General features: G+C 48.8%; 54 protein-coding genes and 1 tRNA gene (1 of these 55 only partly in view). 30 read left to right on the top strand and 25 right to left on the bottom strand.

Features of this window, described 5'->3' with window-relative positions:
• Positions 1-1,188: the 3' portion of an LTA synthase family protein gene (locus KU392_RS08150; protein ID WP_217735057.1), read on the top strand. It extends 750 nt beyond the left edge of the window; the window shows 1,188 of its 1,938 coding nt (coding positions 751-1,938); its start codon lies beyond the left edge, outside the window; it ends in the stop codon at positions 1,186-1,188.
• Positions 1,189-1,249: 61 nt separating this feature from the next.
• Here KU392_RS08150 and KU392_RS08145 read toward each other — a convergent pair whose 3' ends face one another.
• Positions 1,250-2,149: a LysR family transcriptional regulator gene (locus KU392_RS08145; protein WP_169294704.1), complete on the bottom strand. Its 900-nt coding sequence runs from the start codon at positions 2,147-2,149 to the stop codon at positions 1,250-1,252.
• Positions 2,150-2,364: 215 nt separating this feature from the next.
• Here KU392_RS08145 and KU392_RS08140 point away from each other — a divergent pair, with 215 nt between their 5' ends.
• The 3 genes from KU392_RS08140 (at position 2,365) to KU392_RS08130 (ending at position 5,472) form a co-directional block, all read left to right on the top strand.
• Positions 2,365-3,408: a cupin domain-containing protein gene (locus KU392_RS08140; protein ID WP_169294517.1), complete on the top strand. Its 1,044-nt coding sequence runs from the start codon at positions 2,365-2,367 to the stop codon at positions 3,406-3,408.
• A 39-nt stretch (positions 3,409-3,447) separates the two neighbouring features.
• The gene (locus KU392_RS08135) at positions 3,448-4,656 is read left to right on the top strand and encodes a 3-hydroxybenzoate 6-monooxygenase (RefSeq protein ID WP_217735056.1); all 1,209 of its coding nucleotides are present in this window, start codon (positions 3,448-3,450) and stop codon (positions 4,654-4,656) included.
• A gap of 111 nt (positions 4,657-4,767) precedes the next feature.
• The gene (locus tag KU392_RS08130) at positions 4,768-5,472 is read left to right on the top strand and encodes a fumarylacetoacetate hydrolase family protein (protein WP_217735055.1); all 705 of its coding nucleotides are present in this window, start codon (positions 4,768-4,770) and stop codon (positions 5,470-5,472) included.
• 103 nt (positions 5,473-5,575) lie between these two features.
• On the opposite strand, the gene trhP is transcribed toward KU392_RS08130, so the two are convergent.
• On the bottom strand, positions 5,576-6,940 hold the full coding sequence (gene trhP / locus KU392_RS08125; protein ID WP_217735054.1) for a prephenate-dependent tRNA uridine(34) hydroxylase TrhP: 1,365 nt from the start codon (positions 6,938-6,940) through the stop codon (positions 5,576-5,578).
• Between the two features lie 529 nt (positions 6,941-7,469).
• Here trhP and ehuB point away from each other — a divergent pair.
• Genes ehuB through ehuA form a run of 4 tightly spaced genes read left to right on the top strand, consistent with a single transcriptional unit; the run spans position 7,470 to position 10,529 of the window.
• Positions 7,470-8,333 carry an ectoine/hydroxyectoine ABC transporter substrate-binding protein EhuB gene (ehuB, locus tag KU392_RS08120; protein WP_169294521.1) on the top strand — a complete coding sequence of 288 codons (864 nt, stop codon included), beginning with the start codon at positions 7,470-7,472 and terminating at the stop codon, positions 8,331-8,333.
• A gap of 57 nt (positions 8,334-8,390) precedes the next feature.
• Positions 8,391-9,065, top strand: coding sequence for an ectoine/hydroxyectoine ABC transporter permease subunit EhuC (ehuC, locus tag KU392_RS08115; RefSeq protein WP_217735053.1), 675 nt, complete (start codon positions 8,391-8,393; stop codon positions 9,063-9,065).
• Position 9,066: 1 nt separating this feature from the next.
• Entirely contained in the window at positions 9,067-9,759 is a 693-nt protein-coding gene (gene ehuD, locus KU392_RS08110; RefSeq protein WP_169294523.1) for an ectoine/hydroxyectoine ABC transporter permease subunit EhuD, read from the top strand.
• A complete protein-coding gene (gene ehuA, locus KU392_RS08105; RefSeq protein ID WP_211182326.1) occupies positions 9,756-10,529 on the top strand; it encodes an ectoine/hydroxyectoine ABC transporter ATP-binding protein EhuA in 774 nt (257 codons plus the stop codon). Before ehuD ends, ehuA begins: the two co-directional genes overlap by 4 nt.
• Before the next feature lie 73 nt (positions 10,530-10,602).
• Here the strand turns inward: ehuA and KU392_RS08100 are convergent, their stop codons facing one another.
• The gene (locus KU392_RS08100; RefSeq protein ID WP_169294524.1) at positions 10,603-11,514 is read right to left on the bottom strand and encodes a LysR family transcriptional regulator; all 912 of its coding nucleotides are present in this window, start codon (positions 11,512-11,514) and stop codon (positions 10,603-10,605) included.
• 154 nt (positions 11,515-11,668) lie between these two features.
• Here KU392_RS08100 and catA point away from each other — a divergent pair, with 154 nt between their 5' ends.
• The 8 genes from catA (at position 11,669) to KU392_RS08060 (ending at position 19,551) form a co-directional block, all read left to right on the top strand.
• Complete coding sequence (catA, locus tag KU392_RS08095; RefSeq protein WP_169294525.1) at positions 11,669-12,589, top strand: catechol 1,2-dioxygenase; 921 nt, start codon at positions 11,669-11,671, stop codon at positions 12,587-12,589.
• A 98-nt stretch (positions 12,590-12,687) separates the two neighbouring features.
• A complete protein-coding gene (benA, locus tag KU392_RS08090; RefSeq protein ID WP_169294526.1) occupies positions 12,688-14,043 on the top strand; it encodes a benzoate 1,2-dioxygenase large subunit in 1,356 nt (451 codons plus the stop codon).
• Entirely contained in the window at positions 14,043-14,534 is a 492-nt protein-coding gene (gene benB, locus KU392_RS08085; protein ID WP_169294527.1) for a benzoate 1,2-dioxygenase small subunit, read from the top strand. Before benA ends, benB begins: the two co-directional genes overlap by 1 nt.
• A gap of 78 nt (positions 14,535-14,612) precedes the next feature.
• Entirely contained in the window at positions 14,613-15,629 is a 1,017-nt protein-coding gene (benC, locus tag KU392_RS08080; protein WP_217735052.1) for a benzoate 1,2-dioxygenase electron transfer component BenC, read from the top strand.
• 3 nt (positions 15,630-15,632) lie between these two features.
• Positions 15,633-16,424 (top strand): 1,6-dihydroxycyclohexa-2,4-diene-1-carboxylate dehydrogenase, encoded by a 792-nt coding sequence (locus tag KU392_RS08075; protein WP_217735051.1) that lies wholly within the window; start codon positions 15,633-15,635, stop codon positions 16,422-16,424.
• Between the two features lie 6 nt (positions 16,425-16,430).
• The gene (locus KU392_RS08070; protein WP_217735050.1) at positions 16,431-17,666 is read left to right on the top strand and encodes a benzoate/H(+) symporter BenE family transporter; all 1,236 of its coding nucleotides are present in this window, start codon (positions 16,431-16,433) and stop codon (positions 17,664-17,666) included.
• Positions 17,667-17,791: 125 nt separating this feature from the next.
• Positions 17,792-19,117, top strand: coding sequence for an MFS transporter (locus KU392_RS08065; protein WP_217735049.1), 1,326 nt, complete (start codon positions 17,792-17,794; stop codon positions 19,115-19,117).
• Positions 19,118-19,308: 191 nt separating this feature from the next.
• Positions 19,309-19,551 carry a DUF2789 domain-containing protein gene (locus KU392_RS08060; protein ID WP_169294532.1) on the top strand — a complete coding sequence of 81 codons (243 nt, stop codon included), beginning with the start codon at positions 19,309-19,311 and terminating at the stop codon, positions 19,549-19,551.
• Between the two features lie 126 nt (positions 19,552-19,677).
• Here the strand turns inward: KU392_RS08060 and KU392_RS08055 are convergent, their stop codons facing one another.
• Positions 19,678-19,884 (bottom strand): dodecin, encoded by a 207-nt coding sequence (locus KU392_RS08055; RefSeq protein ID WP_169294533.1) that lies wholly within the window; start codon positions 19,882-19,884, stop codon positions 19,678-19,680.
• 248 nt (positions 19,885-20,132) lie between these two features.
• On the opposite strand from KU392_RS08055, the gene KU392_RS08050 reads away from it, so the two are divergent.
• From KU392_RS08050 to KU392_RS08020, 7 genes are all read left to right on the top strand, one after another.
• Complete coding sequence (locus tag KU392_RS08050) at positions 20,133-20,330, top strand: hypothetical protein (RefSeq protein WP_169294534.1); 198 nt, start codon at positions 20,133-20,135, stop codon at positions 20,328-20,330.
• Positions 20,331-20,560: 230 nt separating this feature from the next.
• Positions 20,561-20,645: transfer RNA gene (locus tag KU392_RS08045), tRNA-Leu, on the top strand.
• A 201-nt stretch (positions 20,646-20,846) separates the two neighbouring features.
• Positions 20,847-22,040 carry a succinyldiaminopimelate transaminase gene (gene dapC / locus KU392_RS08040; RefSeq protein WP_217735048.1) on the top strand — a complete coding sequence of 398 codons (1,194 nt, stop codon included), beginning with the start codon at positions 20,847-20,849 and terminating at the stop codon, positions 22,038-22,040.
• 77 nt (positions 22,041-22,117) lie between these two features.
• Positions 22,118-22,939 carry a 2,3,4,5-tetrahydropyridine-2,6-dicarboxylate N-succinyltransferase gene (dapD, locus tag KU392_RS08035; RefSeq protein ID WP_169294536.1) on the top strand — a complete coding sequence of 274 codons (822 nt, stop codon included), beginning with the start codon at positions 22,118-22,120 and terminating at the stop codon, positions 22,937-22,939.
• 5 nt (positions 22,940-22,944) lie between these two features.
• Positions 22,945-24,075, top strand: coding sequence for a succinyl-diaminopimelate desuccinylase (gene dapE / locus KU392_RS08030; protein WP_217735047.1), 1,131 nt, complete (start codon positions 22,945-22,947; stop codon positions 24,073-24,075).
• Positions 24,076-24,103: 28 nt separating this feature from the next.
• The gene (gene prmB, locus KU392_RS08025) at positions 24,104-25,003 is read left to right on the top strand and encodes a 50S ribosomal protein L3 N(5)-glutamine methyltransferase (protein WP_169294538.1); all 900 of its coding nucleotides are present in this window, start codon (positions 24,104-24,106) and stop codon (positions 25,001-25,003) included.
• Between the two features lie 26 nt (positions 25,004-25,029).
• Positions 25,030-26,958, top strand: a complete 1,929-nt coding sequence (locus tag KU392_RS08020) for an ATP-binding cassette domain-containing protein (protein ID WP_217735046.1) — start codon at positions 25,030-25,032, stop codon at positions 26,956-26,958.
• A gap of 147 nt (positions 26,959-27,105) precedes the next feature.
• On the opposite strand, the gene KU392_RS08015 is transcribed toward KU392_RS08020, so the two are convergent.
• The 9 genes from KU392_RS08015 to leuC all read right to left on the bottom strand — a co-directional run bounded on the left by KU392_RS08015 (position 27,106) and on the right by leuC (position 35,863).
• On the bottom strand, positions 27,106-27,747 hold the full coding sequence (locus KU392_RS08015; protein ID WP_169294540.1) for a phosphoribosylanthranilate isomerase: 642 nt from the start codon (positions 27,745-27,747) through the stop codon (positions 27,106-27,108).
• A gap of 123 nt (positions 27,748-27,870) precedes the next feature.
• Entirely contained in the window at positions 27,871-29,562 is a 1,692-nt protein-coding gene (locus KU392_RS08010) for a TRAP transporter large permease (RefSeq protein WP_217735045.1), read from the bottom strand.
• A 2-nt stretch (positions 29,563-29,564) separates the two neighbouring features.
• Complete coding sequence (locus KU392_RS08005; RefSeq protein ID WP_169294542.1) at positions 29,565-30,173, bottom strand: TRAP transporter small permease subunit; 609 nt, start codon at positions 30,171-30,173, stop codon at positions 29,565-29,567.
• Between the two features lie 235 nt (positions 30,174-30,408).
• Positions 30,409-31,239 carry a tRNA pseudouridine(38-40) synthase TruA gene (gene truA / locus KU392_RS08000; protein WP_217735044.1) on the bottom strand — a complete coding sequence of 277 codons (831 nt, stop codon included), beginning with the start codon at positions 31,237-31,239 and terminating at the stop codon, positions 30,409-30,411.
• 8 nt (positions 31,240-31,247) lie between these two features.
• Positions 31,248-31,448: a hypothetical protein gene (locus tag KU392_RS07995; protein WP_169294544.1), complete on the bottom strand. Its 201-nt coding sequence runs from the start codon at positions 31,446-31,448 to the stop codon at positions 31,248-31,250.
• 2 nt (positions 31,449-31,450) lie between these two features.
• Positions 31,451-32,581: an aspartate-semialdehyde dehydrogenase gene (gene asd, locus KU392_RS07990; protein WP_217735043.1), complete on the bottom strand. Its 1,131-nt coding sequence runs from the start codon at positions 32,579-32,581 to the stop codon at positions 31,451-31,453.
• A 127-nt stretch (positions 32,582-32,708) separates the two neighbouring features.
• A complete protein-coding gene (gene leuB, locus KU392_RS07985) occupies positions 32,709-33,785 on the bottom strand; it encodes a 3-isopropylmalate dehydrogenase (RefSeq protein ID WP_217735042.1) in 1,077 nt (358 codons plus the stop codon).
• A 12-nt stretch (positions 33,786-33,797) separates the two neighbouring features.
• A complete protein-coding gene (gene leuD / locus KU392_RS07980) occupies positions 33,798-34,454 on the bottom strand; it encodes a 3-isopropylmalate dehydratase small subunit (protein WP_169294547.1) in 657 nt (218 codons plus the stop codon).
• Between the two features lie 5 nt (positions 34,455-34,459).
• Entirely contained in the window at positions 34,460-35,863 is a 1,404-nt protein-coding gene (leuC, locus tag KU392_RS07975; protein ID WP_169294548.1) for a 3-isopropylmalate dehydratase large subunit, read from the bottom strand.
• A 362-nt stretch (positions 35,864-36,225) separates the two neighbouring features.
• Here leuC and aptA point away from each other — a divergent pair, with 362 nt between their 5' ends.
• The gene (gene aptA, locus KU392_RS07970) at positions 36,226-37,542 is read left to right on the top strand and encodes an omega-aminotransferase AptA (RefSeq protein ID WP_169294549.1); all 1,317 of its coding nucleotides are present in this window, start codon (positions 36,226-36,228) and stop codon (positions 37,540-37,542) included.
• A gap of 251 nt (positions 37,543-37,793) precedes the next feature.
• On the top strand, positions 37,794-39,113 hold the full coding sequence (gene fahA, locus KU392_RS07965) for a fumarylacetoacetase (RefSeq protein ID WP_217735041.1): 1,320 nt from the start codon (positions 37,794-37,796) through the stop codon (positions 39,111-39,113).
• Positions 39,114-39,191: 78 nt separating this feature from the next.
• Here the strand turns inward: fahA and aroC are convergent, their stop codons facing one another.
• From aroC to KU392_RS07950, 3 genes are read right to left on the bottom strand one after another with little or no spacing between them, the layout of a single operon-like run.
• Positions 39,192-40,250 carry a chorismate synthase gene (gene aroC, locus KU392_RS07960; protein ID WP_217735040.1) on the bottom strand — a complete coding sequence of 353 codons (1,059 nt, stop codon included), beginning with the start codon at positions 40,248-40,250 and terminating at the stop codon, positions 39,192-39,194.
• 49 nt (positions 40,251-40,299) lie between these two features.
• Positions 40,300-41,784, bottom strand: a complete 1,485-nt coding sequence (locus KU392_RS07955; protein WP_217735039.1) for a protein adenylyltransferase SelO — start codon at positions 41,782-41,784, stop codon at positions 40,300-40,302.
• Between the two features lie 3 nt (positions 41,785-41,787).
• Positions 41,788-42,168 (bottom strand): DUF2069 domain-containing protein, encoded by a 381-nt coding sequence (locus tag KU392_RS07950; protein ID WP_169294706.1) that lies wholly within the window; start codon positions 42,166-42,168, stop codon positions 41,788-41,790.
• A gap of 180 nt (positions 42,169-42,348) precedes the next feature.
• On the opposite strand from KU392_RS07950, the gene KU392_RS07945 reads away from it, so the two are divergent.
• Together KU392_RS07945 and KU392_RS07940 are read left to right on the top strand one after the other, a co-directional pair.
• Positions 42,349-43,662 (top strand): YihY family inner membrane protein, encoded by a 1,314-nt coding sequence (locus KU392_RS07945; protein WP_217735038.1) that lies wholly within the window; start codon positions 42,349-42,351, stop codon positions 43,660-43,662.
• Between the two features lie 238 nt (positions 43,663-43,900).
• Positions 43,901-44,356, top strand: coding sequence for a CBS domain-containing protein (locus tag KU392_RS07940; RefSeq protein WP_169294554.1), 456 nt, complete (start codon positions 43,901-43,903; stop codon positions 44,354-44,356).
• 151 nt (positions 44,357-44,507) lie between these two features.
• Here KU392_RS07940 and KU392_RS07935 read toward each other — a convergent pair whose 3' ends face one another.
• Positions 44,508-45,578, bottom strand: coding sequence for a DUF6817 domain-containing protein (locus KU392_RS07935; protein WP_217735037.1), 1,071 nt, complete (start codon positions 45,576-45,578; stop codon positions 44,508-44,510).
• A gap of 233 nt (positions 45,579-45,811) precedes the next feature.
• Between KU392_RS07935 and KU392_RS07930 the strand changes: the two genes are divergently transcribed.
• Positions 45,812-46,630 (top strand): MetQ/NlpA family ABC transporter substrate-binding protein, encoded by an 819-nt coding sequence (locus KU392_RS07930; protein ID WP_169294556.1) that lies wholly within the window; start codon positions 45,812-45,814, stop codon positions 46,628-46,630.
• Positions 46,631-46,925: 295 nt separating this feature from the next.
• Complete coding sequence (locus KU392_RS07925) at positions 46,926-47,162, top strand: hypothetical protein (RefSeq protein WP_169294557.1); 237 nt, start codon at positions 46,926-46,928, stop codon at positions 47,160-47,162.
• A 47-nt stretch (positions 47,163-47,209) separates the two neighbouring features.
• Here KU392_RS07925 and exaC read toward each other — a convergent pair whose 3' ends face one another.
• From exaC to KU392_RS07900, 5 genes are all read right to left on the bottom strand, one after another.
• Positions 47,210-48,733: an acetaldehyde dehydrogenase ExaC gene (exaC, locus tag KU392_RS07920; protein WP_169294558.1), complete on the bottom strand. Its 1,524-nt coding sequence runs from the start codon at positions 48,731-48,733 to the stop codon at positions 47,210-47,212.
• A gap of 207 nt (positions 48,734-48,940) precedes the next feature.
• Complete coding sequence (locus KU392_RS07915) at positions 48,941-49,792, bottom strand: fumarylacetoacetate hydrolase family protein (protein WP_217735036.1); 852 nt, start codon at positions 49,790-49,792, stop codon at positions 48,941-48,943.
• A 39-nt stretch (positions 49,793-49,831) separates the two neighbouring features.
• Positions 49,832-50,587 carry an IclR family transcriptional regulator gene (locus tag KU392_RS07910; RefSeq protein ID WP_217735035.1) on the bottom strand — a complete coding sequence of 252 codons (756 nt, stop codon included), beginning with the start codon at positions 50,585-50,587 and terminating at the stop codon, positions 49,832-49,834.
• Positions 50,588-50,597: 10 nt separating this feature from the next.
• Positions 50,598-52,091: a bifunctional 3-(3-hydroxy-phenyl)propionate/3-hydroxycinnamic acid hydroxylase MhpA gene (gene mhpA, locus KU392_RS07905; RefSeq protein WP_169294561.1), complete on the bottom strand. Its 1,494-nt coding sequence runs from the start codon at positions 52,089-52,091 to the stop codon at positions 50,598-50,600.
• A 4-nt stretch (positions 52,092-52,095) separates the two neighbouring features.
• Positions 52,096-52,647 carry a VOC family protein gene (locus KU392_RS07900; protein ID WP_169294562.1) on the bottom strand — a complete coding sequence of 184 codons (552 nt, stop codon included), beginning with the start codon at positions 52,645-52,647 and terminating at the stop codon, positions 52,096-52,098.
• 149 nt (positions 52,648-52,796) lie between these two features.
• Between KU392_RS07900 and KU392_RS07895 the strand changes: the two genes are divergently transcribed.
• Positions 52,797-53,777 (top strand): Bug family tripartite tricarboxylate transporter substrate binding protein, encoded by a 981-nt coding sequence (locus tag KU392_RS07895; RefSeq protein WP_169294563.1) that lies wholly within the window; start codon positions 52,797-52,799, stop codon positions 53,775-53,777.
• 63 nt (positions 53,778-53,840) lie between these two features.
• On the opposite strand, the gene yfaE is transcribed toward KU392_RS07895, so the two are convergent.
• Genes yfaE through nrdA form a run of 3 tightly spaced genes read right to left on the bottom strand, consistent with a single transcriptional unit; the run spans position 53,841 to position 57,605 of the window.
• Complete coding sequence (gene yfaE / locus KU392_RS07890; protein WP_169294564.1) at positions 53,841-54,170, bottom strand: class I ribonucleotide reductase maintenance protein YfaE; 330 nt, start codon at positions 54,168-54,170, stop codon at positions 53,841-53,843.
• Positions 54,167-55,300 (bottom strand): class Ia ribonucleoside-diphosphate reductase subunit beta, encoded by a 1,134-nt coding sequence (gene nrdB / locus KU392_RS07885; protein WP_169294565.1) that lies wholly within the window; start codon positions 55,298-55,300, stop codon positions 54,167-54,169. The genes yfaE and nrdB overlap by 4 nt, the downstream gene beginning before the upstream one ends.
• Positions 55,301-55,328: 28 nt before the next feature.
• Positions 55,329-57,605 carry a class 1a ribonucleoside-diphosphate reductase subunit alpha gene (gene nrdA, locus KU392_RS07880; protein ID WP_169294566.1) on the bottom strand — a complete coding sequence of 759 codons (2,277 nt, stop codon included), beginning with the start codon at positions 57,603-57,605 and terminating at the stop codon, positions 55,329-55,331.
• Between the last annotated feature and the right edge of the window lie 66 nt (positions 57,606-57,671).

Genomic DNA, 57,671 nt, shown 5'->3' with positions numbered 1-57,671 from the left:
TGTCCGGATACCATTGCCACCATGCACAGGCAAGTGTCTGGCAATCACCCTGTTATACCCCGGAATATTGTGATTATCGTTGAAGAAAGCCTGGGCGCCCAGTATGTCAAAACCCTGGGAGGAGAAAACCTGACCCCCAACCTGGACCGACTCTACCAGGAAGGCTGGGGCTTTCTGCGTGCTTACGCAACCGGTACCCGCTCCGTACGTGGACTGGAAGCCCTGTCTGCCGGTTTCCCACCCACAATTACACAATCGGTCTTCAAACTGCCCAACGCTCAAACCGGCTTTTTCACCATCGCCGATGCATTGGGACAGCAATATAATTATCACTCCCGTTTTCTGTATGGCGGAGAGGCTCATTTCGATAATATGAAAGGCTTTTTCCTGGGTAACGGCTTCAAGGAAGTCATTGACGGCCCTTCTTTCAAGAATCCGCAATTCAAGGGAACCTGGGGTTACAGTGATGAAGACATGTTCAACCAGCTTGACAGATTGCTGCAAGAAGATGAAAGCAGAGGCCAACCAGTCATCACCCTGGCCTTCAGCGTATCCAACCATTCTCCCTGGGAATACCCGTCAGGCCGAATTCAGCCCCAGGGTGAGGCGGCCAGTGTTGAAAATACCGTGCGCTATGCCGATCATGCCCTTGGGCAGTTTTTTGAAACTGCCAAAACCCGTGATTACTGGCAGGATACCGTGTTCCTGGTGGTTGCCGACCATGATTCACGCGTATTTGGCGCCGAACTGATCCCCCTGAAACATTTTCATATTCCGGCTCTGATACTGGGCGCAGGCATAACCCCCCGACTTGATGAGCGGATCATCAGCCAGATTGACTTACCGGTTACCCTGCTTTGCCTGGCGGGTGTTTCTTGCGTGCATCCCATGATTGGCCAAGACCTGACAAGCCAAACACCTAACCGGGCCATGATGCAATATGACAATCGCTATGGTTACCTGAAGAACGACCAGTTACTTGTGTTGGATCCACACATGCAACCGCAACAGTTTACCTGTCTGGCCTCTGACAAGTTTCAACCGTCCCGGTTGGATGAAGCGCTGGCAAAAGAAGCCCTGGCACATGCGATTTGGCCCTATAACGTGTACAAGAACAACAGCTACAAAACGCCTGCCGTCCACACTTTTCTCCAGGAAACTGAGGTTTTCTCGCCAATCCATCCGTGATTGTTTGAATAAATCCCGCCGCACTCCCCCACCTGAGCTTTACTGCTTAGGTGGCGGTAATTCATTCCGTATTTTCGGATGTATTGAAAAATTCATAAATGAGTTTTCTCAGCCAGCGGCTGCCTGCATCCTGGTGAAAGCGGGCATGCCAATGCTGTCTGATGGCATATCGGGGGGATTCAAAGGGCAAGGCATACGAACACAAATTGGGATTACGGGCAAACATATTGCTTAGCCGCGTGGGGATGCTCGTGATCAGATCCGATTTTTCTATCAGCAGTCCCAGTCCCAAAAATGATGAAAGCTGTAGATAAACATTACGCTGTATGCCCAAGCGCCGGATTTGCTGCTCCAAAATGGAGTGACCGGTTCCCTGATGATAAAAAACCACATGACCTTCACGCTCAAAGTCTTCCAAACTTAATGTGCCCTGTATACGGGGATGGTGACTGCTGACCAGACACTCATACTGCTGTCGAAACAGTTTTTGCTGATAAAAGCCGGCTTTTAACTGTGGCACAAAACCAATCGCCAAATCTACCGCTCCATTGGACATTTGCACGGGAGTTTCAGGGGTGATGGGTACGATATCCAGCGCAATATTTGGCGCATTCGCATGAAGATAGGCAACCAGCTTAGGCAAGATTTCTATATGGCTGATATCCATCATACTGATCGTAAAGCGTCGGGTTGAGATCGCGGGATCAAACTCCCCGGTAAACTCATCGATGCGTTTCCATTTATCAAGCAGATCCGTGATATACCCATTCAGGGATTCAGCCACTGCCGTTGCCTGCATCGTATTGCCAACCCTGACAAACAGAGGATCATTGAAATGTTTTCTGAGTTTGTTAAGCTCTATGCTGACTCCCGGTTGACCCATACCAAGACTTTCCGCTGCTTTTGAAACACTTTTCTCCCGATAAATCTCATGGAAGATCTGTAACTGACGAATATCCATTTTTCCCGACTCTTTCATATCCTGCCTGCCTTTGACTGGGCTATCCCTGAGTTTCAGGGTTATTCAAATTCATCTCTATTAAATTTTAGAATACAGATTATTTATATTATTGTATAGATCAAATAGCACAGTCTTGTTAAATTAAAAAATAAACGATTTCATTAACAATAATCAAAAAAATCAAAAAATTTATTACTATTTGCAAGGAAATTATCGTGGATCAATTAGCCAAACTTGAAGACCTGCCCCAGGAATACCGGGATAAGCTTGAAAAACTCAATCTGGTGCCATTATGGCCCAGCCTGCGTGATGTACTGCCCCCTGAAATTCCCCAGCCCAAAACCAAACCCGTATTCTGGTCCTATGAGGCCTTGCGCCCTTTATTGCTTCAGGCCGGAGAATTAACCCCGATTGAAAAAGCCGAGCGTCGTGTCCTGGTTCTGGCCAATCCCGGCCATGGTCTGGAAAACATGCGTGCCAGTTCCGTCATGTACCTGGGCATGCAACTTTTGCTGCCTGGTGAATGGGCCCCTTCACACCGCCACACCCCCAATGCCGTACGCATGATTGTGGAAGGCAATGATGCCTATACCACTGTTGATGGCCAGAAATGCCCCATGGAGCGCGGTGACCTGATCCTGACACCTACCGGCATGTGGCACGAACACACCCATGAAGGTACAGAGCCTGTCGTCTGGCTTGACGTGCTTGACCTGCCACTGGTGTATTTCATGGAGGCGTCATACGTCCAACCCGGCGAGCACCAAAATATCCAAGGCAGTTCGGACGACACCGATTACGGTCCCGGTATTGTGCCAAGCCCTGTTTTTGAACGTAAAAACTCACACTACCCCATGTTACGCTACGCATGGAAAGATGCACGCAAAGCGCTGGAAAGCATGGCCAAAAACCAGCCAGAGGCAAAGTCCATCCAGATCACCTATGTGAATCCTGAAAATGGCGACGACTGCCAGAAAATCATTGGTTATTCTGCCTTGATGCTGCGCCCGAATGAAACCCTGACACTGCCTTTACGTTCCAGTGCCATGGTATTCCATGTGATCGAAGGGCAGGCACAAGTGCAAACCACCCACAACAACTTTGACATGAAACAATCGGACACCAGCTGCGTTCCGTGTTTTGCACCCGTCACTTTTGTCAATAAAAATGCCGATCAGCCCACCTTCATTTTTATTGCCGACGAGTCACCGGTCCAGAAAAAACTGGGGCTTTACTCCGAACGTCCAAATAACCAATAATATTCAATACAAGAAATATATTTAAATGAGGAAACAAAAATGGAACAATTACCTATTCTGATCTCTGGCGGTGGTATTGGAGGCTTTGCCGCTGCGCTGGCATTGGTTCGACAGGGATTCAAGGTAAAACTGTTTGAACAGGCACCAGAAATTGGTGAAATCGGAGCGGGCATCCAATTGGGCCCCAACGCCTTTCATGCCTTTGATGCACTGGGCATCGGAGACAAAGCCCGTTCACGTGCCGTCTATACAGACTACATGGTCATGCACGATGCGTTAGACGAGTACGTGATTGGCAAAATCCCCACTGATGAAAACTTCCGCAAGCGTTTTGGCAACCCTTATGCCGTCATCCATCGTGCTGACATCCACGCTTCCCTGGTTGAAGGTGCACAGGAAACCGGTGAGGTTCAAATCCATACCAACACGCGTATCGAAGGCATCGAACAGGACGGTAAAACCGTTACGGTCACCGACACCAATGGCAATACATATACCGGCATTGCCCTTATTGCCGCTGATGGCGGAAAGTCTGTCGTCCGTGAGAAATATGTGGGTGACCCCGCACTCGTTACCGGTCATGTGGTTTATCGTGCCGTTGTTGACAAAGAAGACTTTCCTGAAAACCTGCGCTGGAATGCCGCCAGTTTATGGGCCGCCCCCAAAGGCCACCTGGTTCATTATCCCTTGCGAGGCGGTGAACAATACAACGTTGTGGTAACCTTCCACAGTCGCGAGCAGGAAGTCTGGGGCGTCAAGGATGGCAGCCGTGAAGAAGTCTTAAGCTACTTTACCAATATCTGTCCAAAGGCCAAACAGTTGCTTTCCTTGCCCAAATCATGGAAGCGCTGGTCTACCGCAGATCGCGATCCCATCAGCAACTGGACTCACGGTCGTGCCACGCTGCTTGGCGATGCCGCTCATCCCACCACGCAATACATGGCACAAGGTGCCTGCATGGCCATGGAAGATGCCGTTACCCTGGGTGAGGCACTGCGTACCTGTGACAATGATATTGAAAAGGCCTTCGATTTGTACCAGCGTGCGCGTGTTGCCAGAACCGCACGCATTGTCTTGTCATCCCGTGAAATGGGACGCCTTTATCATGCCGAAGGTGTCCAGCGACTGATTCGCAATGATCTATGGCGTGGCCGTTCTACCGAACGGTTCTACGATGCCATGGAGTGGCTGTATGGCTGGAATGTTTCCAACTGCCTTGATGCAGCGAAAAACTATTCCGCAGACTGAAAACAGGCATTTTCAGTAATGAAAAACAACAGGGTAAGCCTTTGGAGTAAGGCTTACCCTGTAAACTGTATACCCTGAAAAAACCAGACATTAACAAGGAAGGAACTTAACATGTCTTACGTATTTGAACCGATGAAAACTGTCGGTATCCCCGTTACCGATTCTGAAGATCTATTTCCTGTACGCCGTATTTACTGCGTAGGACGCAACTATGCCGCCCATGCCCGTGAAATGGGCTTTGATCCAGATCGTGAACCACCTTTTTTCTTCTGCAAGCCCAATGATGCAGAATCTGTCGTGCCTGTCGCAGATGGTAAAACCGTAGACATTCCTTACCCTGTGCAAACCAGTAATTACCACCATGAAATTGAACTGGTTGTGGCAATTGGCAAAGGCGGCAAAAACATCTCTGTTGAAGATGCCGCCAAACATATTTTTGGCTATGCAGTTGGGCTTGACATGACCCGTCGTGACCTGCAAATGAAAATGCGTGAGGCAGGCCGCCCATGGGAAATTGGCAAGGCTTTTGATTACTCCGCACCTATTGGTGAAATTACGCCGATTGCCAAAACCGGTGATTTGAACAGTGGTGAAATCTACCTGACCGTTAATGGCAAAACCACCCAGAAAAGCAATATCACCCATTTAATCTGGTCGGTTTCTGAAACCATTGCAAATCTGTCCACCCTGTTTGAACTGAAAGAAGGCGACCTGATCATGACAGGTACACCGGAAGGCGTAGGCGCTGTTGTTGCCGGTGACACCATGGTTGCCAGCATTGAAGGCCTGAAATCCATTACCGTTGCTGTCAAGTAATAAGGTTTGACAGCTACAGGCATAACGCGTCGTGTCATACATCGTATTATGCCTGCACACTGAGCCCGGTACGAATCAAGAACCGGGTTCAGTTTAAGTGATTTTATTCACCGGCTGGATTGATGATTCTTGCCAGCAAGGCTTTTTCCTTGCCTAGCATATTGGGTATTTGCACAAAAATGCCATTGCCCGGTGCCACCTCAATGGCCTCACCATTATTTCGCATGGTATCCAGGCGAATCAGCTGGTTGCCATCCGGATGAATAATCTCAAGGGTATCACCCACCGAAAACTTGTTCTTCACATCAATCGTGGCCCAGCCATTTTCATCCACTTCGGTCACCAGACCGGCAAACTGGCTTTGTTTGGAAATGGAGTAACCGTGCAGGTAATTCTGGTAATCCTGGGTTTGATGCAGCTCCAGGAATCCAGGCGTATACCCCCGATTGGCCAGGCCGTCCAGGTCTGCCAGCAATTCGGGGTTGAAAGGACGACCGGCAACCGCATCATCAATCGCCTTGCGATACGTTTGCGCAACACGGGCAACGTAATAAATTGATTTGGTCCGGCCTTCCACTTTCAGGGAGTCCACCCCGATTTTCACCAGTTTTTCGATCTGCTCAAGCGCACGCAAATCCTTGGAGTTCATGATATAGGTACCATGCTCATCCTCCATAATGGGCATTAACTGGCCCGGACGATTGGCTTCTTCAATTAAATATACCTGGTCTGCCAATGGATGCCGTTTCGCCCCGCCACAAGAGGCAAAACTGGCGTCTGCCTCTTCCTTTGACTGCTGGAAATTAAAGCCGCTTAACAGTTGCGCATCGCCGGCATCGCTTTGGGCCGCATTATGGACCTTATAGTCCCAACGGCAGGCATTGGTACAGGTTCCCTGATTGGGGTCACGGTGATTGAAGTAACCAGACAGCAGACACCGGCCCGAGTAGGCAATGCACAAGGCACCATGCACAAACACTTCAAGCTCCATATCCGGGCATTCCTGACGTATTTCGGCAATCTCGTCAAGCGACAGTTCGCGTGACAGAATAATGCGCTCCACCCCTACTTTCTGCCAGAATTGCACACCCCAATAGTTGGTGGTATTGGCCTGGACAGACAAATGAATGACCGCATCGGGCCAGCGTTCCTTTACCTTCATGATAAGGCCGGGGTCAGCCATAATAATGGCATCCGGGTTCATTTCCATAACCGGCACCATATCGTCCAGATAGGTTTTCAGTTTGGAATTGTGCGGCAGGATATTGCTGGCGACATAAAATTTTTTGCCGCGGGCATTCGCCTCATCAATCGCTTCCTGCATTTTGGCGATACGTACAAACTCATTATTGCGCGCCCGCAATGAATAACGGGGTTGACCGGCATAAACGGCATCGGCGCCAAAATCAAAAGCAGCGCGCATGCGCTCAAGACCACCGGCAGGCAGTAATAATTCGGGAGATTTCATGATTCTAGACAAGTGTAGTAGTGTATTTGCCATGTGTGGAAATTAATCCCATGAACACATGTGCCATATATATTATTAGTCGTTTTATGAACACTAATATTCATTAAGGCAAAACAGTTTAATTAATAAAAATAATCAATAAAGATATAGCCGTTATTTTATTTGACCAATCAGAAAAAGCAAATAAATTCAATCAAAATTAAAAATTTATTATATTGTTTTTGATATAAGTGGCAGTAAAGAATAATTAATGTGCATATTACCCAACACTTCGGGTGATTTTTTTGTAAGCACTTAAGTGATTGATTTATATATTTATTTTTTGAAAAAAAGTTGTAACCATTGTTTCTTTTGTAGTTATTTGTTACATATAGTCAGGATACATAACATCCTAAGACGCTCATCAGCCATGCTTTTCTGTTACTCTAAAAAAGAGTTCATTCATATTATTTTTTATTTCAAATATATACTTTCCTGTGGATCGTAATTATTTTAAATAAAAAATATTAAATTTAAAAAACAGGAGACCATGATGAAAACATCCCGTATTTCATTTATATCCACATTATCTTTTACCGCCACCGCTTTATTATTCTCTGCTTCAAGTAATGCAGCAACCCTCAAGGAAATCCAGGATAACGGTTACATCCGCATTGCCGTAGCCAATGAAATTCCTTACGGCTACATGACACCCGACAATGAAGCAAAAGGGGCTGGTCCTGATGTGGCAAAACTGATCATGGAAAAACTGGGCATTAAGGAAATTCGCTGGGTTACCACCAATTTTGGCTCTCTTATTCCTGGCCTGAAAGCAGACCGCTTTGATATGGTGGCCGCGGAAATGGCCATTTTGCCCCAGCGCTGTACCGAAGTGCATTTTTCAGAACCCAACAGTTCGTATGGCGAAGGCCTGCTGGTTGCCAAAGGCAACCCGGAGAATCTTCATAAATATGAGGATTTTACCGACAGCAAGCTCAAAGTGGCCATCATGGCAGGTGCCGACCAGCTTGAAATGATGCAGGCTCTTAAAGTGGATGACAGCAGAATGGTGACCATCGCCAATAATGCTGATGCCATTTCCACCATTGCTACCGGACGTGCTGCCGCTTATGCCGCAACCAGCCTGACCGTTAGTGAACTGGCCTCCAAAAGCGATCGTGTTGAAGCAGCCAGCGGTTTTACAGATCCTGTGGTTAATGGCAATCCGGTCAGAAGCTGGGGCGGTTTCACTTTCTCGCTTGCCTCTGCCGATTTGCGTGATGCCGTCAACAAAGAACTGCTTGAAATCAAGAAAACCGACGAATGGAAAAACATTCTGTCCGGCTACGGTTTCAGCGAAACCGATATTCAGGAATCACCTAAAAAAACAACCGCACAACTATGTGCAAAGTAATCCACACCGCAGTTATGGGTAGCAAGTATTACACAGGAATAAATCAAGGTAAGCAGCATGGATAACCTGTTATCGTATGTAGACCCTTTACTTGATGGTGCATGGGTTACTGTACAGTTAACCTTTTATTCCACCATTTTGGGTGGCGTGGTTGCCTTTATGGCGGGCATTGGCAAACTGTCAATAAATCGCGCCATCCGGTGGTTATCTATTTGCTTTATTGAGTTTTTCCGTGGCACTTCTTTGCTGGTGCAGTTATTCTGGCTTTACTTTGCCTTACCCATCCTGGGACAGGCAATAGGGGTGGATTTACGCATGCCACCCTTACTGGCCGGCACCATCGCCCTGGGGCTTAACATTGGCGCCTACGGTGCCGAGGTAGTACGTGGCGCCATTCAGGCGGTTCCCGAAAATCAATACGAGGCCGCCAAGGCATTGGACTTTACCCCAAAGCAAACCTTGTGGCGTATTGTATTGCCCCAGGCCATTCCTGAAATGATGCCCAGTTTCGGCAATCTTGCCATCCAGAACCTGAAAGACACGGCCCTGGTCTCGCTGATCAGCCTGGGCGACATGACCTTCAGGGCCGAACAGTTGCGCAACTATACCCAGGACAGCACTTCCATTTACACCCTCTTGCTGTTCATGTATTTTGGCATGGCCTTGGTCTTAAGTGCCATGATGAAAATACTTGAACGCTACGCAAGCCGCTGGCGCACAAGGAAAATTTAACATGTTATTTGGCATAGAGTGGGATACCACCAACAATTGGGTTTTTGCCTGGTCTATCCTGCCCATCCTTTTTAAGGGTCTGGTGGTTACCATACAGGCCACACTGGTTGGTTTTTTAGTGGCTTTGATACTGGGCCTGGTACTTGCCGCACTCAAGGGGGCCCGGTTACGCATTATTTCCTGGCCCGCATATTTCATTACCGAATTCATCAGGGACACACCCCTGCTGGTTCAGTTGTTTTTCTTATATTATGTATTACCCGAATACGGCATTATTTTGCCGGCTTTCATGACAGGCGCCCTGGCCCTGGGCCTGCAATACAGCGCCTATACTTCTGAAGTTTACCGGGCCGGCCTGGAATCCATCCCACATGGCCAGACCGAAGCCTCACGGGTGCTGGATTTCACGCCCCTACACACTTTCATGTTTATCATTTTGCCGCAAGCCATCCCCCGCATTATCCCGGCGCTGGGCAATTACCTGGTTTCCATCATGAAAGACGTGCCGGTCCTTTCAGTTATTGCCATTCTGGAAATACTGAATGTGGCCAGGATTATTGGCGACCGTACCTTTAACTATCTCATACCGCTTTCCATGGTTGGCATTATTTACCTGTTGCTAACCCTGCTGGCTTCGGCAGGCATCCGGTATCTGGACAAACGCCTGCCAAAAGAAGGAATTCCATTGAAATGAACGATGCCATCATCAAATTTGAAAATGTGACCAAAAAATTCGGCGATGTCACGATATTGGACAAATTGAATTTTGAAGTCGCCAAAAATGAAAAAGTGACCATCATCGGTCCATCGGGGTCTGGCAAGTCAACCATTTTGCGCATCCTCATGACACTTGAAACCATTGATGATGGTATCATTCACGTTGCCGGCAAACCATTATGGCATGAATACAAAAATGGCCAAACAGTTCCCGCCAGCGAGCATCACCTCAGGCAGATGCGCAAGGAAATGAGCATGGTTTTCCAGCAGTTCAATCTTTTTCCGCATATGACGGTCAGGCGCAACATTACCGAAGCGCCTATCCATGTTCACAAGTTATCCCACAAAGAAGCCAATGAGCTGGCTGATGAATATTTGGACCTGGTTGGCTTAAGCGAACACGCAGACAAGTTCCCCTCCCAGCTTTCCGGTGGACAGCAACAGCGGGTGGCGATTGCGCGGGCGCTGGCCACCCGCCCCAATATCATGCTGTTTGATGAACCCACCTCTGCCCTGGACCCTGAACTGGTTGGTGAAGTACTGGGTGTTATTCAGCGCCTGGCCGAAAAGCATGATTTAACCATGTTACTGGTAACCCATGAAATGCAGTTTGCAAGGCAAATATCCGACCGGATCTGCTTTATTGACAAGGGGAATATTGTGGAAGAAGGCCCCCCGGAAGAGGTTTTCACTTCACCCAAAGAGGAAAGGACGCAGGCTTTTCTCAAGTCTTTCATTCAAGCCTGAAATTTCTCTGGCCTGATTCATACCTAAAAAACATCAACTAACCGGAGCGGGTATGCCAGCAAGGCATACCCGTTTATATTTTGCGACGGATATAAGCGATTTTCTCCTGGTCATAAATATCATAAATAATATTCAGCATATTCCTGATATTGTCAGATTTATCCTTGGTCCGGGTGCTCATCATAATGGGAGAAAACGCATGGTCATCCACAATGGGAATAAATGCGATATCCTGTACATTGACCCTGGCAAGACCTTCAGGGACCAGTGAAACCCCTTCTCCGGCGGCAACCAGGCCCATGGCTATATGCAATTCCCTGGCCTCAAACAGCCTTTCTGGTTGCAAGCCAATGAACTTGAATATTTCCAGTACCTGATCGGCAAAACTGGGCCTTGGCTTTTGGGGATAGATAATGATTTTTTCACTGACAATTTGATCAAGCGTGATTTCTTTCCTGCCAATAAACCGATGATTGAACGGAACGGCCAATACCAACGGCTCCTTTCTTAAAACAATACGCCGAACACTCGGATCCTGCAGGTAAAGACGCCCGAAACCAATATCAATGTCACCTTCTTTCAGGGCATGTATCTGCTCCATGGTGGTCATTTCAAACAGCTCCAGCGCTATATTGCCGTATCGTTGCCGGAAAATATTGATGATTTGCGGCAGTTTGCCATACAGTGTCGAAGCCACATAGGCCACCCTCAGGCTTTCATTGACATTGCCCAACCTTTGGGTCATGAGTTTCAGCTCATTGACCTGCACCAGCAATTGTTTGGCATGCTCATAAAAAAATTCCCCTGCCATGGTTGTTTTCAAGGGCCGGACTCCCCTTTCAAACAGCTTGACGCCCAGCTCTTCTTCCAGCTGCTGGATTTGCCGGCTTAATGGCGGCTGGGCAATAAAAAGTTTTTCAGCTGCGCGAGTGAAATTCTTCTCCTCGGCAACCGCAACAAAATAGCGCAAATGTCTTAATTCCAACTCAATACCTTTAAAGTATGAAAAACATACTGAAACAGTCTTAGACAAGCTAACCGATCAAGATTAACCTTACGTCAAAATAATAAAAACCACCACCAAAATAACAGATATTGATTTAAATTTAAAGTTAACTGGATTTGTCAAAGGAGATAACATGAACCACGCTCAAATAGATCAACTGGTTAAAACCTTCATTCAGGACAAGGCAGAAGGCGATGTCAACCATCGCGTACAAACCGTTGTTGTCCGTTTGCTGGGCGATCTTTTCAAGGCCATTGAAGATCTTGACCTTCAGCCTGCTGAAATCTGGAAAGGCATTGAATACCTGACGGATGCCGGAAAAGCCAATGAGTTGGGCTTGCTGGCCGCAGGCCTGGGCCTGGAGCGCTTTATTGACATTCGGTCTGATGAAGCGGAAGCAAGACTGGGCCTGACTGGCGGAACACCCAGGACTATTGAAGGTCCATTATATGTTGCCGGTGCCCCCGAGAGTATAGGATTTACCCGTATGGATGATGGCACCGAAAGCGACAAGGCTGACCCGTTGATCATCGAAGGTACGGTTTATGATGCAGACGGCAAACCCCTGCAAAATGCCAAAGTTGAAATCTGGCATGCCAATACCAATGGCTGTTATTCCTATTTTGACAAGTCCCAATCCGCTTTCAATTTGCGCCGTACCATCTACACCGACGCCAATGGCCACTACAAGGCACAAAGTATCATGCCCGTCGGCTATGCCTGTCCTCCTGAAGGCACCACCCAGGCGTTACTCGATATGCTTGGCCGTCACGGCAATCGTCCCGCCCATATCCATTATTTCATCTCGGCTCCCGGGCATCGCAAACTGACAACCCAGATCAATATCGATGGTGATGAATATCTGTGGGACGATTTTGCTTTTGCCAGCCGCGAAGGCCTGGTTCCACCTGTTAATGAAATCACCGATCCAGACCTGATTAAACAAAACGGCCTTGAACGTCCCTACAAAAACATCGTCTTTGATATTCATTTGTTGAAAGACATCCAGGAAGCCCCCTCTTCCGTTGTTGAGCGCCGCAGGGCTGCAGCCTGACACCCGGCTTTCCTGCCCACACCCCCCATTCAATTCCAATTGCCTGCCGCCCCTGGCCGCAGGCAAGCCAGATTTTTGCTTAAAAATGGAGAAAGCTGATGACTGCAGCACTGGAAACCCAGATAAATATCGACAATTTACTGATTGAAGACAAGGAAAAAGGCGACTATCGCGTCCACCGAAGCATCTTCACCAATCAGGAGTTGTTTGAACTGGAAATGAAACACATATTCGAAGGTAACTGGATTTACCTCGCCCATGAAAGCCAGATTCCGGAAATCAATGATTATTACACCACTTATATGGGACGCCAGCCCATAATTATTGCCCGCAACCGTCAGGGGGAACTGAACGCCTTCATTAATGCCTGTTCGCACCGGGGTGCGCAATTGTGCCGTTTCAAACGCGGCAACAAGGCAACCTATACCTGCCAGTTTCACGGCTGGACATTCAACAACAGTGGCAAACTGCTGAAAGTAAAGGATCCTGTTGAGGCCGGTTACCCGGAATGCTTCAACAAGGACGGCTCACATGACCTGAAAAAAGTGGCCCGTTTTGAGAACTATCGTGGCTTTCTGTTTGGCAGCCTGAACGAAGACGTCGTGCCCCTTGAAGAATTCCTGGGTGAGGCGGCAAAAATCATTGACATGATTGTAGACCAGTCGCCAGAAGGCCTTGAAGTGCTCAAAGGCTCTTCAACCTATACCTATGAAGGCAACTGGAAACTGACAGCCGAGAATGGCGCCGATGGCTACCATGTAACAGCGGTTCACTGGAATTATGCGGCAACCACCAACCAGCGCAAGGAAAAAGAAGCCCAGGAAGACAAAATCCGGGCCATGAGCGCCGGAAAATGGGGTCAGCAAGGCGGTGGTTTCTACGCTTTTGATTATGGTCATATGCTTTTGTGGACACAGTGGGCCAACCCTGAAGACCGCCCCAATTTCCCCAAAAAAGAAGACTACATCAAGAATTTTGGTGAAGAAAAAGCCAAATGGATGATTGAACGTTCACGCAACCTGTGCCTATACCCCAACGTTTACCTGATGGACCAGTTCGGTTCACAAATCCGGGTATTGCGCCCCCTGTCCGTTGACAAAACCGAAGTCACCATTTACTGCATTGCCCCCAAGGGTGAAAACAAGGAAGCCAGGGCCCGTCGCATCCGCCAATATGAAGACTTTTTCAATGCCAGCGGAATGGCCACCCCCGATGACCTGGAAGAGTTCCGCTCCTGCCAGGCTGGCTATAACGGCATTGCCATGGAGTGGAATGACATGAGCCGCGGTTCCGTACACTGGATCGATGGCCCCGATGAGGCAGCCGAAACCCTGGGACTGAAACCGGTCCTGAGCGGCCTGAAAACCGAAGATGAAGGCCTTTATACCGTTCAGCACAGATATTGGTCAGAAGTCATGAAAAAAGCTCTTGCACAGCAACAGGAGAAAAATTAATGAGCGCTATTCCTTACGAAACCATACAGCAATTCCTGTACAAAGAAGCACGCCTGCTTGATGATGCACAATGGGATGAGTGGTTAAACTGCTATGACCAGGATGCGCAATTCTGGATGCCCGCCTGGGACGATAACGATACCCTGACCACCAATCCCGAGCAGGAAATCTCCCTGATTTACTACCCTGACAGGGGTGGACTGGAAGACCGTGTTTTCAGGATCAAGACAGAGCGTTCCAGCGCCACATTGCCTGATACCCGTACCAGCCACAATATTTCCAACCTGGAAATTGAATCACAGGAAGGCAAGGTGGTGACCGTCCGGTTCAACTGGCATACACTGAGCTTTCGTTACAAAACCTGCTACAGTTATTTTGGCATGTCCCGTTACACGATTGATTTTTCCAATGCCGAACCCCTCATAAAACGCAAATATGTGGTTCTGAAAAACGATTACATCAACCAGCTGATTGATATTTATCACATTTAAATTCGGTGCCTGTCCGGCTAAGGACAGGCTTGCCCGAAAGCATTTTATTCATCTATCCCAAAACCCAGGAGAAATGTTGTGGAGCATACTATTGCACTGCAGTTTGAAGATGGTATAACCCGCTTCATTAGCTGTAAATCAGGCGAAACCGTGGCAGATGCCGCATATCGCCAAAAGCTGAACATTCCATTGGATTGCCGCGACGGCGCTTGTGGCACATGCCGCAGCTTCTGCGAATCAGGCAATTACGACATGCCGGCAGAACTTTATATTGAAGATGCTCTGACTGAAGAAGAAGCGGAGCAAGGGTTTGTCCTGACCTGCCAGATGCGACCTACTTCCGACTGTGTGGTCAAGATTAACGCCTCCTCTGAAGCCTGCAAGACAGGCGTCACCCGTTTTGAAGGCACGCTTTCTTCGCTTGAAAAAGTTTCCGATTCAACGATTGCCTTCAGCATTCATCTTCCCAACCCGGAAAACCTGATTTACTTGCCCGGCCAATATGTCAACGTCCAGATTCCCGGCACGGACCTGACCCGTTCGTATTCATTCAGCTCGGCCCCTATGGACAAGAACAGCAGCTTTGTCGTACGCAATGTACCCCAAGGCAAAATGAGCACGTACCTGACCACCCAGGCCCAGGTTGGCCAGCCCATTTCGTTTACCGGCCCGTATGGCAGTTTTTACCTGCGCCCGGTCGTGCGCCCTGCCCTGTTCCTGGCGGGTGGTACCGGTATTGCCCCTTTCCTGTCCATGCTTGACAGTCTGGAAGTATCCGGTTGCCATTATCCAATCAACCTGGTTTTTGGCGTCACCTATGATGAAGACCTGGTAGAACTTGAAAAACTGGATCGCCTGAGTGAAAAACACGACTGGTTCAACTATACAACCTGTGTCGTGGCTGAAGAAAGCCGGCACCCAAGAAAAGGGTATGTCACACAGCATATCGAAAAAGAATGGCTGAATGAAGGGGATGTTGATATTTACCTGTGCGGCCCGGTACCCATGGTGGAAGCCGTGCGCGGCTGGCTGGAACAGGAAAATCTGACACCCAAAAACTTCCATTATGAAAAATTTTCACCCAGCGAGGCATGATTCATGAACCGGAATGCACGCTTTGAAAACAAGGTTGTCATTGTTACTGGCGCTGCCCAGGGCATTGGTGAAGGCGTGGCCTGCGCCATTGCCGCTGAAGGTGGCAAAGTGATTCTGGCAGACCGCAACCTGCTGGTGCAGGACGTTGCCAAACGCATTAATAACAATAACGGTCATGCGCATGCGGTACTGGCTGACCTGGAAACCTGGGAAGGTGCCCAGGCAGTCGCCCAAAGTGCCCTTGAGATATACGGCAAAATTGATGTCTCGATTCATAACGTAGGAGGCACCATCTGGGCCAAACCCTATCAGGAATATGCGCCCGACGAAATCCTGGCAGAAGTGAACCGTTCTTTGTTTCCCACGCTATGGAGCTGCCGCGCCGTTTTGCCCACCATGATCAGCCAGAAAAGCGGTGTTATTGTGAACATTTCATCCATTGCCACGCGCAGTATCCATCGCATCCCCTACGCGGCAGCCAAAGGCGGTGTCAATGCCATGACCATGAGCCTTGCCATGGAGCATGCTGAAAACAACATTCGCATCAACGCGATTGCCACGGGAGGCACCGAAGCGCCACCGCGTCAAATACCCCGCAACCCAAAACCGTTATCAGAACAGGAGAAAGTCTGGTACCAGGCCATTGTTGACCAGACGGTATCAAGCAGCCTGATGAAGCGCTATGGGACCATACAGGAACAGATTAACGCCATTCTTTTCCTGGCCTCTGATGAAGCCAGCTACATCACCGGCACGGTGTTGCCTGTTGGCGGCGGCGACCTGGGAATGGGGTAAACCGTCATGAATGACAGGCTAGACAAGGTACATACCGGGCAAAAATATCCCTTAAAACAAAAAACCACTGATTGGTCAATTTCCGCTATCGTTTCCGGATTCCTGGCCGTACTTATTTCCTATGCCGGCCCCCTGGTTATATTTTTCCAGGCGGCCTCCATGGGCAATATTTCCAATGACATGATGGTTTCATGGGTCTGGGGCATTTCCATCGGTGCCGGCATTTCGGGTATTTTTCTTAGCTGGTGGCTTAAAGTACCTGTGGTCACCGCCTGGTCAGCCCCCGGCACGGTGTTGCTGATATCCCTTTTCCCGGAAATTACCATGGGCCAGGTCGTGGGTGCTTACCTGAGTTCGGCCCTGCTGCTGTTTATCATTGGTATTACCGGCTACTTTGACAAGGCGGTTCGCCTGATTCCCCATGGCATTGCCGCGGGCATGATTGCCGGTATTTTATTGCAGTTCGGGCTGCGGGCCTTTGAGGCCAGCGCCCTGTCCCCCTTGCTGTCCGTGGGGATGATTCTGGCCTATATTCTGTCCCGGCGTTACCTGCCCCGCTACAACATTGTCATTGTAGCCATTGTGGGTTTTACCATTGCCTTTTTACTGGACAAAACCAACCTGGGCATTTTGTCCCCAAAATTGGCCATGCCGGTTTTGATTGCGCCCGAGTTTGATCTGGCGACATTCCTGAGCTTTACCATCCCGCTCACCCTGGTCAGCCTGACCGGCCAATTCCTGCCTGGCATGACGATCCTGAATCTGGCGGGATACCGGGTACCGGCCAAGGCCATTATTGTTATTACTGCCCTGGCCTCTGCAATGGTTGCCTTTACCGGTGGTATCACCATTGTCCTGGCTGCCATTACAGCGGCCATCTGCACCGGTAAAGATGCCCACGAAGACCCGAGTAAAAGGTATGTCGCTGGCATTTCAAACGGGCTTTTCTATCTCATCGGCGGGCTTTTCGCGGGCACCATCGTGATGCTCTTCACGGCCTTGCCCAAGGAACTGATTACCATTCTGGCCGGACTGGCCCTGATTGGCGCCATTACAGCCAACCTGACCATTGTTATTGAAGACACGAAACACCGCGAAGCTTCACTGATTACTTTTCTGGCCACTGCCTCAGGCATGTCCATGTGGGGTCTGGGCTCGGCCTTCTGGGGGATTGTTATCGGATTGCTAGCATTTTTCATCATGAACAGCAAAACAGCCTTAACCGACAAAAAAACATCCTGAAAACACTGAGTATCAATCACTAAAACACCGCTTAATGAAATAAAAAAAACTCAATGTAACAAAAAATTTTTCAGTAACCACTTTTAAAAAATTATTTGCAGTTATATCAACAAGGAGGAAGGAAAATGAGGAAAGTTGACATAAACCATGTCATTGACGAGGCAAAATTCAGGTCGTTTCACTGGAATGTATTATTCTGGTGCACCCTGATCATTATTTTTGATGGTTATGACCTGGTTATTTATGGTGTGGTTCTGCCGATCCTGATGGATCAATGGCAACTGACGCCGATTGAAGCGGGCTCCCTGGGCAGTATTGCCCTGTTCGGCATGATGGTGGGGGCCATGACATTGGGTACGGCATCCGATAAATTCGGGCGTAAAAAAATGATTCTGCTCTGTATCATTTTATTCAGCCTGTTTACATTTCTTTGCGGCTTTGCCCAAACCCCCGGCCAATTTGCCGTGATGCGGTTCATCGCGGGTCTGGGCATTGGAGGCGTAATGCCCAATGTCGTGGCCCTGATTTCCGAATATGCGCCCAAAAAAATCCGTAGCACACTGGTTGCCCTCATGTTTAGCGGCTATGCGGTTGGCGGCATGTTATCGGCCGGCCTGGGCATCTGGATTGTGCCAACTTGGGGCTGGGAAATTATGTTCTATCTGGGTTGCATTCCACTGCTTCTGTTGCCACTGATCATGAAGCTGCTGCCCGAGTCACTGGGTTTCCTGTTATGGGACAATAAAGATAACCAGGTTAAAACGATTCTGGCCAAAATCGATCCTCAAATCGTTGCCACCCATCAATATGAACTGGTCCGCCAGGAAGTGGTTGCCAGGAAAATACCCATTCTGGACTTATTCAGTGAAAAACGGGCAATCAGTACCATTGCTTTCTGGATCAGCTTTTTCATGTGCCTACTCATGGTGTATGCCCTTGGCTCCTGGTTACCCAAATTAATGCAAACCGCTGGCTACCCTTTGAAATCAGGTCTGATGTTCCTGTTTGCCATGAACATTGGCGGCATGATAGGTGCCATCCTGGGCGGCCACATGTCCGATAAATTCAACCTGAAGAGCGTACTGGTCACCTTCTTCATTTTGGGTGCCATCGCCATTACCCTGCTTGGCTTTCGCAGCAACACCTATTTCCTGTATTTTCTGGTCATGATCGCCGGCGCAGCCACGATCGGCTCACAAATCCTGCTTTATACCTATGTGGCGCAATATTATCCCATGCATATCCGTTCCACCGGCCTGGGCTGGGCGTCGGGTGTGGGAAGAATTGGCGCCATTGTAGGACCCATGTTGGGCGGTGTATTGATGCAACTTAGCCTGCCCCATCACCAGAATTTCATGGCTTTTGCCGTACCGGGTATTATTGCCGCACTGGCCATTGCCTTGGTGGGATTGAAGTTTTACGAAACCCGAAAAGTAGCTGTTAAATCTTAACGCATCCTGAAAATTGCCTGGATGTTTGAAAAATTGGCCTGAATTGATATCAGGCCAATTTTGTTTATGACAAGCATTTGAAACAATAACCATGCGGGATTTTCCATTGCCATCTCCATCATCTGCGCTTGCCAAACCCGATAAAAGGTATTAAAAAGATCGTGTAAAGACAAACTTCATAAAGGATCACCATGGAAAAGTCATATCACCGTTTTTCGGAATTATTTGCCCAACTTGGTTTGCCGTCCGATGAAGCGGGCATACGCCATTTTCTGGTTCAGCATTCTCCACTGCCTCCCGATATTCTGCTCGAGGATGCCCCATTCTGGAACGAAGCGCAGGCAGCCTTGCTCAGGGAAGAGAAAATTGAAGATGCCGACTGGGCTGAAGTGATCGATCAACTTGACAATGCTCTCCGGGAAAATTTGAACTGAAAAACCATTCGTTCAATTGTGTCGACCTGCCCGCCAGACCGACAAACGGGTAACAAAAAAGGTCTGGTGTTATACCAGACCTTTTCTTTGGAAACTGCCCCATTTTAACAGGCGGGCCTTCTGCCGTTACTCTAACGTGAAACCCACTTTGATGGATACCTGCCAATGAGCCACTTTACCCTCTACCACATGCCCCCGCGTTTCCGTAACGGTAAACCATTGAATATTCCTGATGGTTTCATGGGCTTTTGCCAAGGCATTACTCACGGCATCTTCAATACTTGTCTTGGATGATCCCGTCAATTCAATTTGTTTATATACATGATCACTCATCACACTTCTCCTTAAACAATGGGAATTAAGAATATAGTAGTCCGTTAAGCTTATTTATTCAACAAAAGCCTTTTCCGTATTTCATAACAAATATCAATTTTTGAAAACATTTGATATTTATTAACATGCTTTTTTATAATAAAAGTTCATAATGAAACTGGCGGCAATATCCGTGCGAATACCCGTCACGCATTGTCATTACCAACGAAACCAATAAAACTTATCTAAATCAAACCGAGAAACCACCTATGAGGCCCATTATAAAAAACCAGGAGCAACTGAATGAAAAAGACACAATACAAGAGAATGAGGCTCAACAGGAACCAGACACAGAAGAATGGGCCAAAAGCAATTTAAGTTGGTTGAGTCAATCTGAATACCGAAGATACCTGGATTTACTTGAAGAACAAAACCTGATTAAGGATCTGGACAGCACTGGCGACTAGCACTAGCAAGCCTAGCCTATGCCACATACCGAAAAACCATTTTTCTTGTGCAGGATATTATGGTTTTTATCTGAAACCATAAAACTCGAATAAGACCTGATCCATTAAAACCAAGGTGATTTATTGTTTTTTAACCACAAAAAATCAATAAAACTCATAAATTCACAATATTCTCAGTACTTTATCTTGCCAGAAACCAGATAAATGAATTATATTACTTCTTCTTTGTTGCGAGCGTGGCGGAATTGGTAGACGCACTGGATTTAGGTTCCAGCGCCGAAAGGTGTGAGAGTTCGAGTCTCTCCGCTCGCACCATAAGAAATCATAAAAAACACCCTCTCCTTATCAGTGCATTCGTCACTGTCAGCCCCCCCTTAGTCTGCGTGTTTCAAATTGCCTATTTTTTGAGGCCATATTCATTTTTTCAAACAAAACAAAAGCAAATCCAGTGATAGAATGATGTGTCCTGCATAATAAAAAACAAGACCTTGCAACCCAAACGGACATTTCAATCACATGAATGCCAGACTAGATTTACTACAGCCCTATCCCTTCACAAAACTCAGGACATTGCTTGCCAATGCCACCCCTCCCACACACAACACGCACATCAATCTATCTATTGGCGAGCCCAAACACGCTACCCCAGCGCTGATTGAAGAGGCCATTAAAAACAATCTTTCCGGCCTGTCTTCCTATCCGCCCACCAAAGGGGATCCGGCTTTACGCCAGGCTATCGCCAACTGGATAGCCCGTCGCTACGATATTCCTGCCCCTGATATTGAAACCCAGGTTCTACCCTGCACCGGTTCACGCGAGGCACTTTTTTCCTTCACGCAAGCCATGATCAACGGCGGACCGAACAGCCTGGTTGTTTGCCCCAACCCGTTTTACCAAATCTACGAAGGAGCAGCCCTGCTCGCGGGTGCCACCCCTTACTATCTGAATGCAGACCCCGCCAAAAATTTTGGCAGCAACTGGTCTAGCGTCACGGCGGATGTCTGGGAAAAAACCGAACTGGTATTTGTATGCTCTCCCGGCAACCCCGCGGGTAATGTCATGCCATTTGAAGACTGGAAAACCCTGTTTGCACTGTCTGACCGCTATGGCTTTATCATCGCCTCAGATGAGTGTTATTCAGAAATTTATTTCTCCGATGAAAACAAGCCAATAGGCGGCCTGCAGGCAGCCCAACTGGCAGGACGCCCCGACTACCCCAATCTGGTCTGTTTTTCCAGTCTGTCCAAACGATCCAATGTTCCCGGCATGCGTTCGGGCTTCGTGGCTGGCGATGCCCGCCTGCTGGAAAAATTCCTGCTATACAGAACCTATCATGGCAGCGCCATGAGTCCGGTATTCAGCGCTGCCAGTATTGCCGCCTGGAATGATGAGGCGCATGTCGCACAAAACCGCGCCCGGTATAAAGCCAAATTTGAAGCGGTGTACCCCATTTTGGCCAACGTCCTGGACGTAAAAATGCCCGACGCTTCTTTTTACCTTTGGGCACGCACCCCTATGCCCGATGACGAATTCACACTGCAATTATTTGAACAAGAGCACGTCACCGTTTTACCAGGCAGCTATCTGGCACGCGATGCCCATGGCATTAACCCGGGCAGAAACCGCATTCGCATTGCCCTGGTTGCTCCTCTTGAGCAATGCCTTGAGGGTGCGCAACGGATGGCCCGCTTTATTAAAAACAACCGTTGAAAGCACGCCTCATCAGCATGTGAACCCATTTATTCGACACCCTTTTCCAACACAACCTCCCCACCGGGAAAAATATCATGAACTGCGCATTGCAAAACACAATTGAACAAGCATGGGAAAACCGTAACGAGCTGTCACCATCAAATGTCAGCCCTGAAGTGCGAGATGCCATAGAAACGGCCTTGGCCGGTCTGGATAACGGCAGCCTTCGCGTCGCAGAAAAAAAACAAACAGAATGGGTTGTCAACCAATGGTTGAAGCAAGCCGTTTTATTATCTTTCCGGATCCAGGACAATGAAATCATGAATCACGCACCCATGCAGTTTTATGACAAGGTGCCACTCAAGTTTCAAAACCATACCGCCACGGATTTTGCCAACGGCGGCTTCCGGGTCGTGCCACCGGCCATTGCCAGACGTGGCGCATTTATCGGAAAAAATGTAGTCCTCATGCCATCATATGTAAATATTGGTGCTTATGTCGATGAAGGCACCATGGTGGACACCTGGGCAACCGTTGGCTCCTGCGCCCAAATTGGAAAAAACGTTCACCTGAGCGGTGGCGTAGGCATCGGCGGTGTGCTGGAGCCTTTGCAGGCCAACCCCACCATTATTGAAGACAACTGTTTTATCGGTGCCCGCTCGGAAGTGGTTGAAGGGGTCATTGTAGAAGAGAATTCGGTTCTGGCCATGGGTGTATTCCTTTCCCAAAGCACCAAAATTTATAACCGTGAAACGGGTGAAATCACATACGGTCGCATTCCGTCTGGCTCTGTGGTCGTTCCTGGCTCCCTGCCTTCTGCCGATGGCTCACACAGCCTTGCCTGCGCAGTCATCGTAAAACGGGTTGATGCACAAACCCGCTCCAAAACCAGTATCAACGACTTGCTAAGGGCTTGATTGACATGACAACAGATGTGCTTGACCTGGCCAAAGATCTGATCAGCCGCGCTTCGGTAACCCCGCAAGACCAGGATTGCCAGGATTTAATCTCCACCTATCTGGCCCCTTTGGGGTTTATTGCAGAAAACATGCGCTTTGAAGAGGTCGACAATCTCTGGCTCAGGAAAGGCACAGCGTCTCCGGTACTAGTATTTGCCGGGCACACGGACGTTGTCCCTACCGGCCCGCTTGAAAAATGGGACACCGATCCTTTTACCCCAACTGAAAAAAACGGCATCTTGTACGGACGCGGGGCCGCTGACATGAAAAGCTCGATTGCCGCTTTTATGGTGGCCACCAAAGAGTTTGTGCAGGCCCATCCCCATCACAAAGGCTCTATTGCCATGCTGATTACCGCTGACGAAGAAGGGCCTTCGGTTAACGGCACCGTCAAGGTTTGTGACGCATTAAAGGCACGAAATGAAAGTCTTGACTATTGTATTGTGGGTGAACCCACTTCAGACCAGCAACTGGGTGATGTGGTTAAAAACGGGCGCCGGGGTTCCCTCAACGGAGAGCTGATCATCAAGGGAAAACAGGGGCATGTTGCCTACCCACACCTGGCCCGCAATCCGATTCACCTGTGCGCAGCCGCCCTTGATGAATTGGCCAGGACTGAATGGGATCAGGGCAATGAATACTTTCCGCCCACCACCTTCCAGATTTCCAATTTTCATGCAGGCACCGGCGCCAGCAATGTCGTGCCCGGTGAGGCCCGCATTTTATTCAACTTCCGTTTTTCAACCGCCAGCACCGCCGAGCAGCTTAAAAACCGGGTTAACACAATCTTAACAAAGCATGGGTTAGAATATAGCCTGACTTGGACACTCAGCGGAGAGCCCTTCCTGACGCCAAGGGCAGAATTAAGCAATGCCATTGCCAAGGCGATTATGGATGAAACCGGTATCAACACCGAATTATCCACGACCGGTGGTACCTCTGATGGACGTTTCATTGCCAAAATTTGCCCGCAAGTGATTGAATTCGGCCCGATAAACGCCAGTATTCACCAAGTCAACGAACACATCGCCATCAATACGCTGGAACCCCTGAAAAACATTTACCGTCGCACACTCGAACATCTTCTGCTTTAATTATTTACTTTGCACTTAACTGCCCTTCATGACAAAAACTCATAACGAACTTAAAACCGTCCGGGACATGATCCGCTTTGCGGTCTCCCAATTCAACCAAGCCAAGCTGTCTTTTGGCCATGGCTCCGACAGCGCATGGGATGAAGCGGTTTACCTTGTTTTGCATACCCTGAATCTGCCGCTTGATACGCTGGACCCGTTTCTGGATGCGCGTTTACTCGAAGAAGAAAAAAAACGTTGCCTCAAGCTGATAGACCAACGCGTCAAGAAACGGATCCCCTTGGCCTATTTGCTTGGTGAGGCATGGCTGCAAGGACACAAGTTCATTGCCGACAAACGGGTCATCGTTCCCCGTTCGCCCATTTCAGAGTTGCTTTCAGAACAATTGACCCCCTGGGTGATTGATCCTGAAAATACCGCCGATATTCTGGATATGTGCACTGGCTCCGGATGTCTGGCCATATTGGCGGCACTGGCCTTTCCGAATGCCACCGTTGATGCGGTTGATATTTCCCACTATGCGATCCGTCTGGCACACTTGAATGTGGCCATGTATGGCCTTGAAGACCGGGTAAATGTGATACAAAGCGATTTGTTTGAAGCGCTAGGCCAGAAGCAATATGATTTTATTATTTGCAACCCGCCCTATGTAAACAGCACTTCCATGAAAACCTTGCCTGTTGAATACCAGAATGAGCCGGAATTGGCCCTGGACGGTGGAGAGGACGGCATGGCGCTTATCCGCCGGATTTTAAAACTATCCCCCTGCCACCTTAAAGATGATGGTTTCATCGTATTGGAAATTGGCCATGAATATGAAAACTTCATCAATGCCTTCCCGACCCTGGATCCTGTTTTTCTTGAAACGGCAACAACTTCACACTGCATCCTGTTATTGAACCGGTCCCAGTTGCTGACCCTGGAATAAGAAACTTCTTTTTATCTGGATTTATTTTGATTCGCTCTACCGGCCTCACACTAAGACGAGGCACAAAAGTATTATTGGATAACGCCGAATTTGTCATACACCCCGGAGAACGGGTAGGTATCGTCGGTAAAAACGGAGCCGGAAAATCCACCCTGTTTGCCCTGTTACAGGGTGAGCTGGATCAGGATGCCGGTTCGCTAACAATGCCAGACACCTGGCGCATCGCTAGTGTCCGCCAGGAAGTGGTTTCCAGTGACCAGCCTGCCCGGGAATTTGTCATTGACGGTGACACGCATCTTCGTGCCTTGCAGGCTGAACGCGCACAGGTGGATGAACACGATGGCACAAGAATTGCCGAACTGGAATCTGCCCTGATAGAAGCGGATGCCTGGAGCGCTCCCTCACGCGCTGAGCAATTGCTGGCGGGTCTGGGGTTCAGGCCAGACCAATGGATGAATCCGGTCAACAGCTTTTCAGGGGGGTGGCAAATGCGCCTTGCCCTGGCGCGCGCCTTAATGGCACCTTCCGAATTGCTGCTGCTTGATGAACCCACCAACCACCTTGACCTTGACGCCATGCTGTGGCTTGAAAAATGGCTGGCCGCTTACCAGGGTACGGTCGTGCTGATTTCCCACGATACCGAATTTCTGGATGCGGTGGCCAAAGTGATCCTGCATTTTGACCAATGCAAGCTGGTGCGTTACAAAGGCGGCTATGAAGACTTCCTGACACAGCGCGCCGAACGCCTGAAACAGGCACAAATCGCCATAGACCGCCAGGCACGGGAAAGCGCCCGTTTGCAAGGCTTTATCGACCGCTTCAAAGCCAAGGCAAGCAAAGCCAAACAGGCACAAAGCCGTGTCAAGGCACTGGCCCGCATGGAAAAACTGGCCCCACTGCAAATGGAGTCCGGGATCAGCATTCATATTCCCTCTCCGGCCAATATGCCAGACCCGCTTTTGGTGCTGGATAAACTGTCTACCGGCTACACCTGTGAAAATGGCGAACCTAAAACGGTTCTGTCCGATGTCACCCTGATGGTCCGGGGTGGTGCCCGAATTGGCGTACTGGGCGTTAACGGTGCGGGTAAAAGTACGCTTATCAAAACCATTGCCGGCGAGCTGGCACCGCTGGCTGGTCAATACAAGCCGTCCAAAGGGATGGAAATTGGTTATTTTGCCCAGCAACAGCTTGATATGCTGGATCTGGACGCCACGCCCTTGCAGCATCTGGCCCGGATTGCGCCCGATACCCGTGAACAGGAGCTGCGCAACTATCTGGGCGGTTTCGGTTTTGGCGGTGATAGCGTCAATTCCAAAGTAGCCCCGTTTTCTGGTGGTGAAAAAGCCCGTTTGGCCCTGTCATTAATTGTCTGGCAAAAGCCCAACCTGCTTTTGCTTGACGAACCCAGCAACCACCTTGATGTTGATACCCGTGAAGCATTGGCCACGGCCCTGGCTGAATTCAACGGCAGCATGCTGATGGTTTCACACGACCGGCACCTTTTACGCACCACCGTGGACAGTTTCTGGATTGTGGCCGATGGCAAGGTTCAGGAATTTGACGGTGACCTGGAAGATTACCGTGACTGGCTGAACCAGCGTAACCAGGCTGAGCGTAGCGAAGCCCGCCAGGAAGCGGCAGAAAACAACGGCAAGGACAGTATTGACCGCAAGGCGCAAAAACGACTGGAAGCTGAAGAACGCCAGCGCCTTTCAGCCTTGCGCAAGCCTTTGGAAAGCAGGCTCAAGAAAGTGGAAAGCGAGATGATCAAAAGCCAAAAGCGGCTGGAAGAGATTGACTTGCTCATTGCCGATGAGTCTTTTTACGCCGATGAGCGACGCGATGAGCGCGTTAAGGTGCTTAACGAGCATGGAGAACTCAGCAAGCGTCATAATGAGCTGGAAGAGGAATGGCTAATGCTGCAGGAAGAAATAGAAGCACTTGCCGTGTGACAGGCGTTCCCTTGCATACTTTCGTTCCCACGCAGGAGCATGGGAACGAGTACATCCTTCTATACACGCAGATTTTCGTTTTACTCGTTCCCATGCTCTGCGTGGGAATGGAAATCCTTGCACATGCCAGGGTTTGCTTTCAGCGACTCAGGCGTTTACCACCTGCTCCATGAAGACACGGGTTTTTTCTGCTGATTTCACCCCAGGCGCAGACTCTACCCCACTGCTCAAATCAATGGCGTAGGGTTTTACATCCCTGATGAGTTGCTGCACATTACCGGCATTCAGGCCACCGGCAATGATGATTTTTCTGGCTGGCAGAATTTCACGCACTTTTTCCAGCAAAGACAAGTCAAAGGTCAAGCCCGAACCACCATATCCTGCACTGTAAGCATCAAACAAAAAACCGCTGGCATTAGGGTATTTTTGTACCTCTCGGGCAACCGCGTCTGGCGAAAGCAATGAACCCCCGCCAACCCTTAATGCCCGGATATAGGGAAACCGGAACTGCTCACAAAACTCAGCGGATTCATCACCATGAAACTGCAATAAAGTGGGTTTGACATCATGAATGATTTGTTCTATGTCTGCCTGGCTGGCATTAACCACCAGCACCACGGCAGAAACAAAAGCGGGAATCTCGCGACGCAATAAAACAGCCTCTTGCACGCTGACTGCCCGTTTACTGCTGGCATAAACAACCAGACCAATGGCATCTGCACCTGCATCAGCCACCATATGGATGTCTTCTTTGCTGCGCAAGCCGCAAATTTTTACCCGTGTTCTCATAATGAATGTATGTCCAGGATGCTTTTTTTGTAAAAAGCCACAAACTTATTTGAAATTAATTACTTAGACCAGCCGGTGCCTGCACAGAGACTCGAACCCGGCTGGCACTCGGCTTGACAGCTTCTACTTGAAGGCATCGGCAGGACTGGAAAAACCGTCTCCGCCATACGGACTAGGTGAACCGTAAGGATCCGAACCGTAAGAACCGGCACCGCTATCAATAATGATCGTACTTGGATCAACACCGGAGCCCTGCCCTTTGTAGTGCATGACCACATCAGGCCAGTACATGACCAAGGCCACCATCAGCAACTGGATAACAATAAAGGCGATGGAGCCCTTGTAGATATCCCCGGTTGTTACCTTGGTAATCAGCTTGCCGGTTATTTTGTCTATGTAATCATCCTTGGCTGCCACTGAACGCAGGTAAAAGAGGGCAAATCCAAAGGGCGGATGAATAAACGATGTTTGCATATTCACGGCCAGTAACACCCCGAACCAGATCAAATCAATGCCCATGCTTTCTGCAACAGGACCCAATAACGGTACCACGATAAAAGCCAGCTCGAAAAAGTCCAGGAAGAATGCCAGGAAGAAAACGGCAATACTGACAACAACCAGAAAGCCAAACTGCCCACCAGGCAATGACTCAAACAGGTGATGAACCCAGACCTGGCCCCCAAACCCGGTAAAAGTAAGGGTGAAGATGGTTGAACCCACCAGAATAAACACCACAAAACTGGTGATTTTGGTGGTGGTCTCCATAGCCTGTTTCAAAAGATCCAGACTTAACCTGCCCCGCGACATGGCCAGCAAAATGGAGCCAACCGCCCCCATCGCGCCGCCCTCTGTTGGCGTAGCCACCCCGATAAAAATGGTTCCAAGCACCAGAAAAATCAGGAACATGGGGGGAACCATCACAAAGATCACCCGTTCGGCAATACGCGACAGCAAGCCTAAACGAAGAAACTTGTTAACCAGGGCAATCACAAAAGCAATCACGCCCCATAACAATAGGGAAACCACCACTTTTTCATCAACAGGCGCACTCTCGCTGACCAGAATACTGTCCAGATAATAGGCAGCAACAGCGGCAATCAATGTAACCACCAGCAGGGATCCAAGACCCCGGCTGCCATTGGGTTCATTATAAACACGCGCTTCTTCAGGCAATGCGGGTGCTGATGAAGGTTTAATGATGGATGAAATAATAATATATAGAATGTATGTGCTAGTTAGCAAAAAGCCCGGCACAATGGCGCCACGGTACATATCGCCAATTGAACGGCCAAGCTGATCGGCCAGAACGATAAGCACCAAAGACGGCGGGATGATTTGCGACAGGGTTCCCGAGGCGGCAATGACCCCGGTTGCCAGCTTGCGATCATAGCCATAACGCAACATGATGGGCAGGGAAATCAAGCCCATGGAAATGACCGATGCGGAAACCACCCCGGTGGTGGCCGCCAGCATGGCTCCCACGACAACAACGGCAATGGCAAGACCTCCGCGGATGGGGCCAAACAATTGGCCAATCGTCTCAAGCAGGTCTTCGGCCATCCCCGATCGTTCAAGCACAAGCCCCATTAAAGTAAAGAACGGTACCGCCAGCAGGGAGTCATTTTGTACAATGCCAAAAATACGTTCAGGCAAGGCCTGAAGGAAGGCAAAGGTAAACTCTCCCATGAAAATACCCAGCAAACAGTACAAAATACCGTTTGCCGCCAGAGAAAATGCGACCGGAAAGCCTAACAGCAAAAAGCCAATCAGGGTCAGGAACATGATTGGCGGCATGTTATTGATGATGAATTCCATGCTTATTTCGCTCCTGCCTGCTGATCACGTTGTGCTGCTTCACGGGCAATTTCTTCCGCCAGCAACTCTTCTGCTGATTTGGTGTTTTGACGAGCCAATGGATTTGGCCCCTGACCAGTAAGAAAAGCCGCGCATTTTATCAGATGGGAAATACCGGCTAATGCCAGCAATAGAAAACCAAGCGGAATTAACAGTTTTATTGGCCAGCGAACCAAACCACCTGTATTGGAAGACTGCTCCAGCGTCTCATATGACAGCATAAAAAACGGCCATGACAGATAAATAATCAAGCCACAGACGGGAAGCATGAACAGAAACACGCAAACCAGGTCAATAGTGACCTGCGCACGTTCGGACATACGCTGTGAAAGAATATCAACACGTACGTGCTCGTTTTTCAGGAAAGTGTAGCCAGCGGCAAGCAAAAAGATGGCGCCAAACAAATACCACTGAATCTCAAGCCAGGCATTGGAGCTAAGATGAAACACTTTGCGAAAAACGGCATTTCCGGCACTAATCACCACCACCACCAACGTTAACCAGGTAACAAACTTGCCGGTAAAGGTATTGAGTGAATCAATCAGCCGTGAAATGGAAAGTAAAAAACCCATAAAGCTCTCAATTGTGAAACATAAATCTATTGATACCCAGGCGTAAACATCTTGAAAAAGATGCTTGCTGAATATATTTTATAAACCTGCCTCGGATGCATTCGGAGATGCAAGATGATAACTGATTAACCACATCTTGTAAGCTGAGATTAACCCTTGGCACAATTTTAATTTGACAAACCAGAATTGCCATGGAATTTTTTTCACGAAAACATACACCCCGCTTGGGTTTTCCTTAAGACTGAAGTAAAGAAAATAAAGGCTGGTCAATATTGAACTGACTGAATGAATTCAGGCCATATTCTTCGGGGTAATCAACATGAGCCAAATACAAGCCATCTGACATAAAGGTGGGCGCCGCAAATTTGCGATCTTTTTCCTGAAGCAAGGAGGCGACCCACTCGCTAGGAAAACGCCCTTTTCCCACATACACCAAAGAGCCGATAATATTGCGCACCATGTGATGTAAAAAAGCATTGGCTTTTAAGGTAAAGACAATAAAAGTACCCTGCTTTTCTATCTTCAGCAATTCCATGGTTCTGACCGGGCTGGCCGCCTGGCACTGGGATGAGCGAAAACTGCTGAAATCATGCGTACCCACCAGGTGTTCAGCTGCCTTGCACATGGCCTCAAGGTTCAAGGGATGAAAATCCCAGCCTGCCCTGCCGACCCAATGCGGTGACAAGATGCGTTCGTTCCTGAGTACATACACATAAGTCCTGGAACGGGCGGAAAAGCGAGCATTGAAATCCGGAGCCATTTCTTTGGCCCAACGTACCGAAATACTATCGGGCAACAAAGCATTCAGCCCCCTGACCCAGGATTCATCACGACGCACAGCCTGTGTATCTATGTGAACGACCTGGGAAAGTGCGTGTACACCGGTATCTGTGCGTCCGGCACAAATAGTGGGGGTTAACTGCGTTGTGAACTGACGTAATGCTGCTTCAAGTTTATCTTGTACCGTTTGACCGTTTGGCTGGGTTTGCCAGCCATAATAAGGGGTGCCATGATAGGCTACCCCCAAGGCGATCCTTTTTAATGGCGATTCGTTTTGAATATCCATAAACAGGCTTACTTGCTCTCTGGAGAATCAAGGTCAAGATTGATTTTTTCCAGTTTAGCCTTTAATTGTTCATCAGACATCATTTTCGGTTGCTGTGCGGCCTTCTTTTTAAGGACCGCAATCGCCACCGCAGGCACAATGAGCATGACAAGACAAACCGCAATAATCAAGACGGCCGTTTCATTGGCCATCCAGGCTGGTAAATTCATGACTACAGCTCACCAATCGCAATACGCAGCATACGGCGCAAAGGCTCCGCAGCACCCCACAACAACTGGTCACCCACGGTAAAGGCGCTTAGGTACTCAGGACCCATGGACATTTTACGCAATCTGCCAACAGGAATATCCAAAGTGCCGGTAGTTGCAACCGGCGTTAACAATTCCATGGATGCTTCTTTGGTATTGGGCACGACTTTGGCCCACTGTGTACCCTGCTTAAGGATATCGGTGATTTCATCCAGGGGAACATCGCGTTTAAGCTTGATGGTTAAAGCCTGACTATGACAACGCATGGCGCCAATCCGCACACACAAACCGTCGATGCGGACGGGGTCACTACCAAAAGCCTCACCACGGCCAAGAATTTTATTGGTCTCGGCTTCGGCCTTCCACTCTTCCCGAGACTGCCCGTTCTCAAGGTCTTTGTCAATCCAGGGGATCAGGTTGCCGGCCAATGGCACGCCAAAGTTTTCCTGCGGCAGAGCATCATCTTTCTGGGCCGCCAGCAGCTGACGATCAATTTCCAGAATGGCTGAGGCAGGATCGTCCAGCAGGGGTTTAACCGATGCATTGAGCAAGCCGAATTGCGTGATGAGTTCGCGCATGTGTTTGGCACCACCACCGGAAGCCGCCTGGTAAGTCATGCTGGTCATCCATTCAATCAGGTCTTGCTGGAACAAACCGGCCAGACCCATTAGCATGCAGCTGACCGTGCAGTTGCCACCAATAAAGTTTTTAACGCCTTTGGCAAGCGCGGCATCAATTACGCCACGGTTAACCGGGTCAAGTACAATAATGGCATCATCTTTCATGCGCAATGAGCTGGCAGCATCAATCCAGATGCCATCCCAACCGGCAGCGCGCAACTTGGGAAATACTTCTGTCGTGTAGTCTCCGCCCTGTGCCGTCAGAATAATGGGCAGTTTCTTGAGCGCCTCGATATCGTAGGCATTTTGCAAGGGATCTGCGCCTTGCGCCCAGTCAGGTGCAGAACCGCCCGCATTACTGGTAGAGAAAAAAACAGGATTAATAAGATTGAAATCCCCTTCATCACGCATACGCTGCATGAGAACAGAACCGACCATCCCGCGCCAACCGACCAAACCGACAGATTGTGTCATTTTTAACTCACAAAATTTCAAATTACAAAAAATTCAGACAACAAAAGGGACACTGTCACGCTAGTGGATTTCCACCTTCGCAACAAGCCCCTCTTGATTGTTTAAGTGCTTATATTACAACACTATATCAGCTTAATGCTTTCAATACAGCATCCCCCATTTGAGAAGTTGTAACTTTTTCAGCTCCTTCTTCATAAATGTCGGCTGTACGCAACCCTTGTGCCAATACCTGGCGAACTGCCTCTTCAACTTTGTCTGCCGCTGCGGATTCATTTAATGAATAACGCAGCAACATGGCAGCCGACAGAATAGTTGCCAGTGGGTTGGCAATATTTTGACCGGCAATATCCGGTGCAGAACCATGGCTGGGTTCATACAGACCCTGGTTGGACGCATTCAGGGAAGCCGATGGTAACATGCCAATGGAGCCTGTCAACATGGCGGCTTCATCAGACAGAATATCACCGAACAGGTTGCCGGTAACGATCACGTCAAACTCTTTGGGTGCACGAACCAGCTGCATGGCGGCATTATCGACATACATATGGGACAGTGCGACGTCCGGATACTGTTTGGAAACATCAATCATGATGTCACGCCAGAACTGGGAAGTTTCCAGTACATTGGCCTTGTCAACGCTGCATAATTTGCCGTTACGCTTGCGGGCTGCCTCAAAAGCGATTTTGGCAATCCGGCGCACTTCGGTTTCGGCGTAACGCATGGTGTCAAAGCCTTCCTGCTCACCCTTGAAAGCACCATCTTCAGCAGTACGAACGCCACGTGGCGTACCGAAATAAATATCGCCGGTAAGTTCACGGACAATCAGGATATCCAGGCCGGAAACCACTTCTGGCTTAAGGGAAGAGGCATTGGCCAACTGCGGATACAGAATGGCCGGACGCAGATTGGCGAACAACCCCATGTTTTTACGCAAGCCAAGAATCGCCTGTTCGGGACGATGCTCACGTGGCAGGGAATCATATTTCCAGTCACCCACTGCACCAAACAGGATGGCATTTGAATTTTTTGCCAACTCCAGTGTTGAGGGTGGCAAAGGATGCCCGAATTGGTCGTAAGCGGCACCACCAACAGGTGCCTCTTCAAGTGCAATATCAAGGTTAAGCGCAGTGAGCACGCGCACAGCCTGATCTACAATTTCTTTTCCAATGCCATCACCTGGCAAGACTGCAATTTTATAAGTCATGTAAATATCCTGTTATTTAACCAAGCCGGCATTGCCTTCAAGCCATGGATGGCGGGCAAGACGCTCTGCCTCGAATGCCCTGATTTTATCTGCTTTTTGCAGGGTCAGACTGATATCGTCGAACCCGTTCAGCAAACAGTATTTACGGAACTCGTCAATCTGGAAGGACATTTCACGGCCATCAGGCGCAATCACGACCTGACGCTCCAGATCGATACGCAGTTTATAGCCGGAAAAACCTTTAACTTCATCAAACAGGCGAGACACTTCCAGCTCTGACAGCACAATGGGCAACAAACCATTCTTGAAACTGTTATTGAAGAAAATATCCGCAAAAGACGGGGCAATGATCGCCTTGAAACCGAATTGCGTAAGCGCCCAGGGAGCATGCTCACGGCTTGAACCGCAACCAAAGTTTTTACGGGCAAGCAAAATTGAAGCACCTTGGTAACGGGGCTGATTCAAGACAAAATCGGGGTTCAGCGGCCGTTTGCTGTTATCCATGCCCGGTTCGCCATGATCCAGATAACGCAATTCATCGAACAGGTTGGGACCAAAACCGGTACGTTTGATGGACTTCAGAAACTGCTTGGGAATGATCAGGTCTGTGTCCACATTCTCACGGTCCAAGGGGGCTACCAGGCCTTCATGTGTAGTAAAAGCTTCCATTTCGGTTATCCTAATTTTCTGACGTCAACAAAATGACCGGCGATTGCGGCGGCGGCGGCCATGGCAGGGCTGACAAGGTGAGTACGGCCACCCTGACCCTGACGGCCTTCAAAGTTCCGGTTTGAAGTTGAGGCACAACGTTCACCTGGCTCAAGACGGTCGGCATTCATGGCCAGACACATTGAGCACCCTGGCTCACGCCACTCGAAACCGGCTTCAATAAAGATTTTATCGAGGCCTTCCTGTTCTGCCTGTTTCTTGACCAGACCGGAACCGGGCACCACCATGGCCTGGATAACGTTTGAGGCCACATGTTTGCCACGTGCCACCTTGGCAGCTGCACGCAGGTCTTCGATACGGGAGTTGGTACAGGAACCGATGAAAACACGGTCGACACGAACATCCTGGATAGGCGTATTGGGTTTCAGACCCATATATTCAAGTGCGCGCTCCATGCCGCTGCGGCGCACGTCATCTTTTTCCTTGTCAGGATCGGGAATGCGATCTTCGATGGAGAGCACCATTTCAGGTGAAGTACCCCAGGTAACCTGTGGTTTGATATCTTTAGCATTGATTTCAACTACCGTATCAAACTTGGCACCTTCATCAGAGTGCAATGTTTTCCAGTATTTAACGGCTTCATCCCATAAAACACCGGTTGGTGAATAAGGACGGCCACGGAAGTATTCAATGGTTTTTTCATCAACGGCGACCATGCCTGAACGGGCACCTGCCTCGATGGCCATATTGCACACGGTCATGCGGCCTTCAATGGACAGGGAGCGAATGGTGCTGCCGGCAAATTCGATGGCATGACCGGTACCACCAGCAGTTCCAATCACCCCAATAATATGCAATACCACGTCTTTCGCGGTACAGCCAAAAGGCAGCTCACCTTCCACTTTGATGAGCATGTTTTTGTTCTTTTTCATCAGCAGAGTCTGGGTAGCCAAAACGTGCTCAACCTCAGAAGTACCAATACCAAAAGCCAGGGCACCCATCGCACCATGTGTACTGGTGTGCGAATCGCCACACACTACCGTCATGCCGGGCAAGGTTGCACCCTGTTCTGGACCAATCACGTGCACGATTCCCTGACGCAGGTCATTCATGCGGAATTCGGTGATGCCAAAAGTTTCACAGTTTTGGTCCAGGGTATCAACCTGCAATTTGGAAACCGGATCTGCAATACCTTCTGCCCTGTCTTTGGTGGGTACGTTGTGGTCAGCCACTGCCAGGTTGGCGCTTAAACGCCATGGTTTGCGCCCGGCAAGCGTCAAACCCTCGAAGGCCTGTGGACTGGTTACTTCATGCAACAATTGACGGTCTATGTACAATAAACAAGTACCGTCTTCTCCTTGGTCTACGACATGGGCATCCCAGAGTTTATCGTAAAGTGTTTGCGCCATTTTTTTCTCCGCACAACTAAATGAATAGCTTTGTTGGGTTGACAAAAACCTTTTCATCAACATTGACAATAATTATCGCTGATTGTCAGCACTTAACAAGCTCATTATTTATACTAGTATTGATACTACTATAAATAAAATATTCATCACTCATACACAAGGCACCGGGTCTTGCGCATTCAACAGTCTCTACCCGTCAAACTGTTGCAAAACAATCACATAGCTCAATCTTATAGGTAAAACCCGCCTGTTTTTCCAGATTGACAGCATGTCATAATGCACAGGTAAATTGCAGATAATAAATTTTTTTTCATATCAGACAAAACACCTTTCATCAATCACGCACTTTTCGGAGTAAAGCCATGCGCCAGACACCCGATCTTTCCCATTTTTGGATGCCCTTTACCGCCAATAAAAACTTCAAGGCGGCACCTCGCCTGCTCAAGGCGGCTAAAGGCATGTATTACACGTCTATCGATGATCGACAAATACTGGATGGCTGTGCCGGTTTATGGTGTGTGAATGCCGGGCATGGCCGTGAGGAAATAACCCAGGCCATGATTGAACAAATTAATACACTTGATTATGCGCCCGGTTTCCAGATGGGGCACCCCATCGCGTTTGAAGCAGCCCAGGCAGTCGCCGAGTTCATGCCAGAGGGAATCAACAAAATTTTCTTTACCAACTCTGGTTCGGAAGCTGTGGACACGGCCCTGAAAATCGCCCTGGCCTATCATCGAGCCAACAACGAGCCAACCCGCTCCCGCTTGATTGGCCGTGAACGCGGATATCATGGGGTTGGCTTTGGAGGCATTTCAGTCGGTGGCATCAGCGCCAATCGAAAAACCTTTTCCAATAGCCTGCTGCCCCAGGTCGATCACTTGCCCCATACACACCATCTGGAACACAATGCCTATAGTAAAGGACAACCTGCCTGGGGCGCACACCTTGCTGATGAGCTTGAAAATATCATCGCCCTGCATGATGCCTCCACCATTGCCGCAGTCATTGTGGAACCCATTGCCGGCTCTACAGGGGTGTTGATTCCACCCAAAGGTTATCTGGAACGATTACGTGAAATCACCCGTAAACATGGCATTTTATTGATCTTTGATGAGGTCATTACCGGCTTTGGGCGCTTGGGTACGGCCACTGCCAGTGAATATTTTGGCGTCACCCCCGACCTCATCACCCTGGCCAAAGGCCTTAGTAATGCCGCTGCACCAGTGGGTGCGGTAGCTGCCCACGAAAACATTTACAACACGATCCTCAATCATTCCGCAGGAGGCATCGAACTCTTTCACGGCTATACTTACTCGGGACACCCCCTGTCTGCTGCCGCTGTCAAGGCAACCCTGGAACTGTACACAAACGCGCGTATTTTTGAAAATGCACAGGCAATGAGTGGCGTATTTGAACAGGCCGCACATGCCTTGAAAGGCTTCCCGCATGTTTTGGACATACGCAACCTTGGCCTGGTGGCGGGTATCGAGCTAAAACCGAGGGAAGGAGCCCCAGGCGCCCGAGCCGCTGAAGTTTTCCAGAAATGCTACGAACAAGGGGTCCTGCTGCGTTACACCGGCGATATTATTGCCATTTCGCCTCCGCTCATTATTAATGAAGAGCAAATCACACAGATATTCAATGTCCTTGGCAATGTCCTGAAACAAGTGGATTAAAAATCCATCATCAATCATCCATAAAGCTGAACGGAGCAGATTTTTCCAGCAGCAGCCAGACTTACCTCTGGCTGTTTTTTTACTTATCCGGTAAAGTATCATCTGTTACGGTTTTATCCGTTACACTAAGCCAGACAACAAAACGCAGTACCATGCAGGAAAACCCTTATTCGCTTTTTTCACAGAGACCCCCTTATAATGGTTGCGTTTTCAACTATAAGTTCAAACTCTTTTTAAATTTATTCAAACGCATGACAACACTGAACGAGACACATAATCCCCAACTGCAAAGCTGGGTTGAATCAGCCAACATCCCCGGCAACGGTTTTCCCATCCAGAATTTGCCTTTTGCCTCTTTTCGCAAAGCTGGCTCACAAGAGTCCTTCCGTCCTGGTGTTGCCATTGGTGATCAAATCGTTGATCTGGCCGCACTGGCAAACCTGAACCTGTTTGAAGGCAAAGCCCAAGAGGCCCTGAATGCCTGCCGTGGCACTCACCTGAACGAACTGATGGCCCTGGGCCAGGAATACTGGTCTGCATTACGCCTGGCCCTGTCACGCGCCCTGCGAAGCGGGTCTGATTTGCAAGCCAGCATCCAGCCACTGCTGGTTCCCCAGGCCGATGCCGAATACACCACAGCGGCAAAAATTGGCGATTACACCGATTTTTATATTTCTGTCCATCACGCCACCGCTGTTGGCAAACAATTCCGTCCCGACAATCCTTTATTACCCAACTACAAATGGATTCCCATTGGCTACCACGGACGCGCCTCCAGCATTGGTGTATCGGGTCAGCAATTTCATCGTCCGGTTGGCCAATTGCGTCCTGCCACCGAAGGCGGAAAGCCCGAACTCAGCCCTTGCAAACGTCTTGATTACGAACTTGAACTGGGTGTCTTCATTGGCAGTGGCAACGAACTGGGTCACCGCATCAAAATAGAAGATGCCCCCAAACACATCTTTGGCCTGTGCATTCTGAATGACTGGTCTGCCCGCGATTTGCAAGCCTGGGAATACCAGCCACTGGGTCCATTCCTGGCCAAAAACTTTGCCAGCACGATTTCTCCGTGGGTCGTTACCACCGAAGCCCTGGCTCCCTTCCAGACTGCTTTCTCTCATCCCGCTGAAGACCCTCAGCCCCTTGAGTACCTGAGCTCTGAAGAAAACAGCAAGGCCGGTGCCTATGATCTGAAACTGGACGTTCTGATCAGCACCGAAAAATCGCGCAGCAGCAATCAGCAACCGGCAAAACTGGCCAGCAGCAACTTCAAGGATGCCTACTGGACCATTGCCCAAATGGTTACACACCACACTGTTAACGGCTGTAATCTGCAACCCGGAGACCTGCTGGGCTCAGGTACCCTGTCGGGCCCCAACCCCGAAGAGGCGGGTTCCTTGCTGGAAATGAGCGAAGGTGGGAAAAAACCCATCGAGCTGCCCTGGGGTGAGAAACGCACCTTCCTGGAAGATGGTGATGAAATCATTATCAAAGGCGTTTGCCGCAAAGAAGGTTATCCCGATATCAGCCTGGGTTCTGTGTCTGGAACCGTGCTGAAAGCCTTGTTCTAATCGCGCTTTCAAATGAAAAAGGACGGTATTCAAACCGTCCTTTTTCATTGACTGCCAATAATGGTCTGCAACCGGCAATTAGCAGCGATAAGCCCGCTGCCTGAGTGCGTGATCGATTAAAACCAGTGCCAGCAAAGCCTCGGCAATTGGCGTTGCACGAATTCCCACGCAAGGATCGTGCCTGCCCAAGGTTTGCACCATGACCGGCTCACCGGCCTTGTTCAGCGATTTTCGTTCAATACGGATACTGGAGGTTGGTTTGATGGCCAAAGACACCGTAATATCCTGACCGGTAGAAATACCACCCAGAATACCCCCCGCATGATTGCTTAAATAACCATCAGGCGTCAATTCGTCACCATGCTCGGAACCGCGCTGGGCCACAGACTCGAAACCGGCTCCGATAGAAACCCCTTTCACGGCATTCAATCCCATCATGGCATGGGCAATATCGGCATCAAGGCGATCATAAATGGGTTCGCCCCAGCCAGCAGGCAGGTTTTGGGCCACCACTTCTATGCGTGCCCCAATAGAGTCACCATCCCGTCTCAATTCATCCATGTAACTTTCCAGCTCGGGAACCAGGCTTTGGTTAGCCGCAAAAAACGGATTATTGGCAACATGGTCCCAGGAATCGAAAGGAATTTCGATAGGACCCAACTGGCTCATGTAACCACGGATAAGCGTGCCGAATTCTTGTTTAAGCCATTTTTTGGCCACCGCACCGGCCGCCACCGTGGGCGCGGTCAAGCGGGCTGAGGAGCGTCCGCCCCCCCGCGGGTCGCGAATACCGTATTTTTTCCAGTAAGTGACGTCTGCATGACCAGGACGGAAGGTATCCGAAATGGCCGAATAATCTTTGCTGCGCTGGTCCTGATTACGAATAAGCAGCCCTATGGGTGTGCCTGTGGTTTTACCTTCATAAACACCCGACAGGATTTCCACCTGATCGGGTTCCTGGCGTTGAGTCACGTGCCGTGAAGTCCCGGGCCTGCGCCTGTCCAGTTCCAGCTGGATATCTTCCGCTGACAATTCCAGACCGGCCGGGCAGCCATCAATAACACAACCAATGGCCGGTCCATGCGACTCGCCAAAATTGCTGACCGTAAAAATTTTTCCTAATGTATTACCTGACATTTTATTCTCTTATCCAAATTTTTTTATTTCTGCTGTTCATGTATCTTACTCAAGAAGAACAGCTTACCGCAATCTCATTGGCCCAATCGGGTGGCAAGGCGGCAAATTGCTCCATGCCCGCGTGTTCCACAAACGGGTTTCTTAACACCGTTAACAGGTTTTCAATGGTGGCCGGATTTTTACGCTTGGCATCCCAAATCGCCTTTTCGGCCAGATAATTTCGCAACACATACAAGGGATTCACCGCGTTCATGCCATCCACCCGTTCTGCTTCGTTTCCTGAAATACCGGCGATACGCGCCTTATATTGCTGCAACCATTGCTGCGCGGCAGATTTGTCAGAAAAAAGACCCAGAAAACGGGAGTCGTCGTGCATGACCTCAGACAAATACCTGAAACTTAAAGTGAAATCAGCCTTTTGGGCATGCAGCATCTGCCACCACTGTTCCAGCAGTTGTTCATCATCTTCCTGCCATTGCACCAGCCCCATTTTGCGTATCAATTTCTCACGGAAAGTGGCGGTAAAAACTGGCTCATAGCGATCAAGACATTCGGTAAGCGCCTCTTGGGGAACTCCCAATGAGACAAAGCAATTGGCCAAACGGTATAAATTCCACAAACCTACTGATGCCTGTTGATTCCAGGCATACCGTCCTTCGCTATCAGAGTGGTTGCAAATATGGTTGGCCTGGAAGCCGTCCATGAAGCCATACGGACCATAATCAATGGTTAAGCCCAAAATGGACATGTTGTCGGTATTCATGACGCCATGACAAAACCCGACACACAGCCAGTCTGCCATGAGTACGGCGGTACGTTTGATGACGCTATCAAGGAAACCGCACACCATGGCCGGCAAATCGGCATCGCTTTGTGCCACCTTGACTTCATCGGCAAAAAAATGACTGACCACATAATTCAGCAACTCACGCAACAGGTCTGGACGGCGATTGGCATACCAGTGCTCGAAAGAACCAAAACGGACAAAGCTGGGGGCCACCCGCGTGACGATGGCGGCTGTTTCGGTGGTTTCACGATAAACCGGATCATCAGACTGGGTAATGCATAAGGCCAGCGTGGTGGGAATACACAGACCCACCATGGCGGCACTGGCCAGATATTCACGCACTGAAGAGCGTAAAACGGCGCGACCGTCTCCCATACGGGAATAAGGAGTAAGCCCGGCACCCTTTAACTGCAACTCCCAGTCGCAGGGCTTACCAGTGTCATCGTGCCCTGCCACGGCACCCAGCAAATGCGCCCTGCCATCACCCAGCTGCCCGGCCCATACGCCAAACTGGTGACCACTGTAGACGGCAGATAGGGTGACACCACCTGGCAATGGTGCATTACCGGACATGATTTGCAGGAACTCATCACTTTCGGTTTGGGCTTTATCAAGACCCAGCAAGCCTGCCACATCGTTATTGACATGCAACAGGGATGGATTATTCAGACCACGTGGCTGCAGCCGGGTATAAAACTCGGGTGACAGTTGGGCAAAACTATTACTGACCGGCAATTGGGCAAACATATTTTATTTACCCTGTTTCTTGGTGGCACGGGCCACTTTCTTGGCCGGGCGAACGTATAGAATGGCACTTGCAAACACAAGCAATGAAAGCAGGGTTTCAGCCATGCCCAGATACATTGAGGTGGTACTTATATCGGAATACCAACGCACGGTGCCCTCCATAATATAAAGCAGGACCAGCATGGAAGACCATTGCATGGTGTATAAATTGCCTTTATAAACACCATATAGGGGGAAAATAAGCGGTAAGGCTTTCAGGACATAAATACTGCCCCCCGGCACCAGCGGGTCAAGCACCAGCTCCCATAGCACGCATAGCAGCAACAAAGCCAACAGACTGGCAAAACAAATATAACGATAGACCGGGTTCAGCGTGACCATCATGGGATGGTTGACAGAATAAACGGGGCTATCAGGTTCTGGAGAAGAAATTACAGGTGCTGGCACAAAAATACTCAATCATCATGTGGACGTTAATTACTGTATTATAAGCGCAGCCTGACTTAAAGGACGGTGATAATCTTGTTATACTGCCTTTAAATTGGCCACCTCCCTTACTTTTTCATGAAAACCAAAGACAAGCAAAACTATCTGGATCAGGAAGAGCACCTGGAGCAAAAGCAGGAAGCCCTGGAAGTACAAGAAGAACAGGAGCAGCTTTCCCAGTTCACCCGGCAATCCCGGTTGCTGTTTTACAGGGACGCCGTTCTGTTTGCTTTTACCCGACTGATGCGTGACAATCTCACACAAGTTGCTTCCAGTCTGACATTTACCACCGTACTGGCCATTGTTCCCCTGCTGGCGGTTATCCTGTCCCTTTTCACCGCCTTTCCGCTATTCACCGACTTCAAGGAATCACTGGATGCCTTCCTGACCAACAATCTTATGCCTCCCTCGATGTCGGAAAACATCATGAGTTACCTGAATACGTTTGCCCAACAGGCAAGCCGGCTGACTACTATCGGGGTGGGTTTCCTGATTGTTACCTCCATTATGCTGATGATGACGATAGACGAGGCCCTGAACAAAATATGGCATATCCGTCGACAACGACCAATTTCCCAACGTATCCTGGTTTATTGGGCCATCCTGTCACTGGGCCCCATCATGCTGGGTGCCAGTCTGTGGACAACAGCCTTTCTGGCCCGGGAAAAATTTGGCCTTACCGATGATCTTTCACTGTTAAGCAGTATTCTGGTTTCCTTGATCCCCATTCTGCTGTCAGTCATTGGCTTTACCTTATTATATTTGGTCGCCCCCAATGGCAAGGTTGCCTTAAAAGATGCCCTGATCGGTGGCTTTACCACCGCTCTTTTGCTGGAAATCATGAAAGCCGGCTTCACTTATTACATTACCCGCTTTCCTTCCTATACGCTTATTTATGGTACTTTTGCCACGATCCCGCTTTTTTTATTATGGATTTACCTGTCCTGGCTGGTTGTGTTGTTTGGCGCCTCGGTCACGGCCATTGCCCCACAAATCCGGCTTGGCAGCTTCCAGCACAATATTCTTCCAGGCACCCGGTTTATGGCTGCCATTCGTGTTTTACGTCTGCTTCATGCCACCCGTGATGACAATCCACCCGGCCGAAGCACTGCCTTTCTTGCTTCTTCGCTAAAAATCAATCAGGACGAGTTGCCCGAAGTATTGGATCCGCTACAGGCAATGGGTTACATCGTTAACACAACGGGCAAAAGATCTGAACGTTGGGCACTGGCCAGCAGTGAAAAGGCCAGCCTAACGGCTCTGTCCAATTATTTTCTGTTTGACCGGCAAGCCAACCCTTTACATGACGAACCCGAAATCCGCGAGGCCATTCCCGCACTCATTCTGAGCGACGATAGTGTCAAATTGGGCGACATCATTAAAAAACCATAAAGAATCCAAGACAATGCCAGTATTCAATACACCTAGGTATTAATACTGGCAAAACCACTGTTTCCATGTCGCCCTGCAGCCATACGCGAAAATTTAACTTTAAAAGACCCCTTGTATGGTGTACATTTCTATATATCAAATTTCATTTATTACCGTAAAAGCAGCTAGGTCCGTTTAAGCGGCTTTCAAAAGCACTTAAATTATAAAAATACAGCTGGCAAGTATCAGGGAGAGCAATATGTTGAAAATCAGTGAAGTTCTGCGCGTTAAAGGCAATACGCTTTATACCGCCACACCAGATCAAACCGTTGCCCAGGCAATTGAAACCATGAGCATTCATGATATTGGCTCTTTGGTTATTATGGAACAGGGCCAACTGGCCGGGATGCTTACATTCCGTGAGATCATCCGCCATCTTAGTGACAACAACCATCAGGCGGGTAACACTACCATTCGGAAAATCATGGATGATGCGCCCGTTAGCGTTTCACCCAATACCAATGCCAATGAAGTACAGCGCTTAATGCTTGAGCATCATGCCAGGTATGTGCCTGTCATGGATGGTCCTACCCTGCTGGGTGTGATTTCTTTTTACGATATGGCACGCGCCATTCTTGAGGCACAAAAATTTGAAAACTCCATGCTCAAGGCCTATATTCGTGACTGGCCCTCAGGCACACCGGAAGAAGAATAAGCATTAACCGGATTTTCAGACAATCTGTTACCACAAGAAACTCGAAACTCGTTCCCAAGCGAAACTCGTTCCCACGCTCCAGCGTGGGAATGCAGCTCTACCCACGTAGACGTCCCCACGCAAGAGCATGGGGACGAGAATTTTCTTCAGACTACTCTACCAAACCCAAACCATTCAAAGCGCCCAGGCTCTTGGGCCATTCACGGTTACGCGCATGTTGCAATAAAATACGTGCCCAGGCAATCCATGCCTCCCAGGCAATCCGCTTGTCCCAGGCCAGGCCCCATGACTGCAAGGCTTGCAAACCGGCCAAAGCCTGTGTCTCGGCCGTTTCAAAATCACCACCAGTCAGTGCCAACTGTGCCAATAACAAACGCGGTTCACCCACATAGGGGTTATGGTCTATCACCGACTCAAGCATGAGCCTGGCCGTGACGCTTTCGGTCAAGGGATGCATGCGGGTAATTACCTGCCAGTATAAGGCCGCGGCTGCCGCTTCATCCTTGCGCTCAAGTACGCCCTGCCCTTGCCGGAAAGCGGGTGGAACAGGGATCCCGGTATCTGTTGGCATTGCCTGCAATATATTGACCAGACGTGACAGCATATGCAAAATATTGGCTGGCGGTTTCAATGGTCCTGGCCACATGGAAGCGACCCAATGCGGTGCCAGCTCGCGTTTTTGCTGATAAGGATAACCGGAAAAAATTTCATCCTGCCAGCTATGCCATTGCTCGCCAACATCTGCCACCGTCATCACTATAAAAGCGGCTACCTGGCGTGGTGTGAGGTGAGTGATTTCACCCTTGTCATCTTCCAAATCAAGGCCTTCAGGACCTGTTCCCTGTCCATCCAGCACCGCCTGAACAAAACGGGTGCGTGAGATGGCACAAAACAGACTCACCCATGACTCTGCTTCCTCACCAATCAGGTCTCGTAGTGTTGCCCGTTCCTTTTCACGATTGAACAAGGTCAGATTGACATACTCATTGCCATATACACTATGAAACAAGCCAAGCATCCGTACTTCCCTGGGCTGCTCCCACAGACATAAAGCACGATACACCCCCAGCAAATGATGTTTAAAGGTACCGGCCTTGTGCCAATCCTCACTGGCACTGCGTGCAAACAGCACTTCAAGCAACTGGGGCAAATCGGCATCAATCGCTGCATAATTGTCAGCTAACAGATCAGGAACATAACGATGCAATTCGGGTAATGACATAAGCCTTTCACTCAATTAATTAAAACTACCTGAATGGGTAATTGTATAAGCAAGGATTTTAATCCAATATATATTTCCAATGGTTATATTCATATAATAAATAAATTCTTATTGCATTTATTCCTTGTGGTTATAATTTTAGCCAAAATAAGGCAAAAATCTTATAACGATTTATTTGCTAATTTAACCCTCTGTTTTTCTATCATTCACTTTCCAACCGGGATTTATAAAAAATGACTATTTTTCACGCCGCTATAAAGCTGAAAAAAACACTGCTTTGCGCAACATTAACACTAGGCCTGAGCACCGCACCCCTGGCTTTTGCACAGGAAGCCCTCCTGAAAGTGGGGGTTACGGTTGGTCCTCACGCCCAAATTAGTGAAGTAGCTCGCCAGGTTGCCGAAAAACAGGGTTTGCAAGTCAAATTGATCGAATTCAGTGACTTCATCCAGCCCAATGCTGCCCTTGATACCAAGGAAATTGACCTGAATATCTATCAGCATCGTCCATTCATGAATGCCCAGAACAGTGCCCGTGGTTATAAACTGGTCCCTGTTGCCGATGCCGTTGTGCAATTGATGGGGATTTACTCAAGTCGCCATAACAATCTGGATGAATTACCGTCTGGCGCCACCATTGCCATTCCGAATGATCCCAGCAATGGTGCCCGTGCCCTACTGGTTTTGCAGGCCGCCAGGCTCATTAAGCTGAAAGAAGGCGTAACCACAACCGCTTCACTCTTCGATATTGAAGAAAATCCCAAAAAACTTAAATTCATCGAAATTGAAGCCGCACAATTGCCGCACTCATTAAAAGACGTGGATGCCGCTGCCGTTAACTCGGCCTATGCCATTCCTGCCGGCCTTGACCCCGCCAAAGACACCCTGGCACTTGAGGATGAAAAAGCCGATTTCGCCGTGGTGGTGATTGCCGCCCGGGAAGATAACAAGGATGACCCGCGGGTTGCCCGTTTTATCAAGGCTTACCAATCCGATGAAGTCAAAGCATTTGTTGAGAAAACATTCCCAGGGGCTTACTTTACCGCCTGGTAATACCCGGTTCACTCCGCATGGAAATGCTGACTGACCTACGTAGGCGTTCCCACGCTGGAGCATGGGAACAAGAAAGGCCAAAAGGAGCATTGATCCGCCCCCTGCTTACTCGTTTACTCGCTCCCATGCTCCAGCATTACTCGTTCCCATGCTCCAGCGTGGGAACGCAAACCGTCAAGCTCCCAAAAAGCACGCTAATAACCATAAAGATATATATAAATTGAGAATTTGTATTTAATAATTTTAGCTGCTCCCCTTACACTGGCAACAAGATAACCAACAAAAAAGGCCGGGTATGAAAACGATTCATAAACTGCAAATACTGGCTGGCATACTTTTCTTTGCCCTTCTGGTCATGAGCTTTTCTGTTGCCGAGATTGCTACCGCACTGAACCAGGAAAGTGCCCTGACAGCCAAACAAATCCTTTTATTAACGGTGCATGGTATCTGGATCACTATCTGGTGCTTATGCATTCTTTTCACATTTCGGCTGACCTTAAAAAAAACCCCTGCCTTGGCAGGGGAACAATAAATTATTGTTGTTTTTTCTGGTTAATATCTTTATTCCACTATTAAAAACTAGAAAAAGCCCAAAGCCTTTGCACTATAGCTCACCAATAAACACTTGGTTTGCTGGTAATTCGCCAAAGCCATTTTATGGGTTTCCCGACCAATGCCCGATTGCTTGTAACCACCAAAAGCGGCATGCGCCGGGTATAAGTGATAGCAATTTGTCCATACCCTGCCGGCTTCTATACCCCTTCCCATCCGATAGGCACGTGTTCCGTCACGCGTCCAGACACCAGCCCCCAAACCATAGTAGCTGGCATTGGCAATTTCAAGCGCCTCTTCCTCATCTTTAAAAGTCGTTACCGAAGCAACGGGCCCGAAAATTTCTTCCTGGAAAATGCGCATATCATTTTTGCCCAGCAACATGGTTGGATTAATATAATAACCATCCTCCAGATTTCCCGGTCGATGACGGTCACCCCCTATCAGACAAACCGCACCCTCTTCCCGCCCGATATTAATGTAGGACATGATTTTATCCATCTGCATCCGGGATGCCTGCGCGCCTACCATCGTACCGGCCTCTAGCGGATTACCGGTCTTGATGGCCTGAACACGTTTGATGGCCTTTTCAATAAATGCATCATATATGGATTCCTGGATCAGGATTCGGGACGGGCACGTGCAGACCTCACCCTGATTCAATGAAAACATGGCCAGTCCTTCCAGTGCCTTGTCCAGGAAAGAATCCGACTGATCCATCACATCGGCAAAGAAAATATTCGGGCTTTTGCCACCCAGCTCAACAGTGGAAGGAATCAGGTTTTCTGCCGCAGCGTGCAAAATATGCTTGCCGGTTGCCGTTGAGCCGGTAAACGCAATTTTTGCAATACGTTTATTGGTTGCCAGGGCGTTACCGGCCTCTTTGCCAAAACCGTTAATCACATTGATCACACCCGGCGGGAAGAGATCTGCCGTCAACTCCATTAAAACCAGAATGGAAGCGGGGGTCTGCTCAGCCGGCTTCAAGACCACGCAGCAACCTGCGGCAAGCGCTGGAGCCAGTTTCCAGATAGCCATCAGGATCGGAAAGTTCCAGGGAATAATTTGACCTACGACACCCAATGGCTCTTGAAAATGATAGGCAACCGTGGTTTCATCAATTTCTGAAATAGTGCCTTCCTGGGCGCGAATACATCCGGCAAAATAACGTAAATGATCTATTGCCAGCGGCAAGTCGGCAGCCATGGTTTCACGAATGGGTTTGCCATTATCAATGGTTTCGGCCACAGCCAGCAACTGCAGGTTCTTTTCCATGCGGTCTGCCATGCGAAGCAACAAATTCGAGCGATCCATGACCGAGGTTTTCCCCCACGCACGTCGGGCAGCATGTGCCTTATCCAACGCCAGCTCGACATCTTCCGCACCCGATCGGGCAACCTGACAAAACGGCTTTCCGGTGATGGGAGAAATGTTCTCGAAATACTCGCCTGATACAGGCGCGACCCACTGACCTCCTATGAAATTGTCATACTGCTTTTTATAAGGATAAGCTACATCCAGACCAAACTGCTTCAATTCTGAAAGATCCATGTCATCTCCTTGGTGACGTTGAGAATTGCCAACACCCTGTTATTGCGCTTTTTTCCTCTGATAACGGCTATCTTACAAGGTTTTTCATGACATTCAAGAAGTGAAAACACCAAGAAAAACAGCCGGCAAGCAAATTAACTCTCTGCTTGCCGGCTGTTCCTGGATACAGGCAATTGTATTTTTCACAAAGCCTGTTATGGAAAACCCTTACTCAGCGATGATGGTATTGCGCAGTACACCTACCGCATCCACTTCGATTTCCACGACATCCCCCTCTTTCATGAATACCGGTGGATTACGCTTGGCACCCACACCACCTGGTGTGCCTGTCACAATCACATCACCGGCATTCAACGGCAGGAAGGTGGAAATATAGGCAATCTGCCTTGGAATACTGTGAATCAGAAATTTCGTTGTTGTACGCTGCATTTCCTGACCATTCAGTCGTGTAACCAGCGTCAACTCCTGACCGGGCTTGATTTCATCAGCCGTAACCAGCCAGGGACCGAAACCACCGGTTTTCCAGAAGTTTTTGCCAGGACCCCATTGTGAAGTGGCGGTTTGCCAGTCACGGATACTGCCATCGTTATAGCAGGCATAACCGGCAATATGATCCCATGCCTCTTCTTCTGAAATGCGACGGCCGCCTTTACCAATCACAATGGCGATTTCACCTTCGTAATCCAGTTTGACCGATTCGGGAGGCAGCACAATACTGTCATTATGAGCCACCTGGGACTCGGCCACGCGCAGGAAGATGGTGGGTGACTCGGTTACTTCACGATTGGTTTCCTTGACATGGTCGGCATAATTCAGGCCAATACAGAAAATCTTGCCCGGCTGGGGAATCACGGGTAGCAGTTCCAGCTCGTCATAATCGAGCGTAGCCGGGTTGTTGGCCAGCGCCTCTTGTACCGGTGAAAGATCGTTGTTGCCCAACAGGCTGACCAGATCGGCAAAGCGCTCTCCCAACAATGGTCCCAGATCCAGCACTTTTTTCTCATCGGTAACCACACCATACGTATTTTTACCGTCTAAAACAAAACTGATTAACTTCATCTGACTTCCTTATTCCTGTTTCAATATTGTTGAAAACCATTAAACCAAATTATGTGAAATACTTCGGGTAGCGCCTTCAAGCATTTCTTTCATTTTATGAAGATCAACCACCTCAAATCGCGATAATTCCGCCACCAGTGACATGGCTCCCCATACGCCTGGCTGTCCTTGCTTTTCAATGGGAACCGACAAGGCACCCAAATGAGACTCCAGCTCACCGACTGAATAATAAAATCCCCTTTTTTTGATACCCTGATAATAAGCCCTGAAACCATCCCAATCCTCCGGTATGCCGGATTGTTTCAGTTCTTCGGTATGCGCATCATAAATTTTACGCAGCTGCCGGTTGGGCAAATGGGCCAGTATTACCTTTGGAGCGCCCCCTTGAAACAAAGGCCGTGGCATCCCCCTGCCATAACTGAGAAAGGTTTTCCCGTTACTTTTCTCATGATGCGAATCCAGCACCCGGTCACCATAAAAAGCAGATAAGACGCATTCAAACCCGGTTTTGGCCACCAATTCTTGCATGAGCGGCACACTGGCACGCAAGACCGGATCAGACTGCCGTACATAATAATCCATGACAAGAATACGGGGACCAAAGGTATAACAAGACTCTGACTGATGGGTAAGCCATCCCGATTCCACCAGCATTTTCATATAGCGATAACAGGTTGGAATGGACACTTCCAGTTTCTGGGCAATATCTTCAACACTCCATATGGGAGTGGCTTCGGTAAAGAAATCCAGCACCATTAACATACGAACCAGACTGGAAGGGGATTTTTCACTCATCATAAAACCTTTAACTTAGACCGCAATAGGGCACTAATGACAACAATGCCTGTAATTGTGCCTCATTTTTACCCGTTCCCAGTACATAACGGTCCGGACGTAGCACAACAAAGTCCGCATTTTTGTCAGCCAGCCATTCTCCGACCTCTTTGCAGTCCATTTGCACCGGAACAATATCCATGTTTTCCGGCAACACACCTGTCAAGTTGGGAAGACTGGCCTGACTGGTATACAATATCGCAAAGCGGTTACCCACCAAATCATCCAGCGCAATGCCTTCCTCATTTTTAGGTTGGAAAAACAATTGCCCTCCTGCCTGTTGTTGTCCATCCCAAAGTCCTTCACCCAATTTGGAAACTGGCATAAAAAACTCACGACTGGCATCTTCACGGAATCTCCTGTCCCGCTCTGCCGCTTTTTCAGGATCCGTCGTCTGGATAATACTGCCCAAATAAACGGCCAATCCAATCACTTCATGCACATGCGCAGAACGTTCTGACTCGTAAGTATCGAGAATGACGTCACTGGCATTACCCGCAATAACTGCTTTCAGTTTCCAATAGAGGTTGGCAGCATCACGTATGCCGGCACACAAACCCTGCCCCAGAAAAGGTGGTGTCTGATGTGCGGCATCACCGGCCAGCATCAGGCGCCCTTTGCGCCAACCTTCTGCAATCAGTGAGTTAAAAGTATAAATGACGGCACGTTCCAGGTCCGCCTGCTCAGGGCTGATCCAGCGTTCCAGCATCTTCCAGATATTTTCAGGTTTGACCAATTCTTCCTGATTATCGTCTGGCATGACCATGATTTCCCAGCGACGGCGGTTACCCACCACATTGCAATAAGTCATGGGACGTGCCGGATCGCAATGCTGAATGGTGTAAGGTGACAATTGCACGTCTTCTTTGAGCAAGACATCAAAAACCAGCCACTGCTGACGCAAGCCAAGGTTTTCCATAGGGCTACCCATGGTTGTTCGTACAAATGAACGGGCACCATCACAACCCACGACATATTTGGCCTGATACTGTTCACTTGACTGGGTTTGATGGTTGTGTACGGTCAATACCACATGATCGTTCTGTTCCTGAAGCCCCGTCAGTTCCGACTTTAGTTTTACCGTTACATTTGGATGACTGGCCACTTTTTCCCGCAGCAAGACTTCCAGATGAGGTTGATGAAAATAATAGTTATTGGCACACCCATTAGGTCCATTCCCGGCACTGCCCGCACGAACCAGCAAGGTTTCTCCCTCGGCATTGAGAAAGTGCATGCCATGAATTCCTGGCCGGCTGATTTCAAGCACTTTATCTTTAAGACCCAGACTTTGGAAAATCCGCATGACTTCACCATCAAAATGAATGGCACGTGGCAAGGGATAAATAGCGGCCTCACGATCCAGCACCAACACCTTCAAACCTTCCTGACCCAGCAAACCGGCCAATGTGGCACCTACAGGTCCATAACCAATGATAGCCACATCATAGAGTTTTTTGTCTGTCATTCTCTTACACTCCCATCAACTGACGCATCTCTTCATGCCATTCGGAACGCAATTTGAATTTTGGATATTTGCGTGCGATAGCTTCGGCCTTGGCCATGATTTGCTCATCACTCAATTCAAGATCAATGGGTTCACGCAAAGGCTGGTCGCAATACCACGGGGTATCCATGAAAATTTCAAGCCGGTTACCTTCCGGATCACGGCAATAAACAGAAACGGCATTTCCATGGGTAACACACTGGATATCACTGACATCTTTGTGATTTTTTGCACGTGCATAAAAACGGCGCAGATTGTCCAGGTTGGGAACACGAAAGGAAATCTGGTTGATGAGATTGAATTGAAGGTTGTCCGGACGCCCGGTTGCCAATACCAGTTGGTGATGCTCTGCGGGATCACGACTTAAAAACACCAGTTGGGTATGCCCCAGATCACCTTTGTCGGTTTGAGTGAATTCAAACGTTTCCTTATAAAAAGCACTCATTTTTTCCAGGTCCTGCACATAAATACCCAGGTGGCTGAGAGAAAGCTGAATATTGTCTTTGGACTGTGTCATTTTGTCTCCTAAATGAAAATATCATTTAACGATAATTTGATTAAAATTAAACAAATATTATTTGATGTTTTTATTATATTATGATAATTTAATAAATATCAAGTTTTATTAAATTTAATCTGGACAACGACATACCTAAGGAGACAAACATGCGTTTCACGCTTAATAAACTTTCAAAGAAAATCACACTCGGACTAAGCCTGGGTCTTATCGCTTTAAGCGCGCAAGCGGCTTATCCCGATCGCCCCATTCGCATCATTACACCGTTTGCCCCCGGCACCGGCCCTGACACCAATGCTCGCGAAGTTGCGGCCGAGCTTCAAAAAAATCTGGGTGTCAGTGTTATTATTGACAACAAACCAGGTGCATCAGGAGCCATTGGCAACGCTGCTGCCGCTCAAGCCAAGCCTGACGGTTACACCTTATTGATTGGCTCAACCAGTACACTTTCCATTCAGCCACACCTTTATTCCACAAAAACTTATGATATTGAAAAAGATTTTGTGCCTGTGAGTTTGCTTGGCGTCATGAACACCGGCCTGATTGCCAGCCCGCAGGTGGCCGTTGAGGACGTGCAGGATCTGATTAAGAAATTGAAAGAAAATCCAGGGCAATTCAATGTTGCCACCATGGGAATCGGCAGTTATTCTCATTTGTCAGGCGAATGGTTTGGTTTTGACAGCGAAACCAAACCCGTTTTCATCCCTTACAGCACCACTAATCCGTTTAGCGATTTAATGGCAGGACAGGTGGATTTTTTATTTGACGCCCTGCCAGCGGCAGCTGGTGGTATTAAAACCGGAAAACTGAAATTGCTGGCGATTACCGGTGACGAACGCCACCCCAGCTTCCCCGATGTCCCCACATTCAAAGAAGTTGGCCTTGAAGACTATAGCCCCTTCGGTTGGCAAGGTTTGCTGGCACCGGCCGGTACACCGCCTGAAGCGCTGAAAGTGCTGGGAGAAGCCATGCAAAAGGTCAATGACAACAAAGAGCTGGCCGAGCGCTGGGAAAAAAGCTATATCGGAAAACTGGTCGGCAGCACACCAGAAGCGTTCAAAGACTTCATTTCTGAAGATAGTGAAAAATGGGAAAAAGTCATTAAACGTGCCAATATCAAGCTGGATTGATTGGCGGCAGAAGAGTCTTGTTCCCATGATCCGCATGGGAACACGCTGAACTCACGCTTTCATTTAAAAATCAGGTTTAGTGAAATCAAGGCTGCTTTGTGGCTCGAATTCTTCACTTAAAGCAGGTTGCCCGGGCTCATAGGTCTGGGCAACATCCAGGTGCACGGTATTCACGGGGACACAGCAACATGGCAATACCTCATTACGGGAAATAAAAGCCAGCGGCTCGGATAAATATTTGACTTCACCCGAAATCAGACGGGTGCGACAAGAGCCGCAGTAACCCGCACGGCATTGGTATTCCACTTCATGACCGGTTCTTTCAAGCCCTTCCAGAAGGGTTTCCCCGTCAAGCAAATCAAAACTGGTATCCAGTGTTGCAACAAGGGTCATAACTCAAAATCTTGCAAGGCATCCGTATTGATTTCCGCATCAATCTGACCGATCAGATAAGAACTGATTTCCACTTCTTGTGGTGCAACCTGCACATTATCGGATGACAGCCAGGCATTGATCCATGGGATCGGATTCTGTTTATTACCTTCAAAAGCAGGTGCCAGACCAACTGCCTGCATACGCAGATTGGTAATATACTCAACATACTGACACAGAATATCTTTATTCAGGCCAATCATGGAACCATCCCTGAACAAATATTCCGCCCATTCCTTTTCCTGCAAAGCTGCCTTTTTGAACAGGTCAAAACATTGCTGCTCGAGCTCTTGGGCGATCTCGGCCATTTCGGGGTCATCTTCACCGCTGCGCATAATATTAAGAATATGCTGCGTACCGGTTAAATGCAGCGCCTCGTCACGGGCAATCAGTTTGATGATTTTGGCATTGCCCTCCATGAGTTCACGCTCGGCAAACGCAAACGAGCAGGCAAAACTGACATAAAAACGAATCGCCTCAAGGGCATTGACCGCCATCAGGCACAGGTAAAGTTTTTTCTTCAGTTCACGCAAACTGACGGTCACAGTCTTTCCGTTAAGCGTGTGAACACCCTGACCAAAAAGATCATAATATTCGGTCAGTTTAATAAGCTCATCGTAATACGCGGAAATGTCACGGGCACGGGCAAGAATATGCTCGTTAACCACAATATCGTCAAATACCGTGGCAGGATTGCTAATAATATTCCGGATAATGTGCGTATAAGAACGCGAATGAATCGTTTCTGAAAAAGACCAGGTTTCTATCCAGGTTTCCAGTTCAGGAATGGAAACCAGGGGTAACAAAGCCACGTTAGGGCTGCGACCCTGAATGGAATCCAGCAGAGTCTGGTACTTCAGGTTACTAATGAAAATATGTTTTTCATGATCGGGCAAGGCGGCATAATCAATCCGGTCCTGGGAAACATCCACTTCCTCGGGGCGCCAGAAAAAAGACAATTGCTTTTCAATCAGTTTTTCAAAAATCTCGTATTTTTGCTGATCATAACGAGCCACATTCACGGGTTGACCAAAGAACATGGGCTCTTTTAACGGATCATTGGCAATCTGACAAAAAGTACTATAAGACATAATTTCTTTACTCTATTAAAACCACAGCTTAAATTTTGCAAGCGCCACCGGCACAATCATCGGCCCCCTGGTCGGCGGTTTGTGCATCTTCGGCACCATCACGGGTATTTTGGTAATACAAGGTTTTAAGGCCGAACTTATAAGCGGTTAACAAATCTTTCAACAGCTGGTTCATGGGCACGCGACCATTCGGGAAACGGGACGGGTCATAATTGGTATTGGCCGAAATGGACTGGTCGACAAATTTCTGCATAATGCCCACCAATTGCAAATAACCATCATTGCCGGGCATATCCCACAACAGCTCATACTTGTCTTTCAAGCGCTCATATTCGGGCACCACCTGTTTCAGGATACCGTCTTTGGACGCTTTTACACTGACCAGACCGCGCGGGGGCTCAATACCATTGGTGGCATTGGAAATCTGGCTGGAGGTTTCCGAAGGCATCAGGGCCGTCAGGGTGGAGTTGCGCAAGCCATAGGTCACAATATCCTTGCGCAGGGCTTCCCAATCCAGATGCAAAGGCTCATCGCAAATGGCATCCAGATCTTTTTTATAAGTATCAATCGGCAAAATGCCTTTTGAATACGTGGTTTCATTAAAGGCCGGACAAGCACCATATTCTTTGGCCAACGCAACCGATGCCTGCAGCAAATAATACTGGATGGCCTCAAAGGTACGATGCGTCAGTGCCTTGCCACTGCCATCGGAATATTTGGCATTGTTTTTGGCCAGGTAATAGGCATAATTGATCACGCCCACACCCAGGGTACGACGGTTCATGGTGGCAATTTCAGCCGCCTTGATCGGGTAATCCTGGTAATCCAGCAGGGCATCCAGAGCCCGCACCACCAGTTCAGACAAATCCTTCAACTCATCCAGTGACTCGATCGCCCCCAGATTGAACGCTGACAGCGTGCACAGGGCAATCTCGCCGTTTTCATCGTTAATGTCATTAAGTGGCTTGGTTGGCAGCGCAATTTCAAGGCACAGGTTACTTTGGCGAACCGGTGCCACGGCTGGATCAAACGGACTATGCGTATTGCAATGGTCGACGTTCTGGATATAAATACGGCCTGTCCCTGCCCGTTCCTGCATCATCAGAGAAAAAAGGTCAACCGCCTTTACCTTGCGCTTGCGGATGTCCGGATCGTTTTCGTATTGCTGATACAAAGTTTCAAAACGGTTCTGGTCTTCGAAGAAAGCATCATACAGACCCGGCACATCAGAGGGAGAAAACAGCGTGATATCGCCACCCTTGATCAGGCGCTGGTACATAAGGCGGTTGATTTGCACACCGTAATCCATATGGCGTACCCGGTTTTCTTCCACACCGCGGTTATTTTTGAGCACCAGCAAAGATTCCACTTCAAGGTGCCAAATAGGGTAAAACAAGGTTGCCGCACCACCGCGCACACCGCCCTGCGAGCAGCACTTAACGGCCGTCTGGAAGTGTTTATAGAATGGAATGCAGCCGGTATGTTTGGCTTCACCACCACGAATGGTGCTGCCCACCGCGCGGATACGACCCGCATTAATGCCAATACCGGCCCGTTGCGATACGTACCGCACAATTGCGCTGGTGGTGGCATTGATGGAATCCAGGCTGTCACCACATTCAATCAGCACGCAGGAGCTGAACTGGCGTGTAGGCGTGCGAACACCCGACATAATAGGAGTTGGCAGGGAAATCTTGAAGGTGGAAATAGCGTCATAAAAGCCTTTCACATACTGCAAGCGGGTTTCTTTGGGGTATTTGGAAAACAGGCAAAGCGCAACCAGAATATACAGGAACTGGGGACTCTCATAGATTTCCTGGGTGACCCGGTTTTGGACCAGGTATTTGCCTTCCAGCTGTTTGACTGCAGCATAGGAAAAGGACATATCACGCCAGTGATCAATATAGGAATCGACTTCGTCCAGCTCTTCTTTGGTGTAATCCTGCAGAATATGGGCATCATATTTACCCATATCCACCATTTTACTGACGTGATCGTACAGCTTGGGGGGATCAAACTGACCAAATGCGATTTTGCGCAAATGGAAAATAGCCAAGCGAGCAGCCAAATACTGGTAATCGGGCGATTCTTCAGAAATCAGATCTGCGGCCGCCTTGATGATGGTTTCATGAATATCATCGGTACGGATGCCATCATAAAACTGGATATGGGAGCGCAACTCGACCTGAGAGACAGAAACATGATCCAAGCCTTCAGCAGCCCATGCGACAACACGGTGAATTTTATCCAGATTCAGGGGTTCTTTTTCCCCGCTACGTTTGGTGACTAAGAGGTTCTTGTTCATGTATTTACCCGAAAAAATATTAACAACACTTCCCGCTTATCAACCTGCCTGCCACAGGAATGTAAA

It is taken from the genome of Advenella alkanexedens (genome assembly GCF_019132845.1).
GTDB lineage: Bacteria > Pseudomonadota > Gammaproteobacteria > Burkholderiales > Burkholderiaceae_B > Advenella > Advenella alkanexedens.
Note: the sequence above shows the minus strand (reverse complement) of the source record. Positions and strands in the feature narration are given on the sequence as shown.

Excerpts from the sequence above, each read along its gene's own strand:
- KU392_RS08145 (WP_169294704.1), bottom strand. The coding sequence starts at position 2,149 with ATGGATATTCGTCAGTTACAGATCTTCCATGAGATTTATCGGGAGAAA.
- KU392_RS08135 (WP_217735056.1), top strand. The coding sequence starts at position 3,448 with ATGGAACAATTACCTATTCTGATCTCTGGCGGTGGTATTGGAGGCTTT.
- KU392_RS08130 (WP_217735055.1), top strand. The coding sequence starts at position 4,768 with ATGTCTTACGTATTTGAACCGATGAAAACTGTCGGTATCCCCGTTACC.
- trhP (WP_217735054.1), bottom strand. The coding sequence starts at position 6,940 with ATGAAATCTCCCGAATTATTACTGCCTGCCGGTGGTCTTGAGCGCATG.
- ehuB (WP_169294521.1), top strand. The coding sequence starts at position 7,470 with ATGATGAAAACATCCCGTATTTCATTTATATCCACATTATCTTTTACC.
- ehuC (WP_217735053.1), top strand. The coding sequence starts at position 8,391 with ATGGATAACCTGTTATCGTATGTAGACCCTTTACTTGATGGTGCATGG.
- ehuD (WP_169294523.1), top strand. The coding sequence starts at position 9,067 with ATGTTATTTGGCATAGAGTGGGATACCACCAACAATTGGGTTTTTGCC.
- ehuA (WP_211182326.1), top strand. The coding sequence starts at position 9,756 with ATGAACGATGCCATCATCAAATTTGAAAATGTGACCAAAAAATTCGGC.
- catA (WP_169294525.1), top strand. The coding sequence starts at position 11,669 with ATGAACCACGCTCAAATAGATCAACTGGTTAAAACCTTCATTCAGGAC.
- benA (WP_169294526.1), top strand. The coding sequence starts at position 12,688 with ATGACTGCAGCACTGGAAACCCAGATAAATATCGACAATTTACTGATT.
- benB (WP_169294527.1), top strand. The coding sequence starts at position 14,043 with ATGAGCGCTATTCCTTACGAAACCATACAGCAATTCCTGTACAAAGAA.
- KU392_RS08075 (WP_217735051.1), top strand. The coding sequence starts at position 15,633 with ATGAACCGGAATGCACGCTTTGAAAACAAGGTTGTCATTGTTACTGGC.
- KU392_RS08070 (WP_217735050.1), top strand. The coding sequence starts at position 16,431 with ATGAATGACAGGCTAGACAAGGTACATACCGGGCAAAAATATCCCTTA.
- KU392_RS08065 (WP_217735049.1), top strand. The coding sequence starts at position 17,792 with ATGAGGAAAGTTGACATAAACCATGTCATTGACGAGGCAAAATTCAGG.
- KU392_RS08060 (WP_169294532.1), top strand. The coding sequence starts at position 19,309 with ATGGAAAAGTCATATCACCGTTTTTCGGAATTATTTGCCCAACTTGGT.
- KU392_RS08055 (WP_169294533.1), bottom strand. The coding sequence starts at position 19,884 with ATGAGTGATCATGTATATAAACAAATTGAATTGACGGGATCATCCAAG.
- KU392_RS08050 (WP_169294534.1), top strand. The coding sequence starts at position 20,133 with ATGAGGCCCATTATAAAAAACCAGGAGCAACTGAATGAAAAAGACACA.
- dapC (WP_217735048.1), top strand. The coding sequence starts at position 20,847 with ATGAATGCCAGACTAGATTTACTACAGCCCTATCCCTTCACAAAACTC.
- dapD (WP_169294536.1), top strand. The coding sequence starts at position 22,118 with ATGAACTGCGCATTGCAAAACACAATTGAACAAGCATGGGAAAACCGT.
- dapE (WP_217735047.1), top strand. The coding sequence starts at position 22,945 with ATGACAACAGATGTGCTTGACCTGGCCAAAGATCTGATCAGCCGCGCT.
- prmB (WP_169294538.1), top strand. The coding sequence starts at position 24,104 with ATGACAAAAACTCATAACGAACTTAAAACCGTCCGGGACATGATCCGC.
- KU392_RS08015 (WP_169294540.1), bottom strand. The coding sequence starts at position 27,747 with ATGAGAACACGGGTAAAAATTTGCGGCTTGCGCAGCAAAGAAGACATC.
- KU392_RS08010 (WP_217735045.1), bottom strand. The coding sequence starts at position 29,562 with ATGGAATTCATCATCAATAACATGCCGCCAATCATGTTCCTGACCCTG.
- KU392_RS08005 (WP_169294542.1), bottom strand. The coding sequence starts at position 30,173 with ATGGGTTTTTTACTTTCCATTTCACGGCTGATTGATTCACTCAATACC.
- truA (WP_217735044.1), bottom strand. The coding sequence starts at position 31,239 with ATGGATATTCAAAACGAATCGCCATTAAAAAGGATCGCCTTGGGGGTA.
- KU392_RS07995 (WP_169294544.1), bottom strand. The coding sequence starts at position 31,448 with ATGAATTTACCAGCCTGGATGGCCAATGAAACGGCCGTCTTGATTATT.
- asd (WP_217735043.1), bottom strand. The coding sequence starts at position 32,581 with ATGACACAATCTGTCGGTTTGGTCGGTTGGCGCGGGATGGTCGGTTCT.
- leuB (WP_217735042.1), bottom strand. The coding sequence starts at position 33,785 with ATGACTTATAAAATTGCAGTCTTGCCAGGTGATGGCATTGGAAAAGAA.
- leuD (WP_169294547.1), bottom strand. The coding sequence starts at position 34,454 with ATGGAAGCTTTTACTACACATGAAGGCCTGGTAGCCCCCTTGGACCGT.
- leuC (WP_169294548.1), bottom strand. The coding sequence starts at position 35,863 with ATGGCGCAAACACTTTACGATAAACTCTGGGATGCCCATGTCGTAGAC.
- aptA (WP_169294549.1), top strand. The coding sequence starts at position 36,226 with ATGCGCCAGACACCCGATCTTTCCCATTTTTGGATGCCCTTTACCGCC.
- fahA (WP_217735041.1), top strand. The coding sequence starts at position 37,794 with ATGACAACACTGAACGAGACACATAATCCCCAACTGCAAAGCTGGGTT.
- aroC (WP_217735040.1), bottom strand. The coding sequence starts at position 40,250 with ATGTCAGGTAATACATTAGGAAAAATTTTTACGGTCAGCAATTTTGGC.
- KU392_RS07955 (WP_217735039.1), bottom strand. The coding sequence starts at position 41,784 with ATGTTTGCCCAATTGCCGGTCAGTAATAGTTTTGCCCAACTGTCACCC.
- KU392_RS07950 (WP_169294706.1), bottom strand. The coding sequence starts at position 42,168 with ATGATGGTCACGCTGAACCCGGTCTATCGTTATATTTGTTTTGCCAGT.
- KU392_RS07945 (WP_217735038.1), top strand. The coding sequence starts at position 42,349 with ATGAAAACCAAAGACAAGCAAAACTATCTGGATCAGGAAGAGCACCTG.
- KU392_RS07940 (WP_169294554.1), top strand. The coding sequence starts at position 43,901 with ATGTTGAAAATCAGTGAAGTTCTGCGCGTTAAAGGCAATACGCTTTAT.
- KU392_RS07935 (WP_217735037.1), bottom strand. The coding sequence starts at position 45,578 with ATGTCATTACCCGAATTGCATCGTTATGTTCCTGATCTGTTAGCTGAC.
- KU392_RS07930 (WP_169294556.1), top strand. The coding sequence starts at position 45,812 with ATGACTATTTTTCACGCCGCTATAAAGCTGAAAAAAACACTGCTTTGC.
- KU392_RS07925 (WP_169294557.1), top strand. The coding sequence starts at position 46,926 with ATGAAAACGATTCATAAACTGCAAATACTGGCTGGCATACTTTTCTTT.
- exaC (WP_169294558.1), bottom strand. The coding sequence starts at position 48,733 with ATGGATCTTTCAGAATTGAAGCAGTTTGGTCTGGATGTAGCTTATCCT.
- KU392_RS07915 (WP_217735036.1), bottom strand. The coding sequence starts at position 49,792 with ATGAAGTTAATCAGTTTTGTTTTAGACGGTAAAAATACGTATGGTGTG.
- KU392_RS07910 (WP_217735035.1), bottom strand. The coding sequence starts at position 50,587 with ATGAGTGAAAAATCCCCTTCCAGTCTGGTTCGTATGTTAATGGTGCTG.
- mhpA (WP_169294561.1), bottom strand. The coding sequence starts at position 52,091 with ATGACAGACAAAAAACTCTATGATGTGGCTATCATTGGTTATGGACCT.
- KU392_RS07900 (WP_169294562.1), bottom strand. The coding sequence starts at position 52,647 with ATGACACAGTCCAAAGACAATATTCAGCTTTCTCTCAGCCACCTGGGT.
- KU392_RS07895 (WP_169294563.1), top strand. The coding sequence starts at position 52,797 with ATGCGTTTCACGCTTAATAAACTTTCAAAGAAAATCACACTCGGACTA.
- yfaE (WP_169294564.1), bottom strand. The coding sequence starts at position 54,170 with ATGACCCTTGTTGCAACACTGGATACCAGTTTTGATTTGCTTGACGGG.
- nrdB (WP_169294565.1), bottom strand. The coding sequence starts at position 55,300 with ATGTCTTATAGTACTTTTTGTCAGATTGCCAATGATCCGTTAAAAGAG.
- nrdA (WP_169294566.1), bottom strand. The coding sequence starts at position 57,605 with ATGAACAAGAACCTCTTAGTCACCAAACGTAGCGGGGAAAAAGAACCC.